The organism is Microbacterium sp. gxy059 (genome assembly GCF_050958665.1).
Lineage (GTDB): Bacteria > Actinomycetota > Actinomycetes > Actinomycetales > Microbacteriaceae > Microbacterium.
The window spans coordinates 1-56,634 of sequence record NZ_JAMXWT010000016.1 but is presented as its reverse complement, the minus strand read 5'-3'; the positions used below and the strand labels follow the sequence as shown (position 1 = coordinate 56,634).

Here is a 56,634-nt window from a genome sequence, read left to right as displayed (position 1 = left end):
CCTCCTCGTAGATCGTCTCCTCCTGGTTCATGAGGCCCTGCAGCACCGAGTTGGCCGAGTCGAGGAAGGGCTGGCCGGTCTTCTCGACGTACTGCTCGCCGGTCTCGAAGAAGGAGTCCCAGGTGGAGAAGAGCTCGGCGACCTCCTCGCGGTCGGACGGCAGGCCCGCCTCCTGGAACAGGTCGGCGCGGTAGCAGACGCCCTGCGGGCCGATGTCGGTGCCGTAGGCGACGAGGTTCCCGTCCGCGTCCGTCGCGGCGGCCTCCTTCCAGTCGAGCCAGCGGCCCTTCAGGTCGTCGGGTACGGGGGCGAGCATGTCGGAGTACTGCATCATCTCGGCGAACCAGTCGACCTCGACCGCCTCGATGTCGGCGAGCCCGGTGTTGCCGAGCTTCTGGAAGAAGTTGGTCCGCGCGTCGTTCGACGTGGCGGCCTGGTTGTGCACGATCGTCACGCCGTGCTCGTCCTCGTACTGCTGCAGCAGCTCGTCGGTGTAGCCGAAGTCGTTGAAGGTCGCGATCGTGATCTCGGTCGATCCGCCCTCGGCGGCGTCGGATCCGCCGGAGCAGCCCGCGACGACGAGGGCGCTCGAGGCGGTCGCGGCCGTGACGGCGACGGCCCTGCGGAGAAGTCGGGTGTTCACTGTGTCCACTCCTTTGTGTCGGACAGCTGAGGGGTCGGGAGGCGTGGGCGCGCCCCCACGTCTCGTGAGGAAGAGTATGGGAGCGCTCCCACCGTGTCAAGGCCGCCGTCGCGAGGACCGGGAGCCGGATCGCGCCGTACGGTGGGGGCATGGACGCCTCCGACTGGATCCCGCACCGCCGCGCGAGCGACGGCGAGCTCGTGGGATGGATCCGCCCCGCGGGCGACGGCTTCGTCGCCCTGTCGCTGTTCGCCGCGCCCCTCACGGGCGAGGTCGACTGGCTCGACGCTGAGGAGACGCTCGACGCCGAGGGGCTGTCGTGGCTCGCCGAGCCGTGGATCCTTGAGCGCGACGGACGCGGGATCCGCGTGCGGATCGTGGAGGTCTCCCCCGGGGATCCGCCCGGCACCGGGCGCGTGCAGGTGAAGACCGACGACTTCGGCGCGATCGACGTGCCCTACGAGCTGATCGACCTGCCGTGGCCGCCGCCCGCCGCGCTGCGCCCGATCCGCGACGACGAGCGCGGCATCATCCTCTGAGGGCGCCGCCTCGATCCGCACCCGTCCGCGCGGCGTACCGTGGAGGCGTGACATCCCACGAGATCGCCCGCCGGATCCGCGACGAGGCCCAGGCGGCGGGGTTCTCGCTCGATGCCGAGCAGGAGCGCCTCGTCGACGTGCTCGCCGGATCCGACGGCAGCGTCTACGTGCACGGCCCCGTGGGCCGCGGCAAGTCGTGGATCGTCGACGCGCTCTTCCGCGCCGCGGCCGGCGCGGCCGACCGCCGCCTGCACTTCCACGCCTTCCTCGACGAGCTGCACCGCGCCGTGTTCCGCCGCCAGACGGCGCTGCGCGCCGAGCGCCTCGCCGCCGACATGCGCCAGGCGCGGACCCCCTCCGACGCGAAGCCCGTCGTCCTGACGACCGGGCGGCCCGATCCGGAGACGGGCGAGGGCGTCGACGCCCTCGCGGCCGCTCCGCCGGATCGCCCGGACCCCGTCGCGCAGGCGCTCGACGACGTCACGGGCGACGCGCGGCTGCTCGTCTTCGACGAGTTCCACGTGCACGATCCGGGCGACGCGCGGCTGCTGACGCGGCTCGTCGAGCACGCGATCGACCGCGGCATCCGCATCGTCGCGACCTCGAACGACGCGGCGGAGGACCTGTTGCCCGACCCGGTCTGGCACCACCTCATGGAGCCGGGGATCCGCCTGATCCGCTCGCACTTCCGCGAGGTGCGGCTCGACGGCGGCGTCGACTACCGGCGCCCGACGGGAGGCGCGGGCTTCGCGGGAGGGCGATGGACCCCCGAAGCGCCAGGGCCCGCCCCCGACGGCGCCCGGTCGGTCGACGTGCGCGACCGCTCCTTCTCCGTGACGGCGGCGACGGACGACGAGCTGTGGGTCACGTTCGACGAGCTGTGCGTCGCCGCGACGTCGGCGATCGAGTTCCTCGACTGGGCGCGGCGCTTCCCGGCGTGGACGGTGCTCGACGTGCCGCTGTTCGACGACGTGCCGCTCTCCGCGCAGCAGCGGTTCCTCACGGTGGTCGACGTGCTCGTCGACGCCGACGTGCCCACGACCTTCGTCTCCGCGGCGCCCCTCGACGCCTTCTGCGCCGCGGCGACGGCCCGCCCCGACGCCGCCCGGCTCGTCAGCCGTCTGAACCTGCTGGCGCGGTAGGGCCGCCGAGCGCCCACGGCGTCGCCCGAGTCTGCGGATCGGGCGGGCGTGTCTCATCTTCTGCGGAAACCGGACCGCCGTACCCGCATCTCGTGAGACATCATGCGCCTGGGCCTCCCGCGCGTCAGGCCAGACCATGTCTCATCTTCTGCGGGTATGGCACGCGCATACCCGCGCATTGTGAGACACGGTATCCTCGGCCGACCACCCGTGTCCCAACTTCGGCGGGGATCGGATCCCCATTCCCGCACGTCGTGAGACACGCACCCGCCACCCCGCCGAGCGACCACGAATTCGCCGAGTGACCAAGATAATTCGTGGTCGCTCGCGGATTTCGTGGTCACTCGCGGCCCCACCCGGTTACTCGCGGGGTGCGCCTCCCCCGCGCTCCCGGCGCCGGCGGGCGATCTCGGCGCGCAGCTCGGCCTCCCGCTCCTCGCGCTCGAGGTCGGCCAGCTGCTGCTCGGTCGTGCGGGTGTCGACGGGGCGCACCGGGGCGCGCATGCGGTCGGGGAACATCGCCGACCGCACGGGCCGAGGCGCGTACTCGCGCCCGACCGCCCACCACAGCACGCCGCCGATGAACGGCAGCAGAACGACGACGAGGATCCACCCCATCTTCGGCAGGTGCTTCACCGAGGCGCTGTCGCGGAGGATCACGTCGACGAGCGTGACGACGAAGAACGCGAAGGTCACCAGACCGATGAGGTAGGGCATGAACGCATGGTATTCCGGGCGATCGGGCGGAGGAACCCTCTCCGGGAGCCGGACGCCGCATCGGCGTCGTCGCGCGACGCGGGCGCGGATAGAATCATAGGGATCCCCCGCCCGCGACATCCGGAGCTCACATATGCCCACCATCGTCGTCGACGTCATGCCCAAGGCCGAGCTGCTCGATCCGCAGGGCAAGGCCGTCACCGGCTCGCTCGCCCGCCTGGGTCACGGCGTGTTCCAGAACGTGCGCATCGGCAAGCGCGTCGAGCTCTCCGTCGAGGGCGAGGTCACCGACGCCGTGCTCGCCGAGGCGAAGACGGTCGCCGAGGAGATCCTCTCGAACTCCGTGATCGAGGACGTCGTGGGCATCGAGGTGGTCGAGTGACCGCCCGCATCGGCGTCGTCACCTTCCCCGGATCGCTCGACGACCGCGATGCGCAGCGCGCGGTCCGCCTCGCGGGCGCGGAGCCCGTGGCCCTCTGGCACGGCACCCCCGACCTGCAGGGCGTCGACGCCGTCGTGCTGCCCGGCGGATTCTCCTACGGCGACTACCTGCGCGCAGGAGCGATCGCCGCGCTCGCCCCCGTCATGGGCGAGATCCGCGACGCCGCCGAGCGGGGCATGCCCGTGCTCGGCATCTGCAACGGCTTCCAGATGCTCGTCGAGGCGCACCTGCTGCCCGGCGGCCTCATCCGCAACGCCCACCAGCAGTTCATCCGCCGCGACCAGCGCCTCGCGGTCGAGAACACGTCGACCGCCTGGACGGGCGCGTTCGATGAGGGCCAGGAGATCGTCATCCCGCTGAAGAACGCCGACGGCGGCTACATCGCCGACGCCGAGACGCTCGCCCGCATCGAGGGCGAGGGCCAGGTCGTCTTCCGCTACCAGGGTGTGAACCCCAACGGATCCGTGAACGACATCGCGGGCGTCACCAACGAGCGCGGCAACGTCGTGGGGCTCATGCCGCACCCCGAGCACGCGGTCGAGCCCGGCTTCGGCCCCGCGACCGCCGCCGCGATGCGCTCGGGCGTCGACGGCCGCGCCTTCTTCGACAGCGTGCTCCAGGCGCTCTCCCGCGCCGCCGCCTGACCGGCCTCCCGACGCCCCGCGAGCCCCCGCTCGCGGGGCGTCGCCGTGTGCGGGAGGCGGATGGCCGGATCCCAGGCCCGCTCCCGCGACCGGCGCCCGCGGTGTCGCTTCCTCGCGAGGCGGATCCCGCGGCCGCCCGGGCCCGGCCGGAACCCGCGACTGGAACCCTCGGCACCTCGCACCGCGGCGAGCAGATCGGAGGGCGCGCCCCGCGCGCGCCCGAGCAGGGCGCGGCCGGCGCGCTCGGAGCTCCCTCGCGATCATCGATCCGGCTCCGTTCGCGCGCCTTCCCGCTCATGATCCCGCGGCCCCTCGGCGCGCAGGGGCGGATCCCGCGCGCGGCCCGAGATCCCGGTGCGTGCCCGGGCCCGGCCGGCTCCGGCGCGCCTCCCCGCGCCCCGTAGGCTCGACCCGTGCGGAGAGCGATCGCGGGGATGGAGCGGCACCAGGTGGCGCTGTGCCTCGCGGCGATCGCCGTCGCGCTGGTCGGCGGATGGCTGGTGCCCGGATCCGAGCGCCTCGACGTCGCGATCGAGCCCGCGCTCGTGCTGCTGCTGTTCGCGACCTTCCTCGGCATCCCGTTCCGCCGCCTCGCGGACGGCCTCCGCGATCGGCGCTTCCTCGCGGCGCTCGCCCTCGTGAACCTCGTGGCGGCGCCCGTCGTCGCGTTCGCGCTCTCGCGGTTCGTCGCGGCGGACGACGCCCTGCTCGTCGGCGTGCTGCTCGTGCTGCTCGCCCCGTGCATCGACTACGTCATCGTGTTCGCGGGCGCCGCGGGCGGCAGCGCCGCGAAGCTGCTGTCGGCGACGCCGCTGCTCATGGCCGGGCAGATGCTGATCCTGCCCGTCTGCTTCACGCTGTTCCTCGGGCCGCGCTCGCTGGCGATGATCGACCCGGCGCCGTTCGCGCGCGCCTTCCTCCTCATGATCGCGCTGCCCCTCGCCGCGGCCGGGGTCGTGCAGCTGCTCGCTCCGCGGATCCGCGCCGTGCGCGCCGTCGAACGCGCGGGTCACGCGGTCATGGTCCCCGCGATGATGCTCGTGCTCATCGCGGTCATCGCCTCGCAGGTGCGGGCGATCGGCGGGGAGATCCGCTCGCTCTGGGTCGTCATCCCTCTGTTCGCGGCCTTCGCCGTCGCGATGTCCGCCGCGGGCGCCTGCGCGTCCCGTCTGCTCCGCCTGGACGCCGCCGACGGGCGAGCGGCGCTCTTCAGCGGCGTCACCCGCAACTCGCTCGTCGTGCTGCCGCTCGCGCTCGCGCTTCCGCTCCCCCTCGCGCCGCTCGTCGTCGTGACGCAGACGCTCGTGGAGCTCGTCGCGATGGTGCTGCTCGTGCGGCTCGCGCCCCGGATCCTCCCCGCGCGCGGAGCGGATCCGCGCCGGTAACGTGAGGGGCATGACGTCTCTCGTTGTGTCCGTCCCCACGCCGCAGCTCGCCGACGACGTGCGCGAGCGACTGGATCCGTCGCTCGACGTCGACGTCGTGCTGTGGGACGGATCCGCACCGCCCGCGCACGAGCGCATCGACCTGGTCGTGCCGCCGTACATGTGGCAGGGATCCGTCCTCCGACAGCTCGACGCGGTGCGCCCCGCCCTCGTGCAGGGGCAGGCGATCGGCTACGACGGGGTCGCGGACGTGCTGCCGGAGGGCCTCGCCTACGCGAACGCGGCGAGCGTGCACGAGACGGCCGCCGCCGAGCTCGCCGTGGGCCTCATGATCGCCGCGCTGCGAGACCTGCCGACGTACGTGCGGCAGCAGGATCGCGGCGAGTGGAGGGGACGCTGGGGCACGGGGCTCGCCGATCGGCGGATCGTCATGCTCGGCTACGGCGGGGTGGCGAAGGCCCTCGCGCGCCGGCTGGCGGGCTTCGAGGTCGACCTCGTGCCCGTCGCCTCCCGTGCCCGCGTGGAGGACGGCGTCGAGGTGCGCGGCATCGACGAGCTCGACGCGCTGCTGCCCACGGCGGAGGTGCTCGTGAACGTGCTCCCCGGCGGCCCCGAGACGCGGCAGCTCATCGACGACGCCGCGCTCGCGGCGCTGCCGGACGGCGCGCTGGTCGTCAACATCGGGCGGGGTCCGACGATCGACTCCGACGCGCTCGTCGACCATCTGCGGCGCGGGCGGATCCGCATGGCGAGCGACGTGTTCGATCCCGAGCCGCTGCCGGCGGATCACCCGCTGTGGTCGCTCGAGAACGCCCTCATCACGCCGCACGTCGGCGGCATGAGCGTAGCCATGCGCCCTCGCGTCGCCCAGCTCGTCGCCGACCAGGCGACGCGCCTCGCGCGCGGCGAGGAGCCCGCGAACGTCGTCATCCGCACCTGAGGAGACGGCGGGCGGGTCTCAGAAACGCACCGCGAATCACCCCGGCCGGGTGCGTTTCGCAGATCCGAAGCGTCCCCCTCCGGCCCGAGTCGCAGAAACTCACCCGCCCAGCGCATGGATCCGCGCGATTCACCCACCCGAAAGGATCCGCCCCAGCCCGAGTCGCAGAAACTCACCCGCCCCAGGCTGGATCCGTGCGATTCACGCACCCGAGAGGATCCACCCCGGCCCGAGTCTCAGAAGCGCACCGCGAATCACCCCGGCCGGGTGCGTTTCGCAGATCCGAAGCGTCCCCCTCCGGCCCGAGTCGCAGAAACTCACCCGCCCAGCGCATGGATCCGTGCGATTCACGCACCCGAGAGGATCCGTCCCGAGCCGAGTCGCCGAAACGCACCCGCCGGGGACGGGGTCCCGGGTCAGAGGGCCGCGGCGAGCGCCGCGCCGTGGGCGCCAGCCCAGACGCCGAGCTCCGCGGGGACCACCCGCGGCACCGTGTGGAAGGTCGCGTGCGTCCTGGCCCGTTCGACGGCGGGGTCCACCGTCCACTCCGGGGAGCGGGCGACGCCTCCCCCGATCACGACGAGGGCGGGGTCGATGAGAGCCGTCAGCTCGAGCAGAGCGCGGGCGAGCCCGTCGGCCGCGTCCTCCAGCACGGCGATCGCCGCCGCGTCCCCCGCGCGGGCCGCCTCGACGACCTCGCGGGCCGTCGCTCCGACCGGGCCCCCGCACTCCCTCCAACGGAGCCCCAGCTGGGTTCCGCCGATGAGCGTCTCGAGGCAGCCCTTCCGCCCGCACGAGCACGCGTGCTCGGCGTCGGTCACCCGCATGTGCCCGATCTCTCCCGCAGCGCCGTGCGCCCCACGGCGCACCGTGCCGTTCACGACGTGAGCCCCGGCGATTCCCGTGCCGAGAGCGATGACGAACACATCGTCGGCGTCGCGTCCGGCTCCCGCTCGCGCCTCGGCGAGCGCCGCCGCCTCGCCGTCCTGCACGGCGATGCCGGGGAAGCCCAGCAGATCGGCGAGCTCCGCCGCGGGGGCCGTTCCGTCGAGCCAGGGCAGGTTCGTGCTGCGGCCCACGACCCCCGTGACGGGGTCGAGGGTGCCGGCGATCGTCAGTCCGAATGCGTCGGCGCGAGCGGGCGCGTCGGCGACGAACTCCGCGGTCGCCGCCGAGAGCGCCGCGAGGTCGCCCGTCTCGACGGTCCCGCGCGCGAGCTCCTCCCCCGCGTCGCCGCGGAGGAGGAGCTTCGTGCGGGTCCCGCCGTAGTCGATCCCGAGGGCCGTCACGAAGACGCACCGGCGAGGGCCGCGCGGATCGCGCGGGCCTCCGCCTCGTCCGCCGTCGCGTAGCCCGACTCGCCGGCGGGTGCGCCGGATCCGAGCGACACGGTCAGCTGCTCGACGACGGTGCGCTTCGCCGAGGCGTGCACCGCGTCGACGCCCGTGGCCGCGAGCTCCGCGACGTTCTGCGAGGTGACGCCCGCGCCCGCCATGATCTGGATCCGTCCGTCGGCGTGCGCGACGAGGGCGCGCAGCTCGTCCGTCGCGTCGATCGCCCGACCGGCTCCGCCGGAGGTCAGCACGCGCGTGACGCCGAGGCCGACGAGCACGTCGAGCGCCGCCCGGCGGTCGGCCATCTGGTCGAAAGCGCGGTGGAACGTGATCTCGTGGTCGCCCACGACGTCGCGCACGCGCTCGACGAGCGCGGCGTCCACGGCGCCGTCGGCCGTGAGCCCGCCGATGACGACGCCCGCGGCGCCGAGGCGGATCGCGTGGCGCGCGTCGGCGACGACGAGGTCGCGCTCGGCGTCGTCGTAGCCGAATCCGCCCTCGCGGGGCCGGATGAGGGCGTGCACGGGGACGCCCGTGGCGGCGGCCGACTCGGTCAGCGCCGGGGACGGCGTGACGCCGCCTGTCGACAGGGCTCCCGCGAGCTCCACGCGGTCCGGACGCACGGCAACGGCGACCGCGATGCCCGTCGGGTCCTGGATGGCGATCTCGAAAGCGGTCATGCGCGTGCTCCTTCTGCCCCGACGTACTGGTCGCCCCGCAGCACCGCGGCCGACAGGTCGGGGCGCTCGCGGAACTCATCGTAGGGGAACATGGGGCGCTCGATCCGCCGGTGCCCGAGCCGCTCGAGATCCTGGTCCACGGGGCCGGGGGTGAGCGCGAGCGTCCACCCCTTCGCGGCGTCGTAGAGCGTGGGCTCGAGGTAGCCGATCTTCGTGACGACGATGTCGGCGTCGCGCACGTCGAGGCCGAGGTCGGAGAAGTCGGCGACGGCGTGGAACGCCTTGCGGAACTCCGTGACGATCGCGCGGATCCCGCCGACCCGGATCACGGCGATCCGACCGGCGGCCGGGTCGCCCTCGTGCAGGGAGACGAGCTCGCCGCGGATGCGCACGGGGTCGGACACCCGGTGGTCGACGCGGGCTCCCGCGACGACGTCGACGGCGTCGCCCGGTGCGTGCGCGAAGATCTCCTCGATCACGCCCTGGTCGAAGATCGAGGCGACGAAGACGACAGGGGCGCCCTCCCCCGTCAGCTCGGGCTTCTCGAGGAGGCGGGCGAGGGTCCAAGTGACGTCGCCGGAGCCTCCGGCGCCCGGGTTGTCGCCCGAGTCGCTGACGAAGTAGGGGCGCTCGCCCCCCGCGTCGCGGTGCGCGATGCCCGCCGCGATGCCCTCGTCGAGGGATCCCGGAGGGCCGACGAACGCGAAGTCCTCGCGCACGTCCCACAGCTCCCCGGCGATGCGCTCGGCCTCGCCGACGATCGCGTCGCGGTCGTCGCCCGTGACCATCACCGTCGCGTGGCAGCGGGGCTCGTCGGCCCAGGCGTAGCCGATCCAGATGGCCGCGTCGGCGATGCCGGCGCGCTTCTCGACCTGCTCGATCTGCGCGTAGAGGCTCTTCGCGGGCTCGACGCGCGTCGAGGTCTTCTCGCCGGGCAGCAGGATCGGCACGCGCACCCACGCGCGCAGCGGCCTCTCGTCGCGTCCGATCCACTCGACGAGAGCGCGCGCCGAGCGCTCCTTCGTCTCCCACGCGTCCTCGTGCGGGGCGAGTCGATAGCAGGTGGGCAGATCGAGCTGGAGCGCGAGCGTCTCGGACACGTTCCCGTGCAGATCCATGGGCGCGGCGATGAGCGGGTCGGGGCCGACGACCTCGCGGACGGCCGTGATGAGGTCGCCTTCGGCATCGTCCATGCCGACGACGCTCATCGCGCCGTGGATGTCGAGGTAGACGCCGTCGACGGGGCCCTCGGCGACGACGGCGCGCAGGCCGTCGACGATGCGCGCGCGGAAGTCGTCGTAGACCTCGCGCAGCACGGCGCCGCCCGGGATCGCGCGCGCCATGAACACGGGGATCCACTCGGCGGCCTCGCGCAGCGGAGCGCCCTCCGCGAGGAAGGCGTAGCGCTCGAGGAGCGCGTCGCCGGTGAGCACCGGGAAGTCGCGGTAGCCGGCGCGGTGCGCGGCGTAGGCGCTCGATTCGATGGCGATCCCGACGATCGCGATGCGGGGGTGGGACATGATCACTTCTCCAGGAGTCCGGCGCGCGCGGCTCGGCGCTCGCGCTGCGCGACGGGGTCGGGGGACGGGACCGAGGCGAGCAGCTCCTGCGTGTAGAGCTCGCGGGGAGCACGCAGCACGTCGGCGGTGCGTCCCTGCTCGACGATGCGCCCGCGGCGCATGACGACGACCCGGTCGGTGAGCTGGTTCACGACGCCGAGGTCGTGGCTCACGAAGAGGCAGCCGAAGCCGAGCTCGGCGTGCAGCGACCGCAGCACGTCGAGCACCTCGGCCTGCACCGACACGTCGAGCGCGCTCGTCGGCTCGTCCGCGACGAGCAGCCGCGGACGGAGCACGAGGGCGCGAGCCATGCCGATGCGCTGCCGCTGACCGCCCGAGAACTCGTGCGGATAGCGGGATGCGGAATCCGCGGGCAGCCGCACGGCGTCGAGCAGCTCCGCGACGCGGGCGCGGCGCTCGGCCCCGCCCATCCGGCGTCGGTGGATCGCGAGAGGCTCGGCGATCGAGTCGCCCACCGTCATCCGCGGGTCGAGAGAGCCGCCCGGGTCCTGGAAGATCACGCCGATCTCCGCGAGGAGGCGACGCGCCTGGCGCCCCCGCAGCGACGACAGCGGCTGGCCGAGCAGCGTGATCTCCCCTTCGCTCGCTCGCAGCAGCCCGAGCGCCAGTCGGCTCACCGTGGACTTGCCGGATCCCGACTCGCCGACGAGCCCGACGAACTCGCCCGCCCCCACAGCCAGATCGATGTCCTCGACGGCGGGCACATGCCGCCCGTTCACGCGGTATCCGGCGGAGACTCCGACGAGCGAGATCACGGCGTCGGCCGGCGCCTCGAACGCGTGCGGATCCTCGGCGGCGGCCTCCGCCCCGCGGAACGCGGCGGGCGGCAGCTCGGGGATCGCCGCGAGCAGGGTGCGCGTGTACGCGTGCGACGGAGCCGTGAGCACCTGCATCGCCTGCCCCGATTCGACGACCTGCCCGCGACGCATGACGAACACGCGGTCGGCGAGATCGGCGACGACGCCCATGTTGTGGGTGATGATCATGAGCCCCGTTCCGCGCTCGCGCACGAGCCGACGGAGGAGATCCAGGATCTCCGCCTGCACCGTCACGTCGAGCGCGGTCGTCGGCTCGTCGGCGATGATGACCTTCGGCTCGCACGCGAGGGCGATCGCGATGACGACGCGCTGGCGCTGTCCGCCGGACAGCTCGTGGGGGAACTGCTTCGCGCGGCGCTCCGGTTCGGGGATGCCGACCTGTCGCATGAGCTCGACCGCGCGCTCGGCGGCCTCGTCCTTCGAGGCGTCGGTGTGGTTCCGCACCGCCTCCGCGATCTGCGCGCCGAGCGTCATGGTGGGGTTGAGAGCCGTCATCGGCTCCTGGAACACCATCGACACGACGCGGCCGCGGAGGTCGTCGAGCTGAGCGGACGACGCTCCGACGACCTCCTTCTCCCCGTCGTCGTCGCGCACCCGGATCGATCCGGACGCGGCCGCGGTGCGCGGGAGGAGCCCCATCGCGGCGAACGACGTGACGCTCTTGCCGGATCCCGACTCGCCGACGAGCGCGACCACCTCGCCCGCGCGCACGTCGAGGTCGACTCCCCGCACCGCGTCCTCCTCGCGTCCGGCGAAGCGCACGCGCAGGTCGGAGATGCGCAGGACGATCTCGGCCCCGCTGACGTTCTCGTCGGTCATGCCGTCTTCCCCTTCACGTCGAACACGTCGCGCAGGCCGTCGCCGATGAAGTTGAGCGCGCAGACCACGAGGACGATCGCGATTCCCGGCGGCAGGATGAGCCACCAGGCGTTCTGGTAGATGAGCGACAGCCCGCTGTTGAGCATGGCGCCCCAGTCCGTCGCGGGAGGCTGCAGCCCCATGCCGAGGAAGCTCACGTACGCCACGAGGAGGATCGCGTCGGCCACCTGGAACGTGGCGTTGACCACGACCGTCCCCACCGTGTTGGGCACGATGTGGCGCAGCACGATGCGGGTGTGGGATCCGCCCATGGCGCGTGCGGCCACCACGTAGTCCCGCGTCTTCACCGAGAGCGACTCCGCGCGCACGAGACGCGCGGGCACGAGCCAGGACACGAGTCCGATGACGAGGATCATCATGCCCTCGCTGGGGCGGACGATGGTCGAGAGCACGAGCAGCAGGAAGATGGCGGGGATCGCGATGCCCGCGTCGACGATGCGCATCATGATCGAGTCGACGACGCCGCCGACGTAGCCGGCCACGGCTCCCCAGAGCGTGCCGATGACGGTGGCGAGGATGCCGGCGAGGATGCCGACGAGCAGCGAGGTGCGTCCCGCGATCATCAGGCGGCCGAGCACGTCGTATCCGAGCGCGTCCGTCCCGAGGGGATGGCCGTCGACGCCGGGGCGCAGGTTCGCCTCGTCGAGAGCGGTGCGCACCTGTTCGGTCGGATGGATCATCGGCCCGAGCACGACGAAGAGGACGGCGGCGACGAGGACGACGAGGCCGACCACGGCGAGGCGGTTCGCGGCGAAGCGCCTGAGGGCGGTCATGCGATGCCCCCTCGCGTACGGGGATCGAGCAGCGCCTGGATGATGTCCGCGAGCAGGGATCCCACCACGGTCGCGATCGAGATCACGAGAACGCAGCCGAGCAGCACGGGGAAGTCGCTCGACTGGGCGGCGTTCCAGAACAGCAGCCCCATCCCGGGGTAGTTGAAGAGCTGCTCGATGACGAGCGCTCCGCCGAACATGACGGGCAGCTGGTAGCCGAGCATCGCGACGACGGGCGTCAGCGAGTTGCGCAGGAGGTGCTTCGACAGCACGCGGCGGAAGGGCGTTCCCTTCGAGCGCGCGGTGCGGATGTAGTCCTCGCTGAGTCCGTCCAGCGCCGACGAGCGCATGTAGCGGCTGAAGTTGGCGACGAGCGGAATGGCTCCCGTCAGCACGGGGAGGATCAGGCGCTGCGGCTCGAGGAGGACAGCGGCGACGGTCTCCCCCTGCGGCGCGTTGGCCGGGAGGATCGCGAAGGTCTGGCTGAAGAGCATGATGAGCAGCATCCCGAGGAAGAAGCTCGGCGTGGAGTACGCGATGATCGCGAGCGTCGACAGCGTGTAGTCGGCGCCGCGATTGCGTCGCACAGCCTGGAAGATGCCGACGGGGATCGCGACCAGGAGGGCGATGACCAGAGACATGCCGGTCAGAAGCAGCGTCTTGGGGAGGCGCTGCACGATGGCGTCGGCGACGGACATGTTGAGGAGGTACGAGTCGCCGAGGTCGCCGGTGAGCAGCCGTCCGAGGAACATGCCGTACTGCTGCCACACGGGGCGGTCGAAGCCCTGCGCGTGGTTGAACGCCGCGATCTGCTCGGCCGTGGCCTGCACGCCGAGGACGCCGCGGGCGGGTCCGCCGGGGAGCATCTGCAGCAGGGCGAAGACCACGACCGTGACGACGAAGATCACGATCAGCGCCTGGCCGATGCGCCGCAGGAGGAAGAAGAGGAAGGGGTTGCGCTGGCGCGTCCCCGCGACCGGCGCCCGGAGGGCGACGGTCGCGGGGACGGCGTTCGAGGAGGAGCTCACGAGCGAGCGGTCACTCTCCCCACACCCAGCGCTGGGGGTGGAAGTTGCCGAGCGAGTCCTGCTCCGTGCCCGTCAGGCCGGTGTCGATGACGGAAACCTGGTAGACGGGGTTGGGAACCCACATGACGGGGAGGTTCTCGGCGCCGTACTCCGAGTAGGTCTGCATCGCCTCGTCGTCGCCGGCCTCGAGCGTGGCGGCCATGATCTCGTCGAACTCGGCGTCGCTGTACGATCCGAAGTTGCTCGCGGCGCCGGTGGCGAACAGGCGCTCGCCCGACGGATAGGCGTTGAAGTACCACGATCCCGCCGTGCCGAAGAACGGCAGCTCCCACGTGCAGTCGGCGGCGTCGGCCTCGCAGGGGGCGATCGATCCGAGCACCGTGTTGAGCGGAGCGGACTCGATCGTCACGCCCACGCCGGCCTCCTCGAAGGTCGACTTCATCTCGGCGAACATGTTGTCGGTCTCGGTGGACCCGCTCTGCGTGAAGATCGTGATCGACAGCTTCTGCCCGTCGGCGATCCCCTCGCCGCAGTCGGAGCCGGTCTCGCAGACGTACACGCCGTCGGATCCGAGGGTCCAGCCGTTGTCCTCGAGGAGTCCCTGCGCGGCGTCCGGGTCGAACGGATACGGGTTCTCCCGCTGCGCGTCCGAGAGGAACTTGTTGTCCGGGTTCTGCGGCACGGGTCCGTATCCGGGGTTCGCGGCGCCGTGCCAGACGACCTCGGAGATGGTGTCCTGGTCGATGAGGTGCTGCAGCGCCTGACGCACGTAGAGCTGCGAGTAGACGGGGCCCATCTCGGGGTGGTTGAAGTTGTAGGGCAGGTAGGTGATCGCCCAGCCGTCCCAGTTGACGACCTCGTAGCCGAGGTCCTCGTACTGCTTCGCGTTGCTGAGCTCGCTCGTCGGGATGTACCCGTAGTCGACCTCGCCCGCGCGCACCGCCGCCACCTCGGCATCCGCGCTCGTGTACGGGAGGAAGTTGATGGTGGGGATGCCCGCGGCGTCCTCGCCGTCGTACGCCTCGTTCTCGACGAGGGTCATGCGCCCGGAGTCGCTGAACGAGCCGAGTCCGTACGGTCCGCTGAGGGTGTCGAACAGCGGGTTGCCTTCGTAGCCGGAGAGGTCCTCGCCCTCGGCGATGAGGTAGTCCCAGATCGCCTTCGCGCCCTCCTCCGTCTGCGACAGCTCGGGATCGGGCTCTCCGCCGTCCTCCGTGATGCTCCACGCGTGCGAGGGGATCGGAACGATGAGCGTGAGCTGCGACGCGAGCATCCACTCCTCGTTGTACGGCTTGTCGAAGGTGAGGACGACGGTGCTCTCGTCGGGCGTCTCGACGCTCGCGATGTTGTCGGGGAGCGCGCCCTCGCGGTAGCTGGCCCAGTCGGCCTTGTTCGCCGAGACGAGATCGAACCAGAAGGCCACGTCGGCCGAGGTGATCGGCTCGCCGTCGGACCAGGTGCGCTCGTCGAGCGTGATCTCGACGGACATGTCGTCGTCGGCGAAGGTGATCTCGTTCGCGAGATCCGCCGTCGGCACGCGGTCGACGGTGCCCATCGAGCCGTCGTACGCGACGAGCGGCTCGAACAGCGAGCGGATCAGCGACGCGTTGTGCGTGGCGAGCTTGCCCGAGATGCCCAGGGGCACGAGCCAGTTGGGCGTCGCGTTCGCGGGAAGGGCGTAGTTGAGCTCGTCGGGGGTGTCCCCCGAAGCGCTCCCGTCGCCCCCGCCGGCGCAGCCGGCGACGAGTGCGACGGTGGCGACGAGCCCGGCGACGGCCGCACCGGCCCTCCGGCCCGTCGTGGCGAGATCGGTTCGCATGGATGCCTCCTGGGTGTCCGCGCGGCTGTGCGCGGAGATGTGTGGCGGATGAACATCGATTACGGTAACTGAAATAAGTTCATCCGGGAAACACATTAAGAGTGACGATCCTGTTACGCCAGATCCGAAAGAAGTTGTGGATCTCGTACACTCGATGAACATCGCCGCCCCGAGGACCCAGGAGCCGCACGACGCCATGCCCCGCATCAGCTCCAGCGCCGCAGAGAACAACGTCCTCGCCGCGATCGGCTCCGGCCGGGCGAGGTCCCGTCGCGAGATCGCCACCCTCCTCGGACTCTCCGCCTCCACCGTCTCGCAGCACGTGCAGTCCCTCATCGCGAAGGAGCTCGTCGAGGAGGGCGAGAGTCGGCAGTCGAACGGAGGGCGCCGCGCCCGGGAGCTGCGCCTCGCCGGAGACGTCGGCCAGCTCGGGGCGATCGACCTCGGCGGCACCCACGCGCGCATCGGCATCGCCCGTCGAGGCGGCGGGATCGTCGCGACGCGCGAGTTCCCCGTCGCCCTGGCCGACGGGCCCGAGGCGGTGCTCACCCGCATCGGCGAGGAGCTCGTCGACCTCGCCGGGGGCGCGTCCCTCGCCGGCGCAGGCATCTCGCTGCCCGGTCCCGTCGACGCGCGGACGCAGGGGGTGATCAACCCCTCTCGCATGCCCGGGTGGAGCGGCGTCGACGTCGCGGCTCTCCTGTCGGAGATCACCGGAGCCCCGGCCGTGGTCGAGAACGACGCGAACGCGATGGCGCTCGGCGAGCACTTCGCGCGCGCGGATCGTCCCGAGGGCACCATCACCGTCAAGGCGGGGACGGCCATCGGCACGGGGATCGTGATCGCCGGAGAGGTGTATCGCGGCTCGGCGGGCGCCGCGGGCGACATCACCCACACCCGCGTCGCGGCGGCGGGAGACATTCCCTGCTCCTGCGGGAACCTCGGCTGCCTCGAGACCGTCGCCTCGGGCGCCGCCCTCGTGCGGCTGCTCGGCGAACGCGGCGTGGATGTGTCGACGACGGCGGAGGTGGTCCGCCTCGTGCGCGACGGCGACCCGACCGCGACTCCGCTCGCCCGCGCGGCGGGCCGTCACCTCGGGGAGGTGCTCAGCGCCATCGCGAACTTCTTCAACCCCGGAGCGATCTATCTGGGCGGAGCCCTCTCCTCCCTCGAGCCCTTCGTCTCGGCCGTGCGCAGCCAGATCTACGAGGGCGCGCACCCCCTCATCACGCGCGACCTCGACATCAGCCCGGCGGTGCTCGGCCCCGACGCCACCCTCGTCGGCGTCTCCCGTCAGGTGAACGAGCAGCTCGCCCGCCGCCTGCAGGGGTGAGCCGCCCGCACCGGCTCACCGCCGCCGGGCTCCCGAGCATCTCCAGGGGTGCCCTCTGAGGCGCGAGCCTCGAACACACGGCCCGAGAGATCCGATGTCTATGTCAGGATGTCCGGATGAACACCGACAGGGGACGCGACTGGTTCGATGACGCGAGGTTCGGCCTCTTCGTGCACTTCGGGGCGTACAGCGTCGCGGCGCGGCACGAGTGGGTGCAGACCTACGAGCGCCTGTCCGACGAGGAGTACCTGCCCTACGTCGCGCACTTCGATCCGGATCTGTTCGACGCCGTCGACATCGCCCGCACCGCGAAGCGCGCCGGCGCCGGATACGTGGTGCTCACGACGAAGCATCACGAGGGCTTCGCGCTCTGGGACACGGCCGAGAGCGACTTCTCCTCCCCGCGGGCGTGCGGCCGCGACCTCGTCCGGGAGTTCGTCGACGCCGTCCGCGCGGAGGGCCTGCGCGTCGGCTTCTACTTCTCGCTGCTCGACTGGCACCACCCCGACTTCCTGGTGGACGGGAACCATCCGCGACGCGACGACCCCGACGCGCACGCCCTCAACGCGGGGCGCGATCCGGAGCGATACCGGCGGTTCCTGCACGCCCAGGTGCGCGAGCTGCTCACCGGGTACGGAGCGATTGACTACCTCTTCTTCGACTTCTCGTACCCGGAGGAGAAGGACGGCTGGGCGGGCAAGGGCCCGGAGGACTGGGGATCCGAGGAGCTGCTCGCGATGTGTCGGGAGCTGCAGCCCCGGATGCTGGTCAACGACCGCCTCGGGATCCCGGGCGACTTCGTCACCCCCGAGCAGTACCAGCCCACGGAGCCCGTCGTCCGCGACGGCCGCCGCGTGAGGTGGGAGGCGTGCCAGACGATGAACGGCTCCTGGGGCTACCACCGCGACAACCTCGACCAGAAGTCGGCGAGGCTCCTCACCGAGATGCTCGTCGCCTCCGTGTCGATGGACGGCGGCATGCTGCTGAACATCGGCCCCGACGGACGCGGCGCGATCGCTCCGCGCGACCGGGCAGTGCTCGACGAGATCTCGGAGTGGATGCGCCTGCACCGCGGGGCGATCACGGGGGCCGGCCACACGCCCCTCGCCCCTCCCCGGGAGGGCGTGTACACCCGTCGCGGAGACCGCCTCTTCCTGCACCTGACAACCTGGCCGCTCGGCGCCGTGCATCTGCCGGGCCTCGCGGGCCGCGTGGAGTTCGCGCGGCTGCTGAACGACGGATCCTGGCTGCGCACGTCGGTCTCGGAGCCCGACGCGGAGGCCACGCAGATGGCGCCCTCCGGCCAGCCGTCCGGCACCCTCACGGTGCACCTGCCGACGCAGCGGCCGGACGCGCTCATCCCGGTCGTGGAGCTGACGCTGTCCGGGGACGCCGCGATCGACTGATCTCCTCACCCGAGGGCCCCGCGACGCGCCGCGGGACCCTCGGCGTTCGCCCGGGCTGTTTCTTGACGATTAAACGTCAGACCAATCTCTTGGCGCGCGGTCGGAACTCTGATAGGAAACCTTCTACAGAAACCCGAATCCACTTCCTTCGCTTCCGCAAGAAGTTGACCAGTCGTCCGTGGGCGCCGTGCATGTGCTGGCGATGGATCCTGCCGCCGGATCCCTCGAGCTGCCGAGCGAGCTCGCGGGCCGCGCCGCGCGGTGGAGCGACGGCTCGGACGCCACGCTGGAGGGCGGCGCGGTGCGCATCCCGGATGCGCTGCGCGCGCAGCCGGTGGCCGCGCTGCGCGTCACCACGGACTGAGCCGCGCCGCGAGGGGCCGCCGGGATCACATCCCGGCGGCCCCTTCGCCGTCCCCGGCCGCGTCGCCCCGCCCTGGCTCGCGCGGCCCGGCCCGGCCGCCCCTTCCGCACTGCCCCGTCCGGCTCGCGAGTGGCGCAGTTTCTCGCGAGTGGCGCAGAAATAGGGCCGAACATCTGCGCCACTCGCGAATGTCTGCGCCACTCGCGAGCCTCCTACCCGCCCCGTGTCACCTCCCGTTCACCGCCGCGCCACCGGGCGCCGCTACCGTGCCGCGCGTCCCTTCCGACCCTCGTCGAGGAAAGAGCGCAATGCCCCACGCCTCCGTGGCGCGCCGCCGCTCGACCCGCCCCGTCGCCCTCGCGACGAGCGCGGTCGTGCTCGCGTCGTGCCTCAGCCTGTCCTCCGTCTCCGCCCTCGCGGCGGCCGACGACCCGCCCGCCGTGTTCGTCTCCGAGGTCGTCGCCGACAACGTCGGAGACGACCACTTCGAGTACTTCGAGGTGACGAACACCTCGGACGCGCCCGTCTCGCTCGCCGACGAGGGGATCGGGTTCTCGTACGCCTACTCCGACGACACCGCAGGCTCGTCGGTCGACCTCGCCGTCGAGGAGGACGTGACGATCGAGGCCGGCGAGTCCGTCGTCTTCTGGCTCAGCTACGCGTCGGAGAAGGTCGACTCGTTCGCGCACACGGTCGACGACTTCCGCGAGCACACGGGCGCCGACGCCGACGCTCGGGTCGTGCGCGTGACCGGGCAGAGCGGCATGGCCAACGGCGGCGAGCGCGCGATCCGCGTCGTCGACGAGTCCGGCGTGCTGACCTGGTCGTTCTTCCCCGGCGGGTCGATGGGCGCGGGGTCGGGCGTCGACTTCCAGGCGCCGGGCGGATCCGGAGCGCCGTCGGCCGTGCTGCGCGCCCAGACCCCGTACACGCCCGGCGTCGTCGCCGACGACCAGCTCGTGCCCGGCGACGTGCCGGTCCCGGAGGATCCGGACGACATCGGCGAGCTCGCCCCCGATCCCGATCTCGAGGCCGCTCCCCTGCAGATCACGGAGCTGCTGCCGGACTCGACGAACGTCGGCGGCAGCGACGGCTACGAGTTCATCGAGGTGTTCAACGCCTCGAGCGAGCCGGTCGACTTCGGCGACTACGCCCTCACCTACCTCTATCCGCAGGACGAGAACGTCAACACGAACGAGGCGCTCTGGCCGGCCGAGCCGTCCGACGTCGTCATCCCCTCCGGGGAGACGCTCGTGCTGTGGGTGAAGAACGGCCCCAACGACGAGCTCGGCGACGCCGACTTCAACGCGCACTTCGGCAGCGACCTGACGCTCGGCGAGGATCTCGTGGAGATCTCGAGCGCGGGCATGGCCAACGGGTCGGCGCGCGGCATCGCGATCCGCACGAACACCGGGTTCCCCGTCAACCGCGCCTACTACAACATGGCGGGCGCGTCGGATGTCCAGCCGGATCAGGGGATCCGCTACACGGGCACGGACGACGCCGGGCTGCAGCGGATCGCCGACGTCCGCCCCGCGTCGCCGGGCCGGGTGCAGGTCGACCAGGTCGCCGACGGCCTCGTCGTGCCGCCGGCCGACGAGGCTGCTCCCGTCGTCGACGACCGCACGGTCTCCGAGATCGATCCGTCCGCCGACTTCGAGCTCGACCTCGGCGTCACGGACGACGTGCAGGTGCGCACCGTCACGGTCGAGCTGCGCAACGACATCGACGAGGATCCGCAGATCCTGAACCTCGTGCACGCCGGCGACGACGCCTACCGCCACGCGGTGGCGGCCGCCGACCTCACGGGCAAGACCTGGTACGAGTACACCGTGACCGCCTCGGACGGGCGGAACGAGACGACGACCGAGGCGCGGCGCGTTCCCGTCGCGGGCGCCGACACCGCACCGGTGCGGCTGAACGTCGCCGACGGCGATCTCGTGGGCGGCACGCACACCGTGTCCGCGGCGAGCGACGCGTACCCCTCGCCCCTCGACCTCGCGATCGACGGCGAGAGCGTCGAGACCCGCGCCTCGCTCGAGAGGGAGCCGGTGTTCGCGTTCGAGGTGTCGCAGACCGACTTCTACTTCCGCAACGGCGTGCGCATCGGCGAGGACATCCTCCACATCTTCGACGAGGGCACCTACGAGCGCACCGAGACGATCTCGGTGCCCGTCTCCCTCTCGTACGTCGAGCAGGGCGAGCCGCTCACGGTGAGCGTCTGGGCGGGAACGAAGGCCGGCCCGTGGATCGACGAGGACGAGAACAACGACGACTTCGTGATGTCGGGCATGCGACTCGTGCTGCCGGACGGGCGCACGCTGCGTCCCGCCGGCTACGACGACCCGACCCGGATCATCCAGATGGGCGACAGCCCCGGGAAGCACGACTTCTGGGACGCGGAGTTCGCGCTGCCGGACGACGCCTACACCGCCGTCGCGAACGACTGGGACACGACCGCCGTCGGCGACGGATCCCATGCCGTGTCCGCGACGGACGGCGCCGAGTCGGCCGCGGCCGACGTCGTGGTCGACAACACCGCGCCCGAGATCGTCCCCTCGATCGAGGCGGGTCGCGTCTACCAGGGCGAGATCGTGCTCGACGCCGAGGTGGCCGACGCACACGAGACCGACGTCGTCGCGCTGTTCGACGGCGAGCGCGTCGAGCTGGGCCACACGACCTCGTCGGCCGAGCTCGAGGCGGGCGAGCACGTGTTCACCGTCTCGGCGACAGACCCTGTCGGCAACACCTCCGAGGTCTCGGTGCCGTTCGCGGTTCCCGAGGAGGATCCGGGATCCGACGGCTTCGCGCCGGACGACGGATCCGAGGTCGAGGCGGGCGACGTGATCCTCCAGGCCCGGGTCGACGACCCGACGGACGACGTGGTCGACGCCTCGTTCCGGGTCGGGCACCGCGCCGATCTCGGCGACGAGGCGATCCGCGCCGCCTCGGGCGCGACCCGCGACGCGCAGGCTCTCGAGCGGGCCGAGCCGGTCGCGACGAGCGACCTCGACGTGACGGACGGGCTCGAGCCGATCGCGAGCGACGACGCGCTGCCGTACCAGGTGTTCGACGTCGACGTCCCGGCCGATGCCGGCGACGAAGCGACCGCGCGCCTCAGCTGGAGCGGCACGGCCGACGCCGACGCGCAGGTGATCCTGTACGCGCTGACGGCCGACGGCTCTTCGTGGACCGAGGTGGCGCGCCACCTCACGGCCGACGACGACGAGGAGTTCTCGCTCGAGGGATCCGTGCCGCTCTCAGAGCATGCGTCGGGCGACCGGATCCGCGTGCTCGTGCAGCACTCGGAGGGCTTCGCGGGCGAGGATCTCTCGACGCGCGAGACCGCCGTGGAGCCGCGCCACCCTGACGACACCCCGCGCTCGGAGTACGACTTCACGATCGCGTGGGAGTCGGACACGCAGTACTACAACGAGGAGTTCTACGAGCACCAGGTCGCGATCCACGACTACGTGCTGGATCAGCGCGAGGCGCAGAACATCCAGTACCTCATCCACACGGGCGACATCGTGGACGACTGGGATCAGCAGTACCAGTGGGACAACGCGACGGCCGAGTATCAGCGCCTGGATGACGCGGCGCTGCCCTACGGCGTGCTCGCCGGCAACCACGACGTGGCGCACGGCAGCAGCGACTACGCCGAGTTCTCGCGGCACTTCGGCGCGTGGCGGTACGAGGACAACCCCTGGTACGGCGAGTCCTTCGAGGACAACCGCGGCCACTACGACCTGTTCTCGGCCGGCGGGGTCGACTTCATCGCCCTCTACATGGGATGGGATCCGCAGCAGCAGGCGATCGACTGGATGAACGAGGTGCTCGCCGCGCACCCGGAGCGCGTGGCGATCATCAACCTGCACGAGTTCATGCTGACCACCGGCGGCCTCGGCCCCGTTCCGCAGCAGATCATGGACGAGGTCGTCGCGACCAACCCCAACGTGCGGCTGGTGTTCTCCGGGCACTATCACGACGCGTTCACCCGCGTCGACGAGTTCGACGACGACGGCGACGGCGCTCCCGATCGCACGGTGCACTCGATGCTGTTCGACTATCAGGGCCTGCCAGAGGGCGGGCAGGGGTACCTGCGTCTGCTGCAGTTCGACAATCGGGATGCTCAGATGCGCGTGCGCACCTTCTCGCCCTCGCTCGAGCGCTACAACTCCGACGAGCCGAGCCTGCTCGGGCCGGAGGAGGATCCGTACATGTACCAGGACTTCGTCGTGTCGTACGACGCCCTGGGCATCGCGCCGAGCGACAAGCGCCTCGCGACGAGCGCCTTCCGCGCGGAGGTGCTGACGACCGACGAGATCGGCGTCGACGAGCGCCTCGCGAGCGGGTCGGTTGCGACGGCGACGTGGACGCTCGACGAGCCAGGCGAGTACGGCTGGTACGTGCGCACGACCGACGACCACGGCGGCGCCTCGTCGTCGGCGGTGCAGCGGTTCTCGCTCGTCGAGGTGACGGAGGAGCCGGAGCCCGTGACGCCGTCGCTGGTCGTGGGCGCGGACAGCGTGCGCGCCGGCGAGACGGTGCGGGTGAGCGTCGAGGACTTCCCGCCGTCGTCCGAGGTGATGTTCTCGCTCGACGCGGACGGCGCGGAGCGGCAGGCGCTGTTCGCGGCGACGTCGTACGACGGATCCCCCGTGGGCTCGCTCACGACCGACGCCGCGGGCCGCGCGACCGGCGGCCTGACGATCCCCGCGGACGCGGAGCCGGGCGAGTACACGCTCTGGGCCGTGTCGGGCGACGTCGAGGCGAGCGCTCCGCTCGCGGTGCTCGACAGCTCGTCGGGCGGCGGCGGAGGCTCCGAGGACGGCGACGACGCGGGCGAATCGGGCGCCGAGGACGGGTCGTCGGAGGACGGCGCGGAATCGGGTGCCGACGACACAGGACCCGATGGTGCCGAGTCGGGCGTCGAGGACGGCGGTTCCGGGTCCGACGGCGCGGAGTCGGGTGCCGACGCGGATGCCGCGGACGGCGGATCCGACGAGGCGGCACCGGCGGACGACGCGGGTTCCGACCACGCGGAGCCGGGTGCCGAGGACGACGCGGCATCGAACGGCTCGGAGGCGGGCGGCTCCGGATCCGGCGCGGACGACGGCGGCGGATCCGCGGACGCGGGTGCCGAGGCCGGCGAGTCCGACGGCTCGGGCCTCAGCCCGACGGGCGGCGCGGCGCCGCTCGCGCTGCTGGGCCTCGGCGGCATGCTGCTGCTCGCGGCGGGCGCGCTGCTCGCGCTGCATCGCCGCCGCGCGGCGAGCTGACGCACGACCACAGAGGGGCCGTCGGGATCACATCCCGGCGGCCCCTTCGCCGTGTCCACGCAGGCTGGCCCCGCCCGCGAAACCCCGTCCGGCCAGACCCGCCCGGCGGCCCCGTCCGGCTCGCGAGTGGCGCAGTTTCTCGCGAGTGGCGCAGAAATAAGGCCGAACATCTGCGCCGCTCGCGAATGTCTGCGCCACTCGCGAGCCCCATGCCCCGCCCCGCCAGACCCGTGCGACGCCCCTGGCGAGCGGAGCGGTGTCGGATCCGCGGACGCTGGCTCGGGTCTGGCGGGCGAGCGAGGAACGAGCGAGCGGGACGCGTCCGCGGATCCGACACCGCGCAGCGGACCTCACCACCGCCACCGCCACCGCCACCGCCACCGCCACCGCCACCGCCACCGCGCGGAGCATCCTCACGGGTCGGCGTTTCCCGCGAGTGTCATAATGAACTCCCCGGATTCCCGCAGGTGCGCGCGTCGCGCAGGCGGGTGCTCTGCCCGGGTCTCGCGGCCCCGCACCGCGTCATCCTCCCCTCGTTCGGCCCGTCGCTCGGCGTGCGGCGGTCCCTCTCATCATCGGAAACCGGAGCCCATGACGAGCACCACCGCCCCTCGCGGCGCCATCGACCGCTTCTTCCGCATCTCGGAGCGCGGATCCACGATCGGGACGGAGATCCGCGGCGGTCTCGTCACGTTCTTCGCGATGAGCTACATCGTCGTCCTGAACCCGCTGATCCTCGGCACGTCGCCCGACGGCACGGGCGCGTTCCTCGGGGGCGGCGACGGAGACGGATCCAACTTCGCGACGATCGCGTCGACGACCGCGCTCATCGCGGGCGTCATGTCGATCCTCATGGGCGTCGTCGCGAACTTCCCGCTCGCGATGGCGGCCGGCCTCGGCCTGAACGCCGTGGTCGCCTACTCGCTCGCGGGGCTCCCCGGCATGACGTGGGCCGACGCGATGGGCCTCGTGGTGATCGAGGGGATCCTGATCCTCATCCTCGTGCTGACGGGCTTCCGCGAGGCGGTCTTCCGGGCGGTGCCGATGCCGCTGAAGACGGCGATCGGCGCGGGCATCGGCCTGTTCATCACGCTCATCGGCCTGTCGAACGCGGGCTTTGTGACGGGCGAGGGCGCGACGATCCTCGCGCTCGGCAACCTGGGCACGCTGCCCGTGCTGGTGTTCGTCATCGGCCTCATCCTGGCGATCGTGCTGCACGCGCGGGGCGTCAAGGGCGGCATGCTCATCTCGATCCTCGTCGCGACAGCGATCGCGGTCGTCATCGAGAACACGATGCACCTCGGCGCGCGCAGCGCGGACAACCCGGGCGGCTTCAACTCGCCGCCGACCTTCTCGGGGGTCATCGAGCTGCCGAACTTCTCGATCCTCGGGCAGTTCAACCTGCTCGGATCCTTCGAGCACATCACGGCAGTCACGCTGATCCTGCTCGTGTTCACGCTGATGCTCGCCGACTTCTTCGACACGATGGGAACGATGGTCGCGATCGGCGGCGAGGCGAAGCTGCTCGACGCGCAGGGCAACCCGCCCCGCACGAAGCAGATCCTCATCGTCGACTCGCTGGGTGCGGTCGCGGGCGGCGTGGGGTCCGTCTCGTCGAACACGGCGTTCGTCGAGTCGACGGCGGGCGTCGGCGACGGCGCGCGCACGGGCCTCGCGTCGGTGACGACGGGCGTCGCGTTCCTGCTGTCGACGTTCCTCGCCCCGCTCGTCGCGCTCGTGCCGTACGAGGCGGCGGCCCCGGCGCTGGTGCTCGTCGGGTTCCTGATGCTGTCGCAGGTGGCCGACATCGACTGGCGCAACGTGGAGGTGGCGCTGCCCGCGTTCCTCACGATCGCGATCATGCCGTTCACGTACTCGATCGCGGACGGCATCGGCGCGGGCTTCATCGCCTACGTCATCGTCATGACGGCCCGCGGCAAGATCCGGCAGATCCACTGGCTCATGTGGCTCGTGAGCGTGCTGTTCGTCGTGTACTTCCTCGCCGACCCGGTGATGGCGCTCTTCGCCTGACCCTCGGCGCTGCACGACGCCCTCGGGCGGCCACGGATCCTCGCGGCCGCCCGAGGGCGTCTTGGTGCCGTCTCGCGCCGGGTGACGAGCGCAGGAGCGACGCGCGATCCCGCGGATCCGCGACGGCGTGCGATACTCCCGGCATGGATGCCGCCGACGCCCTTCAGCGCCTCGCCGACACGATCGACGCGCACGAGTGGGACGCCATCGCCGACCTGCTGCACCCGAGCTTCACCTGCCACCTGGTCGCGACGGACGAGCGGTTCGACGCTCCCGGGTGGATCTCGTTCAATGCCCGCTACCCGGGTTTCCAGGGGATGACGCTCGTCGATCTCGTCGGAGACGGCGAGCGCGCCGCGGCTCGCGGCCACGTCACGGGGCCGGTCGACGGCGTCGTCCTCGCCGCGCACGACGGCGAGCCGGATCATCCTGCGCGTCGCGGTCTTCCGTCGATCCGGCACGCGCTGACCCAGCGGCGGCGCGCCGCCAGGGGCGGGGTGGCGCTGGCGGGCAACCATGTCCTGCTCGAACATCGCGGCACCGTCGTCGCGCTGTGCCATCTCAGACAGGGCAGCGTCGCGGTGCGCCCCGGGCAGGAGGTCCAGCCCGGCGAGGTGCTGGGCGCCTGTGGGAACTCCGGCAACAGCACCGAGCCCCACGTGCATGTCCAAGCGCTCGACAGCCGCGACATCGAGCGCGCCGACGCCGTACCCCCTCACGTTCGCCGGCTCGCTCCCGGCGAACGGCACTGTCGTCCAGGCCTGACCCCTCGCCGCCGAGCGGCATCCCCGTCGGGGTGAGCGCCGCCCGGCGGGCGCGGCCAGGATGCTCCTCGGGTCAGCCGATGCTCTGGGCGAGCCCGACGAGAATGCCCTCCGGCCCGCGGATGTAGCAGAGGCGATACGCCTCTTCGTACTGCACGACCTCCGTGCTGACGAGCTGGACGCCGTGCGCGGCGAGCCGGGTCAGGGTGGCATCGATGTCATCGACCTCGAACATGACGCGGAGATACCCCAGGGCGTTCACGGGCGCGTTTCGATGATCTTCGATCACGTCGGGGCGAGGAAGCGAGAGAGCTCCACGCGGCCGTGGCCGTCGGGCGTGCGCATCATCGCGACCTCGACGCGCTGATCACCGAGGCCCGTGCAGCGCCCGGCCCACTCGCCCTCGGCCATCGCTCGCCCTTCGAGCTCGAGCCCGAGGTCGACGAAGAACGGGATCACCGCGCTCAGGTCTTCGACCACAATGCCGACGTTGTCCATTCTGATCGTCATGGCTCAGCCCAGCTGCTCGCCGGCGAGGTGCCGCCCGAAGTTGACCAGCGCCTCGTCCCAGCCGTCGTAGACGACGCCGTCACCGGGCGCGCCTTCGTACCCGAACAGATGGAAGACGAGTTCCGTGGAGTCACCGCGCGGGAGGAAGGTGAGCGTGATGACCGGCGTTCCCGCGACCGGGGCGTCGGGATCGCCCCAGGTGAAGACGAGCCGGTCGAACGGCTCCACTTCGAGGTATTCGCCGCCGGTCGGGAACTGCTCTCCGGTCTCCTCGTTGGTCATCGTGTAGCGGTACCGTCCGCCCACACGTACGTCGAACGCGATGTTCGAGGTCGAGACCTCGAAGAGGTGCAGCCACTGCGCGAGCTCTGATGCGTCTGTCCAGGCTCGCCACACGAGCTCGCGTGGCGCGTCGAAGACCCGGACGATGGAGAACTGCGGTCCTTCCGCCGCCGCGAGGTCGGTGAGGTTCATGATCCTGCTTCCTTCGAGTCGGGGGTGTCGGATCGGTCCTTCATGGTCTGGAGGTGGGCGTCGAGAGCGTCGAGGCGCAGGTTCCACTCGCGGCGATGCTTCTCGACCCAGGCCGAGGCCTCGTCGAACGGCTCGGCCTCCAGGGAGAGGGTTCGCCACTGGGCGCGCGCGGTGCGCGAGACGAGCCCTGCGCGTTCGAGCACCTTCAGGTGCTGGGAGATCGCGGGGGCGCTGACGGCGAACGGCTCGGCGACCTCGCCCACGGTCGCCGGCCCCCGCGACAGCTTCGAGAGGATCGCGCGCCGCGTCGGATCCGCGAGCGCGGCGAACACGAGGCTCAGCGAGTCGGTTGCGGCCATTTCATCCCTTCAATTATTAAAAACTTGCTTAATCAATAGCGCTCTCACGGGGCCTGTCAACCCCACGCCCTCCCGGGAGGCGGCCGCTCCCTGCCCCCGCGGCTTAGGGTGACGGCATGAGCGCCGACCTGCCCGACCTCGCGCGCGGCCTGCGGGGCGTCGCGCCCCTCGGGCCGGTCGAGGTCTCCGGCCCGCGGCTGTGGTGGGGCGGGCCGCTCGATGTCGAGGGCCTCGTGCTCGCGTCGACCCGAGCCGTCGCCTCCGCCTTCGCCGGGGCGACCGGCAGCCGCGTCGCGTTCGACGCCGCCGATGCGGCCGCGTGGTTCGGCCTCGCGACGCGGCTGCGCATCGCCGGGCGGTCGCCTCGCGGATTCGCGCCGATGTCGGGGTTCTTCCCGGGCGCAGACGGCTGGGTGCGCACCCACGCCAACTATCCCCACCACGACGAGGCGCTCCGACGCGCGCTCGGATCCGACGACGTCCCGACGGCGATCCGCGCCCTGCCGGCGCTCGAGACGGAGCGGCGCGTCCTCGCCGCGGGCGGCCTCGCGGTCGCCGTGCGCGAGCCCGGGGATCTCGCCGTGCCGAGCGGTCCCTGGATCCGTCTCTCGCACCTCGGATCCGCGTCGCCCTGGACTCCCGCACCCGGCGCACGGCCGCTCGCCGGCCTGCGCGTCCTCGACCTGACGCGCGTGCTCGCGGGCCCCAGCTCGTCCCGCCTGCTCGCCGCGCTCGGGGCCGACGTGCTGCGGGTGGATCCGCCGCACCGGCCCGATCTCATCGATCAGCACGTCGCGACGGGGTTCAGGAAGCGCTCGGCCGTCGCCGACCTCGCGACCGAGGGAGAGCGGATCCACGCGCTGCTCGACGAGGCGCACGTCGCGCTGATCGGCTACCGCTTCTCGGCGCTCGCGCGGTTCGGCGTCGACCCGGCGTCGCTCCGCGAACGTCATCCGCACCTCGCGGTCGTCTCGCTCGACGCCTGGGGCTCGCTCCCCGGATGGGAGGGGCGTCGCGGGTTCGACAGCCTCGTGCAGGCGGCGACGGGCATCGCGCGCCTCTGCGCCTCGGACGACGGCCGACCGGGCGCCCTGCCCGTGCAGGCCCTCGACATGGCGGCCGGGCTGGGGATGGCCGCCGCGGCGATCGCCCTCGCCGGATCCGGTCGCTCCGGCTGGGCGCACCTGTCGCTCGCGGCGACCGCCCGCGAGCTGCTCGCTCTCGGATCTCCCCCTCAGAGCGTCCGCGGAGACGTCGATCGTCCGCTGGTCGTCGCGGACAGCCCGTTCGGCCGGCTCGAGACCGTCGCGCCGCCCCTGGCGATCGACGGCGAGCGGGTGCGCGACGCGGGCCCGCCGACGGAGCCGGCTTCCTCGACGCTCCGCTGGGTCTGAGAGGCGGCGGGCGCCCGGCCGGATCACCCCTCATCGCCTCCACCTCCCGAGCGGCACCGAGATGCGGATGCGCGTCTCACCCGCGCCCGCATGGGTTCCTAGGATGGTGGGATGGCTGTGAGCTCCCGGGGATCCGTGGCGTCGCTGACGGCGGCGGTGTCGCTCGGGGTCGCGGTCTTCTTCACGCTGTACTCGCTCATTCCGATCACCCGGGCGGACGAGCCGGGGCTGAGCAGCGCGTTCGTCGGCACGATGATGGCGTTCGTGATGGGCGTGCAGGTCTTCACCCCCGCGCTGGTGCGTCGCTTCTCGCTGCGGTTCGTGCTCATGGGGGCTTTCGCACTGCTCGCGGCCGGGGCGCTGGTCACCGGCTGCGCGGCGAACACGCCGATGCTGCTCGCGGGCGCGGTGGCGAGCGGATCCGGGTTCGGCACCCTGATCGTCGCCGGCGCGCAAGGGGTCGCGCTGCTCGTCGCCCCGGATCGGCTCGGCCGGTCGCTGGGCGTCTACGGGCTGGTCACCATGGCGGCATCGTCGTTGGGCTCGCCCGCAGGTGTGCAGGTGGCTCTGACGTTCTCCTCGCCCGCGTTCGGGGTATCCGCGTTCATCGCGGGCCTGCTCGCGATCGGTCTCTCGCTCGGTATCCCCGGGGCGGTGGGGCGGGGATCCGCGGCGTCCGAGCCGTACGCAGGGCGATCGCGGGGCCCGCGCACCCTCGTCTCCGACGTCCCATGGCTCATCGTGGCGCTGCTGCTGCTCTCGGTCGTGCTGCTCTCGCACGGCCTGTCCAGCCTGCCGGTGCTGGCATCGGCGTTCGGCAGTGCGGCGACCGTCGTGTTCGCCGTGCAGGGCGGGAACGCGCTCGGCCGCGGGCTCGGCGGCGAGCTGGAGGCGAGGATCGGCGTCCGGGCGACCGCGTTCGGCGGTGCGCTGCTGCTCGCCGCTGGCGGAGCGCTGGGGGTGCTGGTCGACGGCATGGCAGGGGCCATCGCCTCCGGGGCGCTGATCGGGCTGGGGGTCGGGATCGTCCAGACGGTGACCCTGCACGCGACGATGCGGCGCATGGAGGCTGGGAGCGCTTCTGTGGTGTGGAATCTCGCCGTGGACGGCGGGCTCTGGGTCGGCGGGATCCTCTGGGGCCTGGCCCTGAGCGCCGCCCTGGTCGTCCCCGGGGTGCTGGTCTTCTCCGCGCTGGTCCTCCTCGCGGGCGTCGCGGCGGCGATCCAGCTGGGCGGCACGGGGCGCACCCGTTCCGCGTCGGCATAGCAACCCGCGCGAGATGTTCGCGCGCCGTCCTCGAAGGGAAACGGCGGGGAAACATCGCGGCGTCAGAGTGACCGTGTTCGGCTCTCGCCGAGCGCTCCTGTCCCCGCCCGCCTTCCGCGGGTGAGAAAGGTCACGCATGAGTCCCTCCCCCTTCCCTCTCCGCCGATGCGCGGCGGCGGGCACGACGACGCTCGCGCTCGCCGCCGCCGTCCTGGCGGCGCCCGCGGCCGCGCACGCCGAGCCGTCATCCGGCGAGCTCGTGATCGACGCCCCCGCGACCGTCACGGCGGGCGACGACATCGAGATCGCCGTGCGCGCCCCCGGCGCCGACGACCTGTTCGCCTACGACCTCGTCGTGTCCGCCTCGCCCGAGCTGGCCCTCGCCGCCGACGGCGTCCTGCCCGCGGGTGGGTTCGACGCGATCCGCGCGGACGCCGATGGCGTCTCGCTCGCGCACACGCGCCTCGGCACCTCCCCCGCTCTCGCAGGCGACGTCGTGCTCGCGACGCTGCCGGCCTCAGCCGTCGACGAGGGATCCGCCGAGATCCGCATCGACGCGGTCACCGCGGTCGGCGCCGACGGATCGACCGCCGATCTCGGATCCGCGAGCGTCGTCGTCGAGGTGCTCGCGGCCGACGCCGGGGAGGACGCGGCGGATACCGGAGCCGATGAGGGCGCCGCCGACGACGCGGGCGCGGAGGACGCCGAAGCGGGCGCCGAGGACAGCGGCGACGGCTCGGCCGCCGACGGATCCGAGACCGACGCGGACGGCGAGACCGGATCCGACGCCCCCGGCGGCGGAGAAGGCGGAACCGCCGACGACGCGGACGACGGCCTCGCTCCCACGGGCGGCTCGCTCGCGACCCTCGGCATCGCGGCCGCGCTCGTCGCCGCCGCCGGAATCGGCGCGGGCACCTGGATGCTGCGCCGCCGTCGGGAGGGATCCGCATGATCCGCTCGACCGAGACTCGCCCCGCTGATCGACGAAAGGCCGCCGTGACCCCCACCGCTCTCCGCCGTGCCGCGGCCCTCACCGCTGGCGCCGCGCTCGCCGCGACCCTCGCCGTCGCGGCGCCGGCCGCCGCGCAGGAGGAGGGCGGCTCGTTCCCCGTCTTCCTCGCCCCGCACTACACCGAGCTCGACCTCACGGGCGACGACGCGGTCGACGAGGCCGACCTCGAGCTCGTCGCCGCCGCGCTCGGCACCGCGCCCGACGACGACGGGTGGCTGCCCGAGGCCGACGCGGACGGCGACGGGACGATCACGGTCTCCGACCTCGCCGAGATCTCGTCACGCATGGTCTACGACGACGGCCCCTTCGAGCTCGTGGAGGCGAGCGTCGTCGACATGCAGGCCGCGATGAACGCGGGCGTCACGAGCTCGGTCGAGATCACCCGGGCGTATCTCGATCGCATCGCCGCGTACGACCGCGCGGTCGTGGATCCGGCGGACGACGCCCGCCCCCTCAACGCGATCATCGCGACGAACGACGAGGCCCTCTCCCTCGCCGAGGAGGCCGACGCCGTGCGAGCGGAGCGCGGCATGACGAGCGCCCTGCTCGGCGTTCCCGTCGCCCTCAAGGACAACTACGACACGTACGACATGCCGACGACCGCCGGCTGCGCCTGCTGGAGCGCCAACCAGACGGACACGGACGCGGCGATGGTCTCCGGCCTGCGCGAGGCCGGAGCGGTGATGCTCGCGAAGGCGAGCCTCGACGAGTTCGCCTACGGGTTCGTCTCGGAGTTCACCGCCGGCGCCGAGCCCGGCGAGACGCTGCTCGTCGCGAGCCCGTACGTCACCTCGCAGTCGGCCGGAGGGTCGAGCGGAGGGACGGGCGCAGCGATCGCCGCGAACCTCGCCGGCATCGGGTTCGGCACGGACACGGGCGGATCCATCCGCATCCCGTCGTCGTACAACCAGCTCGTCGGCGTGCGGCCGACGGTGGGTCTCGCAAGCCGCGACGGCATCGTGCCCCTGGCGCTGAGTCAGGACACGGGCGGCCCGATGACCCGCACGGTGATGGACGCGGCGCTCGCCCTCGACGCCGTCACGGGCGTCGACGAGGCGGATCCGGTCACCGCCGCGCAGGCCGGCCTCGTTCCGGAGTCGTACACGGCGTCTCTCGATGCGGACGCGCTCGACGGCGCCCGCATCGGGTACTTCTCGCAGATGCTGAGCGACGACGCGACCACCCTGCGCCTGTGGGAGGAGACGGTCGCGACCCTCGAGTCGCGGGGCGCCGAGGTGATCGAGCTGGAGGCACCGGACGGCCTCGAGGCCGTGCTGGCGGAGCCGAGCGGGTCGACGCCGGAGTTCCGTCACGATCTCGACGAGTACGCGGCGACGCACCTCGCGCCGGAGGTCGAGGCCCGCTCGCTCGCCGACGTCATCGCGTCGGAGGACTACGTGACGAGCCGGAAGGAGATCTACGAGGGTCGCGCCGCGATCACCGACGAGGCCTACGAGGCGTGGGCCGGGGAGAACGGGTCGCACACCCTGCAGCTCGCCGCGGGCAAGGAGCTGCTGCACGGCGTGCTCCAGGCGAACGAGCTGGACGCGATCGCCTACCCGTCGGGGGTCCCGTACAACTCGTTCGCGACGAACATGCGGCTCAGCCCGAACACGGGGATGCCCGCCGTGACGGTACCGATGGGCGTCGCGACGGAGGAGGACGGCACGATCCCCGGCGCGGGCGTGAATCTCGAGCTGCTGGGACGCGACTTCGACGAGGGCACGCTGCTCGGCCTCGCCTACGCGCTCGAGCAGGCGCAGCCGGCGCGCACGTCGCCGTCGGCGTACGGGCCGCTCGGCTGATCTCCCCGGGACGGCAGACGGGGCCGCGTCCGTCAGCGGGAGAAGACCCCGACTACGCGGTTCTGCTCGATGATGTCGTCGGCGTAGTCGGCGAGGAACCGCTCGCGGGTCGGCTCGCCCTCCACCCGGCGGCGCAGCGCGTAGACCCAGAAGAAGTAGTGGTGATCGCCGTGTCCCGCGGGCGGCTGCGGGCCGTAGTAGCCGGTCTCGCCCGTCGAGGTGACGCCCTCGCGGCCGTCGCCCGCCTGGATCCGCGCGGCGTCCGGCGCGATGCCGTAGACCGTCCAGTGGGTGTAGCCGAACGGCAGCGGCGCGTCGGGGTCGTGGCAGATGAGCGCGAGCTCCACCGCCTCGTCGGGAACGCCGGACACCTCGATCGCGGGCGCGCGATTGCCGCCGTCGGCGACGAGCTCCTCTGGCACGCGCGCGAGGTTCGCGAAGTCGGGGGTCGACACCTGGATCGTTCCGGGAAATGCCATGGGCTCTCCTCCTCGTCGTCGGTTGCGGACGCTCCCGATCCTGCCGCGCGGCGCTCCCCCGCGCCACCCCGCGCGCCGCGGCCTCACTCCGCGTCTGCCGCCATGGCGCCCTCCTCCAGCTCATACAGGTCGGGCTTCTGGGGCGGGGTGGCGAGGGTCTCGATGTGGGTGGTGTCGTCGAGCACATCGTCGAGACCCTGCAGGGCGCTGAAGCGGCGCGCCTGCGTCACGACGTTGCGGTCGAGCGACCCCGCGAAGGCGTTGTAGGCCTCCACCGCGGAGTTGAGCCGCTTCCCCAGCGTCGCGAGGTGCTTGCCGAGCACGCCGAGCCGCTTGTGCAGCTCCTTGCCCACCTCGAAGATCTGCTGCGCCTCCTGCGCCAGCTGATCCTGGCGCCAGGCGTGCCCGACGGTGCGCAGCAGCGCGACGAGGGTCGACGGCGTCGCGATGACGACGTTGCGGGCGAAGGCGTGTTCGTACAGCGTGGGATCCTGATCCAGCGCGGCGGCGAGGAACGGCTCGGCCGGCACGAACATGACGACGAACTCGGGCGAGCCCGACACCGCGTCCCAGTACTCTTTCTCGCCGAGGTCGTCGATGTGCTTGCGCATGTGCCGCGCGTGCGCCTGCAGACGCTGGCCGCGCACGAGGTCGTCTGCGGCCTCCATCGCCTCGAGGTACCCCGAGAACGCGACCTTGGCGTCGACGACGACGTGCTTGCCGCCCGCGAGGTGCACGACGAGGTCGGGACGCAGCGCGCCGTCGTCGGTGACGTGGTGCTCCTGCTCGCCGAAGTCGACGTGGTTGACCATGCCCGCGGCCTCGACGACGCGGCGCAGCTGCAGCTCGCCCCAGCGCCCGCGCACCTGCGGCGCGCGGAGGGCGTTGACGAGGCGGCGGGTCTCCTCGCCGAGCTCCTTCGACGAGCGCTGCATCGTCTCGAGCTCCTGCCGGAGCGCCGCGCTCGCCTCCGCGCGCGCCTTCTCGGCCGTCGACACCTCGGTCTTCACGGAGTCGAGCGTCTCGCGCAGCGGCTGCACGAGACGCTGCACGGCCTCCTCGCGCTTGCGCAGCTCGGCCGCCCCCTCACTCTGCGAGCGGGCGAGGCGCTCCTCCGCCTGCCGCAGGAACTGCTGCGAGTTCGCCTCCAGCGCCTTGCGGCTGAGCGCCTCGAACTCGTCGGCGAGGCGCTTCTGGTCGGCTCTCAGCTCGTCGACCCGCTGCGCGGCGCGCTGCCTCTCGTCGACGAGCGCCCTCTCGGCCCGGGCGCGCTCGTCGGCGAGGCGCGCGTCGGCCGCCGCCGCCTGCTCTTCCCGGCGCCGCTGCGCGTCGTCGCGCGCCTCGTCGAGGGCGCGTTCCCCCGCCTCGCGCGCCTCCTGGACGCGGCGATCGCCGATCGCCCGCTCCTCCTCCACGCGCCGCGCGACCTCGGCGCGCTGGCTCTCGACGTCCTGCTGGAGGGCCGAGATCTGCAGGCGCGCGGCGGCCAGCTCGGCCTCGCCGCCCACGTGATCGGCGGAGGCCCGCTGACGCCCCAGGAGGAAGCCGGCGACGGAGGCGCCGGCGACCGCCGCGAGGGCGACGAGGAGGATGACGATGAGGGCGGTGGTGTTCACGCTCTCGATCATGCCGGTGGCCTCCGACAGACGAAGGATCGCCCGCGGGTCCGCCCCCTATGCGGTCGTGAAGACCGCGTGCACGTCGCCCGCGTGATCCCGGCCGCCGAGACCCGCGAGCTCCAGGATCACGGCGGACCCCACGACCTCCGCGCCCAGCTCGCGGATGATCTCCTGCGCGGCGCCGAGCGTGCCGCCGGTCGCGAGCACGTCATCGACGAGCAGGACCCTCGCCCCGGAATCGAGCACGCCGGGCGCTTCGATCGTCGCCGTGCCGTATTCGAGGTCGTACGAGACGGCCGCCGCCGGCGTCGGCAGCTTGCCCGCCTTGCGGATGGGCAGCACGCCCGTGCCCGTCTGCGCCGCGATGTATCCGGCGAGAAGGAAGCCGCGCGCCTCGATGCCGCCCACCATGTCGAAGCGGCCGCGGAAGGGCCGGACGATCGCGTCGCACACCGCGCGCAGCGCGGGGCCGTCGGCGAGCAGCGGCGAGATGTCGCGGAACAGCACGCCGGGTTCGGGGTAGTCGGGCGTCTCGGCGATGAGCGATTCTGCGCGCTCGAGCTCTGCGGAGGTCACGGGGAAAGAGTAGTGCGCGACGGTGACGGGAACCTGGCCGCGACGCCTCCCGCCGCGCCCGTCATGAGGCACAATGACCGCATGAGCATCACGACCTCCCTCGCGACCGCCTCCGCCGCCCTGGTCGACGCCGGCGGCGAGATGCCCGGCTGGATCATCCCCACCGCGATCGGCGTGCTCGTCGTCGCGGGCGGCCTGCTGATCTTCGCCGCGGTGCGCCGCCGCGGCCGCGGCGACTGACGCCTCGCGGAACCGTACGCTGGATCCATGAGCTCTCACCTGCAGGCCGACGCCGATCCCGCACGCTGGGTGCCGCTGAAGGGCAGCGGCTTCGGCGGAGGACGCCACCGCAGGGCCGCGATCCGCATGCTGCTCTCGACGGCCGGCCTCGTCCAGGGCCAGCCGGGGTCCGGCGTGCTCGCCTTCATCGCCAACCGCGCCGTGCGCGCGGGCCTGCGGCGCGCGAACGGGCGCTTCCTCGCCTGGTCGTGGAAGGAGGATCCCGAGGCCCTCGCGGTGCTCGCGCAGGCGCAGCGGATCACCCCGCAGGTGCGCGCCGCCCGCGCGTCGATGCCCATCGAGTACGACGACACCGAGACCTTCTCGAACCCCCATCTGGGGGCGGGCGAGAAGCTCGTCATGGACGCGCCGGGATCCGAGCCGAACCAGCCCGAGCGCCTCTCGTTCGTCACCTACACCTGGGACACGGGCGAGGAGCTCATCACCCTGCACGCCGTGAGCCCCGACCGCGAGAGATTCCTCACCTTCGTCCCCGCCCTCGACGAGCTCGCCCGCACCCTGCGCTGGAACACCGACTTCGAAGTCGGCGAGTCGAACGTCCTGCGACTCCCTCCCGCCTAGCTCAGCGCTCCTCGCGCACCTCGTACGCGCGCGGGATCCCCGCCGTCGCGCGCCCCCACTCGCTCTCCCGGACGCGCGCCTGGTGGGCGGCGAACGCCTCCGCGTCGGCGAACCGCTCGCGCACCTCCCACACGAGCGGATCGTCGGTCGGATCCACCGCGAAGGCAAGGCAGCCCGGCTCCGCGCGGGTGAGGCGGACGTGCTTCGCCAGGTGCGCGCGGACCGCTGCCGCGTCCGCCTCGTCGCGGCAGCGGAGGGCGCCGTCGAGGACGATCCGGGGCGCGCTCACGCCGCCCGCCGCGCGGCCTGCACCCGCGGGTCGGGGACGGGCGCGGCGGCGAGCAGGCGCCGCGTGTACTCCTCCCCCGGGTGGGCGAGCACGCGCACCCGGTCTCCGCGCTCGACGATGCGTCCGCGCTGCATGACGGCCACGTCGTCGGCCAGCGCGTCGACCACCGCGAGGTCGTGGCTGATGAACAGGCAGGCGAAGGCCAGGTCGCGCTGGAGATCCCGCAGCAGCTCGAGCACGGTCGCCTGCACCGACACGTCGAGCGCGCTCGTCGGCTCGTCGGCGATCAGCAGCAGCGGGTCGAGCGCCACCGCCCTGGCGATGGAAACGCGCTGGCGCTGACCTCCCGACAGCTCGTGCGGATAGCGGGCCGCCCACGCGCCGGGTAGCTCGACCGCGTCCAGCAGCTCGGACACCCGCCTCTGCAGCTGCTCGCCGCGCAGTCCGCCGTGCACCCGCAGCGGCTCGGCGATCGCGTGCCCGATGGTCCAGCGCGGATCGAGGGCGCCGGTCGGGTTCTGGAAGACGACGCCGATCCGGCGGCGCACGTCGCGCAGCGCCCGACGCGAGGCGGAGGAGATGTCGACGCCGTCCACGACGACCCGCCCCGCCGCCGCGGGCGCGAGCCCGATCACCGCGCGCCCGATCGTCGACTTCCCCGACCCCGACTCCCCGACGAGCGCCAGCGTGCGCCCCGCCGAGACCTCGAGGTCGACGCCCTGCACCGCCGGGATGGTCTGCCCGCGGCGACGGTAGACGACCTCGAGCCCGCTCGCCTCGAGCACCGTCCGGTCCCCGCCGCGGGCGTCCCTCGCCGCGGCGCCCATGCGCGGGACGGCGGCGAGGAGCTGCCTCGTGTACTCGGCGGTCGGCCGGTCGAACAGATCCTGGACGGGCTGCGTCTCCTCCAGGCGCCCGCGGCGCATCACGACCACCCGGTCGGCGATGTCCGCGACCACGCCCATGTCGTGGGTGATGAAGAGGATCCCCATGCCGGTGCGGTCGCGCAGGCCTCTCAGCACGTCGAGGATGTCCCTCTGCACCGTGACATCGAGCGCCGTGGTCGGCTCGTCCGCGATGAGCAGACGCGGGTCGCAGGCGAGAGCCATCGCGATCACCACGCGCTGCGCCTGGCCGCCCGAGAGCTGGTGGGGGTAGGAGTGCACGCGGGACTCGGGCTCGGGGAGGTCGACCAGCCGCAGCAGCTCGACGGCACGCTCGCGCCGCTCGCCCGCCGACAGGGAGGGGCGGTGCCTCCGCAGCACCTCGCGGATCTGGAATCCGATCGTGAAGACGGGATCGAGCGCCCCGAAGGGATCCTGGAACACCATCGCCGCGACCTCGCCGCGCACGGCGCCGAGGGTCCGCTCGTCGGCGCCCAGGACGTCGCGCCCGTCCACGCGGACGGCGCCGCTCGCCACGGCGTTCGGCGCGAGGAGGCCCAGCACGCTCATCGCCGTGACCGATTTCCCCGAGCCCGACTCGCCCACGACGGCGACGATCTCGCCCTCGCCCACCGAGAGCGAGACTCCCTCGACGGCCGGCACCACGCCGCCGTCCGAGGTGTGGAACGAGACGTGCAGGTCGTCGATCTCGAGAACCGCGGTCATCCTTCTTCCTCCTTCTGGAGCTGGTCGCGGTACTCGCGCCAGTCCTCGGCCATCTTGCGGTGGTACTCCTGGAGCCAGCGCATGTAGCGGTCAGCGTTCCTCAGGCGGGTGCGCGGCCCCGGCGCGGCCCCCGCGTCGAGGGCGAGGCCGTTGCCGAACACGCCGATCAGACGCCGGAGGTACTCGCGCTCGCCGAGCAGGAAGGTGCCCCACACGTCGTCCTCGGCGCGGAAGTAGTGCCGCCTGTCCCCCGGCACGGTGTGGCGGGTGATGAACCCGACGGAGACGAGCGCCCTGGTGGCCATCGACACCGCGCCCGCGCTGGCGTTGAGGATCCGGGCGATGTCGGTCGCGGCGAGATAGGGCTCGGACGAGATGAGGAGCAGGCCGAGGACCCGCCCGTCCATGCGCTTCCCCTGCTGCGACTCCCACACGGTCGCGAAGCTCTCGATCCAGGCGAGGACGTCCTCCTCGACGTCGGCCGGGGGGTTCTCGCGCTCATTCGCCATGCTCGTCATTCTCTCCTGCCCTCGCCCACCGGGATGAGGCCGTGGGGGCGGGTCGTGTCGAGGCTCTCGAACGGGACGGCGGTCATCGCGCCGAGGCGGATCCGCCGGATCGACCCGTCCGCGTCGCGGACGACCTCGACCGGCTCGCCGCTCTCGGCGAAGCTCGGCTCGGATTCGATCACGAGGCGCCCCTCGTCGGGGACGATGCGCATCGCGGCGGGCCCCGGCTCGGGCGAGCGCAGGCCGATCACATGCAGCGTGCCGCCGAGGTCGAGCACGTCGTAGGCGCCCCACGTGCTCGCGAAGCGCCCCTCGAAGCGGAGCTCGTCCGGGGTCCTCTCCCCGGTGTCCGCCGCCCGCTCGGCGAGCTGGATCAGCTGCAGCACGCCGGCCGCCAGGGGCCCGGCTGCGCCGTCGAGATCGTTCGTGAGGACCGAGACGACGAGGCCGTCGACGGGGTCGATCCAGGTGCGGGTGATGTGCCCCGGGTATCCGCCGGAGTGGCCCACGACCTCGCGCCCGCCGACGGAGGCGAGGTCGAGGCCCAGCCCGTAGCGCGCCTCCGGCTGGTCGCGCGGGGCGAACCGCGACTCCTCCCTCTGCATGAGGCGCTTCGAGGCGTCGGACAGCAGCGTCTCGTCTCCGCGCACGTGCGCGGACCCGTACCGCACGAGGTCGCGCGCGTTGGCGTACCATCCGGTCGCCGCGGCGAGCGCCCGCGTGTCGACGTGCGGGATGACCGCGCGCGGCTGCCCCGCGACGATGCGGCTCGTGTGCCCGGCGGCGTACTCGGAGGCGCGGGCCTCGTCGTACTCGGGGCCGGCGTCGCGCAGGGCGAGAGGCTCGACGACGAGGCTCCGCATCGCGTCGGCGTAGCTCGTCCCCGTCGCCGATTCGATGACGAGGCCGAGCAGCCCGTAGCCGATGTTCGTGTACTTGAAGTGCTCGTTCGGAGCGAAGACCCTGCCCTCCTCGCGGAGGATCCGGACGAGCTCCTCGCGGTCGGGGAACGGGGAGGCGTGCTGCCAGAAGTCGCCGTCGGACGAGTCGCGGATCACGCCCGCCTGGTGTCCGAGCAGCTCCCGGACGGTGACGGATCCGACGTCGGAGCCCTCCAGCTCCGGGACGAAGCGCGCGGCGGGGTCGTCCAGGCGCAGGAGCCCCTGCTCGACGAGGCGCAGGATCCCCACCGCCGTGAACGTCTTGGAGTGCGAGGCGATGCGGAACAGGTGGTCGGTCGTCAGCGCCTCTCCCGTCTCGGCGTTCGCGAGCCCCCACGCGTGCTCGGCGACGAGCTCGCCCCGGTAGGCGATGGCGAGCTGGACGCCCGTCGCCCCGCGGGCGATGCCCTGCCCGTCGATCCAGCGCAGGACGGCGGGGACGGTCTCGCGCAGCAGCTCCAGGCGGGATTCGGGGGCGGCGTTCATGAGCGTCCTTTCGGGTCGAGCGCGTCGCGCAGGATGTCTCCCAGCGTGATGAGGGAGACGACGGTGATGGTGAGGAAGAGCGCGGGAAAGAAGAGCATGTGCGGCGCGATCTGGAAGTACCCCTGCGCGGTCGCGAGCTGCAGGCCCCACGAGATCGACGGCGAGACGAGCCCGACGCCGAGGAAGGTGAGGGTGGACTCGGCGACGATCACCGATCCGACCATGGTGGTCGCGATGGCGAGGACGGGGCCGAGCGCGTTGGGCAGGACGTGCGCGAACACGATGCGGGTGTGCGTGAGCCCCATCGCGGTCGCCGCCTGCACGTGCTCGCTGTCGCGGACCGCGCGCACGGATCCGCGGATGATGCGGGCCAGCGTCGGCCAGGAGAAGAAGGCGAGCACGAGCGACAGCACGAGCGGCGTGCGGTCCGGCACGCTGTTGAGCACGACGATCGCGGCGAGGAGGAACGGGAAGCCGAGGAACACGTCGGTCAGGCGGGCGATGAGCGCATCGGCCCATCCCCCGGCGTATCCCGCGAGCGTGCCGAGGACGAGGGCGATCGCGAAGCAGACGAGGGTGGTCGTCAGCCCGATGAACAGCGACGTCCCGGTGCCGAACAGCACGTTCGCGAGCACGTCGCAGCCCTGCAGGTCGGTGCCGAAGGGATGCCCGGATCCGGGCGGGGTGCGCCCCGCGCCGAGGTCGCAGGCGCGGGGATCGGGGTTGCCGAAGAGCGCGGCGATCGGGCCGGGGGCGAGCGCGATGAGCGCGAGCACGGCGAGGACGCCGGAGGAGATCCAGAAGACGGGGCGTCGCCGGAGGGTGGCCCAGACGCCGCGGGCGCGGGCGGCGGGCGCGTCGCCGGCGTCGGCCTTCTGGGCGGCGAGGAGTTCGGTCATGTGCGTCGCCTCTCACTCTCTGCGGATTCGCGGGTCGAGCAGCGAGGCGATCACGTCGACAACCACGCTGGTAAGGAGGAACACGAGGATGAGCACCGTCGAGATGCCGACGATCATCGCTCCCTCGTGGGTGCGGATCGCGTCGAAGAGCAGCTGTCCGATGCCCGGCAGGTTGAAGATGCCCTCGATCACGACGGTTCCCCCGAGCAGGTAGCCCAGGTCGATGGCGAGGAAGGTCATGACGGGGCCGACCGCGTTGCGCATGACGTGCACGCCGACGATGCTCCTCTTCGTCATCCCCTTCGCCACGAGGGTGCGCACGAAGTCGCTGCGCATGGTGTCGGCGACGTTCCCTCGCATGAGGCGGGACACGCTCGCGAGCCCGAAGAGGGCGATGATGAGGCCGGGGAGCAGATAGGCCATCGGCCAGCCGGCGCCCGCGCCCGCGATGGGGACCCATCCGAGCCAGAGGCCGAAGATGAGCTGGAGCGAGACGCCGAGCACGAACACCGGCACGCTCGTCGCGAGGATCGTGCCCGCGAGGACGGCCCGGTCGAGCAGGCCTCCCTGCCGCAGGCCCGCGATGAGCCCGAGGCCGACGCCGATGACCACCTCGAAGAGCCAGGCGGTGAGCGCGAGGGCCACGGTGACCGGCCACCGCGAGGCCATCCGCTCGGCCACGTCCCTGCCGTCGAAGGTCGTGCCGAGGTCTCCCGTGAGCACCCCGCCGATGTAATGGAGGTACTGCACGATGAGCGGCTCGTCGAGCATGAACTGCTCGCGGATGCGGATGACGACGTTCTCCGGCAGGGGCCGGTTGGATCCGCCGAGGGCGGCGACGGGGTCGCCGGGCAGCGCGAACACGAGCGCGTAGATGATGAAGGTGACGCCGAAGAAGACGAGCAACAGCTCGGCGCCCCGGCGGAGGAGGTATCGGGTCATCCGGGCGCCCCCGGGGCTCGGAGGGCGAGGGCGGCGTCGGCGGCCGCGAGGACGGTGCCGAGCTGCACGCCCACGAGCTTCTCGATCGGGAGCACCTCGAGCGTCTCCTGGTGAGCGTCCGCCTCGCGGTACCAGGCCTCGAGGTGCGTCTCGAGGTCGGCGAGCGCCAGGCGCACCGCCGGCGCGGCGGTCCCCGCGACGACCTCGGCGCGCAGCGTGCGGGCGAGCATCGTGCCGAACCGCAGGCGGAACATGCGCGGGTGGTCCTCGTTGGAGAACGCCTCGGCGACGGTCGCCTCCCTGTCGCTCTCCGGAGCTGCGGCGCGCTGGCGCGCCTCGTCGCCGCTGCCGGCCATCATGTGCGCGAAGGCCGTCGCCCCGCGCCGCAGCGGGGAGTCGATCGCGAGGTGCGGCTCGGCGCGCTCGAGCGCTCGGAGGAGCACGGCGCCGAGCTCGTCGAGCTCCTCCGCGCGCCGCAGCAGCACCTCCCGGTAGCTGCGCCCGGATCCGGACGTGTCGTCGGAGGCCGGGTGGGACCAGTAGGGCAGCTCCGCGACGAAGGCGCTCGCGCCGAACAGGCGCCCGTAGTCCCCCGTGCCTCCGGAGACGACATGCGGGGTCGGATCGATCCCCATCTCCTCGAGCGCGTCGATCATGTCGATCGAGGTGAGCTCGGGGAAGACCGCCTCGGCGAGGGGCTCGGATCCCGCGAACTCGGGCTCTCCGCGGTCGAGGGGCAGCCCGAGGTGCGCCGGGATCGCGTGGAGCGCGTCGATCGCTCCGACGAGGTCGGGGGTGGCGTAGTAGTACACGCCGCCGAGCTCGCCGTTGTGCAAGCCGACGATGAGCGCGGGCTCGGTCTCGTCCATGAGCCCCATCAGGGCCCGCGTCTCGGGCATCGGGTCGTCGAAGACGATCCCGCGGTGGTCCAGGGGGAACGACCACTCGACCTGCTCGACGGGGGCGGGGCGGTAGAAGCCCCGCGCGTATCCGATGCGGTCGCCGGGATCCGCGAACCACGACTCGTTGAGGCGCGCTCCGTCGGGGTCGATGCACGGGACGATGTGCCAGCGGCCGCCGAGCTCGGCGGCCGGGCCGCGCTCTTCCGCGAGGTCGCGGAGGAGCGCGAGCGCCGTGTGGAACCCGATCGGCTCGTTGGGGTGGACTCCGCCGACGATCACGATCGACGGCCCCTCGCCGACCGCGTAGTCGACGATCTCCTCGCCGAGCCGGCTGGCGCCGATCGTCGTGCGCGTCACGCGGTCGGGGTGCGCGGCGGCGATGCGATCGGCCTCGGCCCGGATCTCGTCGACGACGGGGAACCCGGAGACGGGGCGGAGCGCGTCGACGCGCGCGAGGATCCGCTCGAGCAGGTCGGGGGCGGTCATTCGGCGACGACGATCTCGCGCAGGACCGGGCTGCCGGAGGCCGCGGGCATCTCGGCGATGCGCTCGGTCGTGACGTACGGGTACGACTCGCTGAACAGCGGGGGCACGGGGAAGGCGTCCTGCAGGATCTCCTGCACCGCGACGTACGCGCTTCCGTCGGTCGACGGCTGCTGGTCGGCCTCGGCGAGCGCCTCGCTCACGTCGTCCGAGTACCAGGGGACGCAGTTGTCGCATCCGCCAGACGAGAGATAGACCTCGCGCATCGTGGCCTGCTGGCTGGGGTAGAGGGCGCCCCAGCGCGAGAAGAACGCGCCGGAGATGTCGCCGGCCATGCGCCGCTCCGCGAACTCCGCCCAGTCGGCGGTCGGCGTCGCGGTCGCGTCGATGCCGAGGTTCTGCCTCAGGTTGTTCGCGATGGCGTTGTAGAGCTCGTCGAGCCCTCCGCCTCCGGGGAAGACGATGTCGAGGGATCCCTCGAATCCGCCGGCCTCCTCGAGCAGCTCCGCGGCGGCGTCGGGGTCGTACTCGCAGAACTCGCCGCAGATCCCCTCGGGGGTGCCGACCTCGACGATCGGGGTCCAGGCGCTCGCGGGCGTGTAGGTGCCGGCGTAGAGCTGCTCGTTGATGGTCTCGCGGTCGATCGCCATCGAGATCGCCTGCCGGACGCGCACGTCCTCGAAGCGGTCCTCCCACAGCGACAGGCCCAGGAACGAGATGCCGGGGGCGTCGAAGGCCACGAAGCGGTCGCCGAAGTCGGCCTCGGCCTGCGCGAGCCGGCTGGGCGGCACGAAGACGATGTCGAGGTTGCCGGCCTGCACGTCGGTGTAGGCGGTGTTCATGTCGACGTACGGCACGAAGTCGATCTGCTCGACGGTGGGCTCGTCGCCCGCGTAGTCGTCGTAGGCGGCGACCGTGATGGTCTCGGCCTCGACGTAGTCGTCCGACATCGCGAACGGCCCGTTGCCGACGGGGTGGCGGTTGTAGGCATCGACGTCGTCGAAGGCCGAGGCGGGCATGGGGAACGTCGCGGTCTGCCCCTGGCTGAGCTGGAGCGGGAACTGCCCGTCCGGCTGCTTCAGCGTCACGCGGAAGGTGAGGTCGTCGACGACCTCGAGGCCCGACATCTCCTCGGTCTCCGGCTCTCCTCCGTCCGCCGGGTTCACCTCGTCGAATCCCTCGATTCCCACGAGCTGCCCGGAGTTCTCGGCGGTGTTCGGGCCGTAGGCGACCCAGTTCCAGGTGTCGACGTAGTCCTGGGCGGTGACGGGCGTGCCGTCGTGGAAGGTCCATCCGTCGCGCAGGGTGATGGTCCAGGTCTGCTGGTCGTCGCTCTCGACCGATTCCGCCTGCACGTACTCGAGCGTCCCGTCGTCGCGGATGAACGTGAGAGGAGCCCAGACGACGCTCGCGTAGTCGAAGGCGACGGTCTGGCGCCCGGGGATGAGGATGCCGGGGTCGGTGACCGCCATGCTGATGCTGGCGTCGGCGTCGCCGTCGGCGCCGGGCGAGGACGACGGCGAGCAGCCAGCGAGCGCGAGCGGCACGAGCGCGGCCGCGGCGGCGAGGCCGATGAGGCCTCGGCGGTGGGGGGAACGACGGATGGCCATGGGCACGACTCCCTTGCTGTGCGGGTGGGTGGAGCCGAGACAACCGCACCTGAGACTTTCCCGCAAGACCCAGTTGTTAAAACTTTCAAAATGTGATGAAAGTTTGTTGTCGCCGAAACACGGCCGACATCGTCGTCGCCGTCGACGCGCCTACGCTCGTCGCACGCCCATCCGACCGGCGCCCGCCGCCCGTCCTCGAGAGGATCCCATGCGCGACAACCCCGACTACGCGCTGACCGACGTCCACGAGATCGCCGAGCTCGTGCGACGCCATCCCTGGTGCGCGATCGTGAGCAGCTCGCCGGACGGCGGGTTCGTCGCATCGCACTACCCGGTGCTCGTCGACGAGGACGACGACGGGCTCACGCTCCTCAGCCACGTCGGCCGTCCCGACGAGCGCCTCCACGGGCTCGGGTCGGGCGAGCTGCTCGTCATCGTCCAGGGACCGCACGGCTACATCTCCCCCGGCTGGTACGAGTCCGAGCCCGCGGTGCCGACCTGGAACTTCGTCGTGGCCCACCTCGCTGGCACCCCCGAGATCCTCTCCGACCGGGAGAACCTCGACGTGCTGCGGCGCCTGGTCGCGCACTTCGAGGATCCCCTGCCCGAGCCGCACCTCCTCGACGTCGACGCGGAGAACACCGCCTACGCCGAGCGGATCGTCCACGGCACCGTCGGCTTCCGGATGCGCGTGGACCGCATCGTGGCGAAGCGCAAGCTCAGCCAGGACAAGCCGCCCGAGGTGCGCGAGCGCGTGATGCGGGCACTGCGCGCCCCCGGCCCCTATCGCGATCCCCGGCTCGCCGACGAGATGCGCCGGGAGGAGAGCCGATGAGCCGCCTGCTGCTCCGAGCCGCTCGCCCCGTCGGAGGATCGGATCCGCGGGATCTGCTGATCGAGGACGGGGCGATCCGCCGCGTCTCGCCCGCGGGCTCGCCCGCCGACGGTGCCGAGGAGATCGACCTCGACGGACGGTTCGTCGGCCCGGGGCTCTGGGACGCGCACATCCACGCCGAGCAGTGGGTCACCGCGAGGCGGCGCCTCGACCTCGCGGACGCCGACAGCGCGGCCGCGACACTCGCTCGCGTCGCCGCCGCGCTGTCGACGCGCGGGGCCGCCGACGCCGGCCGCCCGCTCGTCGGCTACGGCTTCCGCGACGCGCTGTGGGCCGACCAGCCGACCCTCGCCGCCCTCGACCGGATCGCCGGAGACACGGCGGTGGTGCTCGTGAGCGCCGACCTGCACTGCGGGTGGGTCAGCTCCGCGGCCGCTCGCGTGCTCGGCCTGACGCCCGACGCGACGGGGGTCGTGAGCGAGGCGCCCTGGTTCGCGGTGCACGGACGGCTGAACGACCTCGATCCGCTGACGGCGGACGACTTCCGCGAGGCGGAGCGGGCGGCGGCGCGGCGCGGCGTCGTGGGCGTCGTCGACTTCGAGAACGCCGACAGCGCGAGCGACTGGGCGACGCGGATCGACGAGGGCGCCGACGCGCTCCGCGTGGTCGCCGCCGTGTGGCCCGATCGCCTCGACGCCGCGATCGCCGCGGGCCGGCGCACGGGGGATCCCCTCCATCCGTCCGGTCTCCTGACGATGGGCCCGCTCAAGATCGTCGCGGACGGGTCGCTCAACACCCGCACCGCCTGGTGCTGGGATCCGTACCCCGGCGCGGACCCCTCGCGGCCGGATGCGTGCGGCGTCTCGTCTGTCCCTCCCGACGAGCTGGTCCGCCTGCTCCGCCGCGCGCGGGCGCACGGCATCGAGGCGGCCGTGCACGCGATCGGCGACCGCGCCAACACGGTCGTGCTCGACGCGTTCGAGGAGGTCGGGATGACCGGCGTCGTGGAGCACGCGCAGCTCGTGCGCGAGGAGGACTTCGCCCGGTTCGCGGCCTTGGGCCTCGCCGCGAGCGTGCAGCCCGAGCACGCGATGGACGACCGCGACGCCGCCGATCGGCACTGGGCGGGCCGATCCGAGCGCGCCTTCGCCTACGGCTCGCTGCTGCGGGCGGGAGCGGAGCTGCGTCTCGGATCCGACGCCCCCGTCTCGCCGCTCGATCCGTGGTTCGCGATCTCCGCGGCGGTCGGCAGGTCCCGCGAGGGACGCGAGCCCTGGCACCCGGACCAGCGGATCCCCGTGGACGTCGCGCTGCGCGCGAGCTCCCGGTCGACGATCGCCGAGGGCGAGCCGGCCGACCTCGTCGTCACCGACGCCGACCCGCTCGCGGCCGACGCCGCGACGCTGCGCGCGATGCCGGTCGCGGCGACCCTCCTCGCCGGCCGCCTCACGTGGAGCGCCCTCTGAGCCCTCGCTCTCCCGCGAACGACCACGACATCGCCGAGCGACCACGGAATACGGTGGCCGCTCGGCGATGTCGTGAGCGCTCAACGAGGCGGCCGCGCTCGGCGCGGCGGCCGCGCGCACAACAGGCCGGGCTCACAGCCGGCCGCGCACGACGAAGGGGCGGGCCCGGCCGGGCCCGCCCCTCCTCATCGCGCTACGCGGCGCGCAGCCAGGCGGTCGTCGCAGCCGGCAGGCGGCCGTCCTCGAGCGGGGCGCTCGTCAGCAGCACCTCGCCTGCGGGGAGATCCACCGGCTCGTCGCCGAAGTTCGTGACGGTCACCCAGCCGCTCGGGCGGGAGAACGCGAGCACGTTGCCCGTGCTGATCTCCTCGAGCCACTCGAGGGTCTCGTCCGACTGCAGCTCGTGGCGCAGCGCGAGCGCGCGACGGTAGAGCGACAGCGTCGACGACGGGTCGTCGTCCTGCGCCTCGACGGACGAGGCGCCGAACCACTCCGGCTGGGGCAGGTGCGCGTCGCCGGATCCGAACCCGAACGACGACCCCTCCCGGGTCCAGGGCAGCGGCACGCGGCAGCCGTCGCGGCCGACGTCCTCGCCCGGGCTGCGGAAGAACGTCGGATCCTGGCGCGCCTCGGGCGCGATCTCGGCGACCTCGTGGAGGCCGAGCTCCTCGCCCTGGTAGAGGTAGGCGCTGCCCGGCAGGGCGAGCTCGAACAGCGTCGCGGCGCGCGCACGGCGCAGGCCGATCTCGGCATCGAGCGCCGGCTCGGATCCGCCCGAGAGCAGCCACTCCTTGCCCTGCTTGACCTCCTTGTCCGCGCCGCGCGGAGGCAGGCCGTAGCGGGTGGCGTGGCGCACGACGTCGTGGTTGGAGAACACCCACGTCGTCGAGGATCCCGACTGCGCGGCGAGGTCGAGGTTGAAGCTCACGATCTCGCGGAACTGGTCGGCGTCGAAGTCGGCCTCGAGGAGGTCGAAGTTGAACGCCTGGCCGAGTCCGTCCGCGCTCGCGTAGCGGGCGCGCCGGTCGGCCTCGACCCACGCCTCGGCGACAGCGATGCGGGGCGGGTCGTACTCGTCGAACACCTCGCGCCACTCGGCGTAGATCTCGTGCACGTCGTCGCGGTCCCACATGGGGTGGAAGCCGTCCTTGGGCAGCTCGTCGAGCTCCGCCTGCGAGGGGAGCTCGTCGGCGAGATCCTTCGCGAGGCCGTGGGCGACGTCGATGCGGAAGCCGTCGACGCCGCGGTCCGACCAGAAGCGCAGGGTCTCGCGGAAGTCCTGGCGGACCTCCTCGTTGCGCCAGTTGAAGTCGGGCTGCTCGGGGGCGAAGTTGTGCAGGTACCACTGGCCGTCGGCGACGCGCGTCCAGGCCGGGCCGCCGAAGATCGAGGTCCAGTCGGCGGGAGGCAGTTCGCCGTTCTCGCCCTTCCCGTCGCGGAAGATGTACCGGTCGCGCTCCGGCGAGCCGGCGGGCGCGGCGAGCGCCGCCTGGAACCACTCGTGGCGGTCGGAGCTGTGGTTGGGGACGATGTCGACGATGAGGCGGATGCCGGCCGTGTGGAGCGCGGCGACCATCTCGTCGAACTCGGCGAGGGTGCCGATCTTCGGGTCGACGTCGCGGTAGTCGTCGACGTCGTACCCGCCGTCGGCGAGCGCCGAGGGGTAGAACGGGCTCAGCCAGACGGCGTCGACGCCGAGCTCGGAGAGGTAGGGGATGCGCGAGATGATCCCCTTCAGGTCGCCGATGCCGTCGCCGTTCGCGTCGGCGAAGGAGCGGGGGTAGATCTGGTAGACGGAGGCCTGGCGCCACCAGTCGGCGTCGCCGGCGAGGATCGTCGCGGCGGGTGCGGGAGCGATCGTCATGGATGAGTCCTTACGAGGTCTGGGGTCGTGCGATGGTCTGGTCCGTCGCGCGGGGCGGGCGGAGGATCCGCGGGAACGCGTTCGATCGAGCGCGTCCCCGCGGGAGGAGGCGTTCTCTCACGGAGGCGAGTGTGCTCTCGCGAGGTGGACGGGCGGCGATCCGTCAGGAGCGGATCCAGGCGGTGGCGGCGCCGGGAAGGCGTCCGCCCTCCAGCGGCGAGCTCGAGAGCAGGACCTCCCCGTCTGGCAGGTCGACGGGCGCGGAGCCGAAGTTCGTGACGCTCACCCAGCCGTTCGGCCGCGAGAAGGCGAGCACGTCGCCCGCGCTGATCTCCTCGAGCCACTCGAGGGTCTCGTCCGACTGAAGCTCCCGGCGCAGCGCGAGCGCCTCGCGGTAGAGCGACAGCGTCGACGACGGGTCGCCCGCCTGCGCCTCGACGGACGAGGCGCCGAACCACTCCGGCTGGGGCAGGTGCGGCCGCGCGGGGCCGAACCCGAACGAGGGTCCGTCGCTCGCCCACGGCAGCGGCACGCGGCAGCCGTCGCGGCCGAGCCCGTCCTTGGTCGCGTTGAGGCCGCGGAAGAAGGCCGGATCCTGGCGCTCGTCCGGGGCGATGTCCGCCACCTCGTGCAGGCCGAGCTCCTCGCCCTGGTAGAGGTAGGCGCTGCCAGGCAGCGCGAGCTGCAGCATCGTCGCGGCGCGGGCGCGGCGCTCGCCGAGCTCGCGGTCCAGCTGCTCCTCGGGGCCGCCCTGGGCGACCCACTCCGTGCCCTGCTTGGTCGTGCTGCCGGCGCGCGGCGGCAGGCCGTAGCGCGTCGCGTGGCGGGTGACGTCGTGGTTCGAGAACACCCACGTGGACGAGGCGCCGGACGCCCGCGACTCCGCGAGGTTGTCGTCGATGATGTCGCGGAACTGCGCCGCGTCGAAGTCGGCCTCGAGCAGGTCGAAGCTGAACGCCTGGCCGAGGCTCGAGGGCGAGGCGAACCGCGCCCGCTGGCGGGCGGTGGGCACCCAGGCCTCGGCGACCGCCGTGCGGGGAGGGTCGTACCGGTCGAACAGCTCCCGCCACTCGGCGTAGATCTCGTGCACCTCGTCGCGCGAGGCGAGCGGGTGCTCCCCCGCCGCCTCGTCGAACGCCCGCAGCTCGGCGGCGCTCGGCAGCGGCTCCGAGAGGTCCTTCACGAGGAGGTTCGCGACGTCGACGCGGAACCCGTCGACGCCCCGGTCCGACCAGAAGCGCAGGGTCTCGAGGAAGTCGTCGCGCACCTCGCGGCTGTCCCAGTTGAAGTCGGGCTGCTCGGGGGCGAACGTGTGCAGGTACCACTGGCCGTCGCCGACCGGCTCCCATGCTAGCCCGCCGAACGCCGCCTCCCAGTCGGCGGGCGGCAGCTCGCCGTTCTCGCCCTTCCCGTCGCGGAAGATGTAGCGCTCGCGCTCGGGGGATCCCTTCGGCGCCGCGAGCGCCGCCCGGAACCACTCGTGGCGGTCGGAGCTGTGGTTGGGGACGATGTCGACGACGAGGCGGATGCCGGCGCCGTGCAGCGCGGCGACCATCTCGTCGAACTCCTCGAGCGTGCCGATCCGCGGATCCACGTCGCGGTAGTCGTCGACGTCGTACCCGCCGTCGGCGAGCGCCGACGGGTAGAACGGGCTCAGCCACACGGCATCGACGCCGAGCTCCCGCAGGTACGGGATGCGCGAGACGATGCCGGCCAGGTCGCCGATGCCGTCACCCGACGCGTCCGCGAACGAGCGCGGGTAGATCTGGTAGACGGTCGCCTGACGCCACCAGTCGGCGTCGCGGGCGGTGATCGGCTCGGAGAGCACGGTGAGAGAGGTCAATCCTCATCCTTTCGGGGTGTCGGTTCGAGAGGTCGGTCGGCTGTCGGGGCGGGCCCGCGAGAGCGCGGCGGTCGCCTGCGCTCTCGCGGGCCGGAGAGGGCTACCCCTTCACGGCGCCCTGCGTGACGCCCTCCATCACCCAGCGCTGCGTGAACAGGTAGGCGACGATGGCGGGGGCCATCGCCATCAGGTACGAGGCGAAGGACACATGGTAGTTGTTGCTGAACTGCTCCTGGAACAGCTTCTGCCGCACGGGGAGCGTCTGCAGCGCGGGATCCGAGATGATCAGCGACGGCATCATGAAGTCGTTCCACGCGTACAGGAAGGCGAAGATGCCGACCGTGGCGCTCATCGGGGCGAGCAGCGGGAAGATGAGCTTCCAGAAGGTCTGCCAGGTCGAGGCGCCGTCGATGCGCGCGCTCTCCTCGAGCTCGAGCGGGATCGACCGCAGGAACGCCGTGAACAGCAGCACGCTGAAGCTCAGCTGGAACATCGTCGCGAGCAGCACGACGCCGAGCGGGTTGTCGAGGCTCAGCCGGCCCGTCATCTGGATCTGCGGGAGCGCCACGACGGGGAACGGGATGAACATCGCCGCGAGCAGGTAGAAGAACGACCAGCGGAAGAGCCGGCGATCCCAGTTGCGCACGATCGCGTACGACGCGAAGGCGGCGAGGATGATCGTCGCGACGACCGTGCCGCCGGTGACGAGGAACGACATCAGCAGTCCGACGGGGAACTTCGTCAGCTGCCAGGCCTCGATGAAGCCCTGGATGCTGAGCGGCATCGGCAGTGCGAACGCCTCGCCGTCGACGGCCTGCCCCGCCGTCTTGAACGCCATCGAGATCGTGACGTAGAGCGGCAGGAGCACCGTGACGGCGCAGAGGATGAGGATGATCGTGGTGGGCCAGTTGACCCGCTCCATCTTCACCCGGGGAGGCTTCCCGCCCGGGGCGGTGAGGGCGCGCGTGGCGTTGAGGGCAGACATCAGAGGGCGTTCCTTCCGCGCGTGACCGACAGCTGGAGCAGGGCGATGAGGATCGCGACGACGAAGAAGATCGTCGCGTTCGCCATCTGGTAGGCGTAGTCGCCTCCGTTGAAGCCCGTGATGATCGTCATCGCGATGCTCCGCGTCGCCGTGCCGGGACCGCCGTTGGTCAGACCGACGATGATGTCGTACGCGTTCAGGAAGTTCTTGAAGCCCAGGATGATGTTGATCACCACGTAGCCCGCGACGAGCGGCAGCGTGATCTTCATCAGCTGCTGGCGCTTCGATGCGCCGTCGATGTCGGCGGCCTCGTACACGTCGCCGGGGACCGACAGCAGGCCGGCGATGTAGATGAGCAGCGCACTGGGGATCGCCTGCCACGCCGTCACGATGACGATCGCGACCCAGGCGAGGTCGGGGTTCGCGAGGATGCTCGTCTCGAGCCATCCGATCCCGAGAGCGGATCCGGCGTCCGGAACCGAGTTCGAGAAGAGGAAGTTGAAGACGTACGAGATGATGATGCCGGAGACCACCATCGGGATCACGAACACGGCGCGCAGCGCCGTCTTGAATCGGATCCGCGCGGTGAGTCCGACGGCGAGCAGCAGCGCGATGATGTTGACGAGCACCACGGTCACGAGCGAGAAGCCGAACGTGAACAGGTAGCTCTGGAGGATCGCGGGGTCGCTGAACGCGGCCAGGTAGTTCGTCAGCCCGATGAAGCTCCATTCGCCGATGCCGATGGAGTTCGTGAAGCTGAAGAAGATGCCGATGACGGCGGGCACCGTGATCGCGAGGGTGAACAGCGCGAGCACCGGCAGCAGGAACAGGTAGTAGATCGGTTCGACGCGCTTGGTGGACAGCCGCGTGCGGCGGTCCCCTCGCGTCACGATCGTCGTCGTGGTGGACATGATGTGAGCGGGACTCCTTCGTTCTGCTCTACTGACGCAGCGCCAGGCGCGCCCAGTCGGCGTCGAGGGTGGAGAGGATCCGCTCGGGGCGCGAACCGAGCACGATCGCCTGCGCGTAGCTGAAGACCGGGATCGTCTTCGGGATGAGCACCGAGGCGCCCTGGTAGACCTGGCCGTCGTCGTAGAAGCTCTGCATGCCCTCGATGCGCGGGTCGTCGACGGGAGCCGCGTCGCTCGTGGGCGTGAAGCCGAGCTGCTCGGCGTTGTACTCCTCGATCACCTCCGGCTGGAAGAGGTACTCGAGGAAGTCGCGGGCGGCCTCCTGGTGGCTCGACCCCTCGGGGATCATCGCCGCGAGGTCGACGTTGACGCGGATCTTCCTGTCATCCGGATCCTCCGTCATCGGCAGCGGGAAGGTGCCGAGATCGAGGTCGGGGTCGGTCTTCGCGATCTCGGTGAACGCCCACGGCCCCTGGAGGTACATGGCGGCCTCGCCGTTCGCGAACGCGAGGTTGCCGTCGCCGTAGGCCCGGCTCGGCGCGTCGGCGTTCGTGTAGGTCGTCGCGAGCTCGACCATCTTCTCCATCGGCGACGCGAGGTCCTTCTCGAACGACGTCGCGGAGTCGGGCCCGAGATCGGTGCCGGTCGCGGTGATCTCGTCGAAGAGGGCGAGCGTGTCCAGCTCGCCGCCGATCGTGTAGTCGAACCAGCCCTGGCCCACGGTCCAGTCGTCCTTGAAGGTGCCGTAGAACGGATCCACTCCCGCGTCCTGCAGCGTCTCGGAGACCTCGATGAGCTCGCTCCAGGTGGTGGGCACCTCGAGGTCGTGCTCCGCGAAGATCTCCTTGTTGTAGATCACCGAGGCGGCCATGACCGAGAACGGCAGGGCGCTCGTGCGGCCGTCGCAGACGCCGTACTGGTCCATGAGCGGCTGCATGTCGGGTCGGATCGTCGACGCGGCGGTCGTGTCCGACAGGTCGGTGAGGGTGCAGCGCTCGACGAAGCGCGAGACCTCCATGTTGTAGTTCGCGAGCAGGATGTCGGGCGGGTTGCCCCGCACGAAGCTCGCGGAGACCACGTCGACGCCCGAGGTGTCGATGACGACGTTCACGCGATCCTGCGACGCGTTGTATTCGTTGACCAGCTCCGTCATGAAGCCGATCGCCTCGCGCTTGCTGAATGTGAAGCGGATCGTCTCCGCTCCATCGCCCGCCGTGCATGCGGCGAGGCCGCTGCCGACGAGCGCGACTCCCGCGCCGGCTGCCAGCAGCCGCGCGATGCGCTTCTTCCTTGGGGACACCTTCGTCCTTCCGTCTGACGACAACAACGATCCGCGTATTAATTTAGAGCACGAATCAACTCTGCTCTCGCCACGATTCCACTCCCGCGGGCCCCTGTCAAGGCCGCGCCGAGAAGCGGGATATCGTCGTGACATGGCCCGGCCGTCGGCGAAGTCCCCGCAGCTCATGCGGCAGATGAACGCGCGTCTCGTCGCGCGCTTCGCCCTCGACGCCGACGAGTTCACCGCGGCCGACGCGATGGCCGCCACCGACCTCACCCGCGCGACCGTGCTCGGCGTCTGCGCCGACCTCGTCGCGGCGGGCTGGCTGGAGGAGCGCGCCGACTCCCGGGCCGCGGGCCTCACGAGCAAGGGCCGCCCCGCGCGGCGCTACCGGCTGCGCACCGCGGCGGGCGCGATCGTCGGGCTCGACGCCGACGAGCACCGGTACGTCGCCCACGTGACCGACCTGCGCGGATCGCTCCTCGGATCCGTGCACGCCCCCATCGGCGGCCGCGACATCGGGCCCGCCGGGCGCGTCGAGGCGGCGCGCTCCGCGATCCGCGACGCCGTCATCGCGGCGGGCCGCTCCCCCGACGACGTGCTGCTCACGGTCGTGGGGATCCCCGCCCCCGCCGACGCCTCCGGCCGGTCGCCCGAGGGCGACGGCGGCTTCTGGTCGCTCATGAACGCGCACCTCGCCGATGCGCTCGACGGAACGGTCATCGTCGAGAACGACGCCAACCTCGCCGCGCTCGCGGAGAGCGCCGCCTCGGACGACGGGCTCGGCGAGAACGTCGCGACGCTGCTCACGGGCGAACGGCTCGGCGCCGGCCTCATCGTCGACGGCCGGCTGCTGCGCGGCCCCCGGGGAGGCGCCGGCGAGATGCGCTTCCTGCGCCTCATCTTCCCCGAGGAGCACGCGACGGACGGCGCCGGCGCCCTCGCGCGCCGCTGGGCGCGGGAGGCCGTGCTCGCGACCGACGAGCCGAGCGCCCTGCGCGCCATCGACGCCGATCGGATCGAGGCCGAGGACGTGCTCGAGGCCGCGCGCGCCGGCGATCCGCTCGCGCAGCGGATCATCGACCGGCTCGGCGAGCGCCTCGCCCGCGTCGCCTTCGCCCTCGGGAGCCTCCTCGACGTCGAGAAGGTCGTCGTCTGCGGCGCGATCGCCGCGTCGCTCGCGCCCGTGCTCGACGTCGCGCGCCGCATCCTCGACACGGCGTACGAGCCGCCCGTGCCCGAGCTCGTCCCGAGCGCCCTCGGCGGCGACGTCGTCGTGCGCGGCGCGATCGAGCGCGGCCGCACGAGCATCCAGCAGGATCCGCTCGCGTTCCTCCCCGGAGGCTGACCCTCGTCAGCGCCCCGCGGGGCGCTCGGGGCGCCAGAGCACGAGATCCGTCTGCCGGCGCACGCGCGTCGTGCCCGTGAGGGTGACGACGCCGCCCGAGGCGTTCGTCGCGAAGATGCGCGCGCCGGGGCGGGAGGAGCGCTCCTCCTGCAGCTGCCGGGTGAGATCGCGCATCTCGTCGCGCAGGCCCTGCACCTCGTTCTCGAGGTCGAGCATGCGCCGGATCACCGCGAGCGGCACGCCCTCGTTCGACAGGCGCGCCACCTCGGCCAGCTGCGCGACGTCGTGGGCCGAGTAGCGGCGGGATCCGCCCCGGGTGCGCCCCGGCACGACGAGACCCGCGCGGTCGTACTGCCGGAGGGTCTGCGGGTGCAGGCCGGACAGCTCGCTCGCCGCGGCGATCGGGAAGATCGGGTCGGTCGGGCCGACCCCCTCAGGGAGCTGCATGTCTCACCTCCGTCTGGATCGTCCTGCCTGCGTGTCTCGATTCGTGCGGGAAAGCGATCGGCTTTCCCTGAGTGGAGGTGAGGT

Annotated in this window: 51 protein-coding genes (1 of these 51 only partly in view); 21 read left to right on the top strand and 30 right to left on the bottom strand. The window is 72.1% G+C overall.

Going from position 1 to position 56,634, the window contains the following annotated elements:
• Positions 1–643: the 5' portion of an extracellular solute-binding protein gene (locus NHL53_RS10315; RefSeq protein WP_433776781.1), read on the bottom strand. The gene continues 614 nt to the left of window position 1, outside the view; the window shows 643 of its 1,257 coding nt (coding positions 1–643); its start codon is at positions 641–643; the stop codon falls past the left edge of the window.
• A 149-nt stretch (positions 644–792) separates the two neighbouring features.
• Here NHL53_RS10315 and NHL53_RS10310 point away from each other — a divergent pair, with 149 nt between their 5' ends.
• Entirely contained in the window at positions 793–1,182 is a 390-nt protein-coding gene (locus tag NHL53_RS10310) for a hypothetical protein (protein ID WP_433776780.1), read from the top strand.
• A gap of 47 nt (positions 1,183–1,229) precedes the next feature.
• A complete protein-coding gene (gene zapE, locus NHL53_RS10305; protein WP_433776779.1) occupies positions 1,230–2,324 on the top strand; it encodes a cell division protein ZapE in 1,095 nt (364 codons plus the stop codon).
• Positions 2,325–2,684: 360 nt separating this feature from the next.
• On the opposite strand, the gene NHL53_RS10300 is transcribed toward zapE, so the two are convergent.
• The gene (locus NHL53_RS10300; protein WP_433776778.1) at positions 2,685–3,041 is read right to left on the bottom strand and encodes a PLD nuclease N-terminal domain-containing protein; all 357 of its coding nucleotides are present in this window, start codon (positions 3,039–3,041) and stop codon (positions 2,685–2,687) included.
• 133 nt (positions 3,042–3,174) lie between these two features.
• Between NHL53_RS10300 and purS the strand changes: the two genes are divergently transcribed.
• The 4 genes from purS to NHL53_RS10280 all read left to right on the top strand — a co-directional run bounded on the left by purS (position 3,175) and on the right by NHL53_RS10280 (position 6,452).
• Positions 3,175–3,423, top strand: a complete 249-nt coding sequence (gene purS, locus NHL53_RS10295; RefSeq protein ID WP_433776777.1) for a phosphoribosylformylglycinamidine synthase subunit PurS — start codon at positions 3,175–3,177, stop codon at positions 3,421–3,423.
• The gene (gene purQ / locus NHL53_RS10290; protein WP_433776776.1) at positions 3,420–4,127 is read left to right on the top strand and encodes a phosphoribosylformylglycinamidine synthase subunit PurQ; all 708 of its coding nucleotides are present in this window, start codon (positions 3,420–3,422) and stop codon (positions 4,125–4,127) included. The genes purS and purQ overlap by 4 nt, the downstream gene beginning before the upstream one ends.
• Before the next feature lie 413 nt (positions 4,128–4,540).
• Positions 4,541–5,512 (top strand): arsenic resistance protein, encoded by a 972-nt coding sequence (locus tag NHL53_RS10285; RefSeq protein ID WP_433776775.1) that lies wholly within the window; start codon positions 4,541–4,543, stop codon positions 5,510–5,512.
• A gap of 10 nt (positions 5,513–5,522) precedes the next feature.
• Positions 5,523–6,452, top strand: a complete 930-nt coding sequence (locus tag NHL53_RS10280; RefSeq protein ID WP_433776774.1) for a 2-hydroxyacid dehydrogenase — start codon at positions 5,523–5,525, stop codon at positions 6,450–6,452.
• Between the two features lie 416 nt (positions 6,453–6,868).
• On the opposite strand, the gene NHL53_RS10275 is transcribed toward NHL53_RS10280, so the two are convergent.
• From NHL53_RS10275 to NHL53_RS10245, 7 genes are read right to left on the bottom strand one after another with little or no spacing between them, the layout of a single operon-like run.
• Positions 6,869–7,741, bottom strand: coding sequence for an ROK family protein (locus tag NHL53_RS10275; protein WP_433776773.1), 873 nt, complete (start codon positions 7,739–7,741; stop codon positions 6,869–6,871).
• The gene (locus NHL53_RS10270; RefSeq protein ID WP_433776772.1) at positions 7,738–8,466 is read right to left on the bottom strand and encodes a copper homeostasis protein CutC; all 729 of its coding nucleotides are present in this window, start codon (positions 8,464–8,466) and stop codon (positions 7,738–7,740) included. Before NHL53_RS10270 ends, NHL53_RS10275 begins: the two co-directional genes overlap by 4 nt.
• Positions 8,463–9,986: a M81 family metallopeptidase gene (locus NHL53_RS10265; protein ID WP_433776771.1), complete on the bottom strand. Its 1,524-nt coding sequence runs from the start codon at positions 9,984–9,986 to the stop codon at positions 8,463–8,465. Before NHL53_RS10265 ends, NHL53_RS10270 begins: the two co-directional genes overlap by 4 nt.
• A 2-nt stretch (positions 9,987–9,988) precedes the next feature.
• Positions 9,989–11,683, bottom strand: a complete 1,695-nt coding sequence (locus NHL53_RS10260) for an ABC transporter ATP-binding protein (RefSeq protein WP_433776770.1) — start codon at positions 11,681–11,683, stop codon at positions 9,989–9,991.
• Positions 11,680–12,516 (bottom strand): ABC transporter permease, encoded by an 837-nt coding sequence (locus NHL53_RS10255; RefSeq protein WP_433776769.1) that lies wholly within the window; start codon positions 12,514–12,516, stop codon positions 11,680–11,682. Before NHL53_RS10255 ends, NHL53_RS10260 begins: the two co-directional genes overlap by 4 nt.
• Entirely contained in the window at positions 12,513–13,544 is a 1,032-nt protein-coding gene (locus NHL53_RS10250; protein WP_433776768.1) for an ABC transporter permease, read from the bottom strand. Before NHL53_RS10250 ends, NHL53_RS10255 begins: the two co-directional genes overlap by 4 nt.
• A 10-nt stretch (positions 13,545–13,554) precedes the next feature.
• Entirely contained in the window at positions 13,555–15,363 is a 1,809-nt protein-coding gene (locus NHL53_RS10245; protein ID WP_433776767.1) for a peptide ABC transporter substrate-binding protein, read from the bottom strand.
• A 154-nt stretch (positions 15,364–15,517) separates the two neighbouring features.
• Between NHL53_RS10245 and NHL53_RS10240 the strand changes: the two genes are divergently transcribed.
• The 6 genes from NHL53_RS10240 to NHL53_RS10215 all read left to right on the top strand — a co-directional run bounded on the left by NHL53_RS10240 (position 15,518) and on the right by NHL53_RS10215 (position 26,579).
• Complete coding sequence (locus NHL53_RS10240) at positions 15,518–16,696, top strand: ROK family transcriptional regulator (protein WP_433776766.1); 1,179 nt, start codon at positions 15,518–15,520, stop codon at positions 16,694–16,696.
• A gap of 116 nt (positions 16,697–16,812) precedes the next feature.
• Entirely contained in the window at positions 16,813–18,102 is a 1,290-nt protein-coding gene (locus tag NHL53_RS10235) for an alpha-L-fucosidase (RefSeq protein ID WP_433776765.1), read from the top strand.
• 178 nt (positions 18,103–18,280) lie between these two features.
• The gene (locus NHL53_RS10230) at positions 18,281–18,466 is read left to right on the top strand and encodes a hypothetical protein (protein ID WP_433776764.1); all 186 of its coding nucleotides are present in this window, start codon (positions 18,281–18,283) and stop codon (positions 18,464–18,466) included.
• A 308-nt stretch (positions 18,467–18,774) separates the two neighbouring features.
• Positions 18,775–23,748, top strand: a complete 4,974-nt coding sequence (locus NHL53_RS10225; protein ID WP_433776763.1) for a metallophosphoesterase — start codon at positions 18,775–18,777, stop codon at positions 23,746–23,748.
• A gap of 591 nt (positions 23,749–24,339) precedes the next feature.
• Positions 24,340–25,779 (top strand): NCS2 family permease, encoded by a 1,440-nt coding sequence (locus NHL53_RS10220; RefSeq protein WP_433776762.1) that lies wholly within the window; start codon positions 24,340–24,342, stop codon positions 25,777–25,779.
• 143 nt (positions 25,780–25,922) lie between these two features.
• Positions 25,923–26,579: a peptidoglycan DD-metalloendopeptidase family protein gene (locus NHL53_RS10215; RefSeq protein ID WP_433776761.1), complete on the top strand. Its 657-nt coding sequence runs from the start codon at positions 25,923–25,925 to the stop codon at positions 26,577–26,579.
• Between the two features lie 37 nt (positions 26,580–26,616).
• Here the strand turns inward: NHL53_RS10215 and NHL53_RS10210 are convergent, their stop codons facing one another.
• The 4 genes from NHL53_RS10210 to NHL53_RS10195 are packed head-to-tail and all read right to left on the bottom strand — an operon-like array spanning position 26,617 to position 27,886.
• A complete protein-coding gene (locus NHL53_RS10210; RefSeq protein WP_433776760.1) occupies positions 26,617–26,805 on the bottom strand; it encodes a VOC family protein in 189 nt (62 codons plus the stop codon).
• A 23-nt stretch (positions 26,806–26,828) separates the two neighbouring features.
• Positions 26,829–27,053: a glyoxalase gene (locus NHL53_RS10205; protein WP_433776759.1), complete on the bottom strand. Its 225-nt coding sequence runs from the start codon at positions 27,051–27,053 to the stop codon at positions 26,829–26,831.
• A 3-nt stretch (positions 27,054–27,056) separates the two neighbouring features.
• On the bottom strand, positions 27,057–27,527 hold the full coding sequence (locus NHL53_RS10200; RefSeq protein ID WP_433776758.1) for an SRPBCC family protein: 471 nt from the start codon (positions 27,525–27,527) through the stop codon (positions 27,057–27,059).
• On the bottom strand, positions 27,524–27,886 hold the full coding sequence (locus NHL53_RS10195; protein WP_433776757.1) for an ArsR/SmtB family transcription factor: 363 nt from the start codon (positions 27,884–27,886) through the stop codon (positions 27,524–27,526). Before NHL53_RS10195 ends, NHL53_RS10200 begins: the two co-directional genes overlap by 4 nt.
• A 116-nt stretch (positions 27,887–28,002) precedes the next feature.
• On the opposite strand from NHL53_RS10195, the gene NHL53_RS10190 reads away from it, so the two are divergent.
• The 4 genes from NHL53_RS10190 (at position 28,003) to NHL53_RS10175 (ending at position 33,363) form a co-directional block, all read left to right on the top strand.
• Positions 28,003–29,280 carry a CoA transferase gene (locus NHL53_RS10190; protein ID WP_433776756.1) on the top strand — a complete coding sequence of 426 codons (1,278 nt, stop codon included), beginning with the start codon at positions 28,003–28,005 and terminating at the stop codon, positions 29,278–29,280.
• Positions 29,281–29,391: 111 nt separating this feature from the next.
• The gene (locus NHL53_RS10185) at positions 29,392–30,546 is read left to right on the top strand and encodes an MFS transporter (protein WP_433776755.1); all 1,155 of its coding nucleotides are present in this window, start codon (positions 29,392–29,394) and stop codon (positions 30,544–30,546) included.
• A 136-nt stretch (positions 30,547–30,682) separates the two neighbouring features.
• Positions 30,683–31,498 (top strand): hypothetical protein, encoded by an 816-nt coding sequence (locus tag NHL53_RS10180; protein WP_433776754.1) that lies wholly within the window; start codon positions 30,683–30,685, stop codon positions 31,496–31,498.
• Positions 31,499–31,542: 44 nt separating this feature from the next.
• The gene (locus NHL53_RS10175) at positions 31,543–33,363 is read left to right on the top strand and encodes an amidase family protein (protein WP_433776753.1); all 1,821 of its coding nucleotides are present in this window, start codon (positions 31,543–31,545) and stop codon (positions 33,361–33,363) included.
• Positions 33,364–33,395: 32 nt separating this feature from the next.
• Here the strand turns inward: NHL53_RS10175 and NHL53_RS10170 are convergent, their stop codons facing one another.
• From NHL53_RS10170 to NHL53_RS10160, 3 genes are all read right to left on the bottom strand, one after another.
• The gene (locus tag NHL53_RS10170; RefSeq protein ID WP_433776752.1) at positions 33,396–33,842 is read right to left on the bottom strand and encodes a YbhB/YbcL family Raf kinase inhibitor-like protein; all 447 of its coding nucleotides are present in this window, start codon (positions 33,840–33,842) and stop codon (positions 33,396–33,398) included.
• An 83-nt stretch (positions 33,843–33,925) separates the two neighbouring features.
• A complete protein-coding gene (rmuC, locus tag NHL53_RS10165) occupies positions 33,926–35,458 on the bottom strand; it encodes a DNA recombination protein RmuC (protein ID WP_433776751.1) in 1,533 nt (510 codons plus the stop codon).
• Positions 35,459–35,515: 57 nt separating this feature from the next.
• Positions 35,516–36,037 carry an adenine phosphoribosyltransferase gene (locus NHL53_RS10160; protein ID WP_433776750.1) on the bottom strand — a complete coding sequence of 174 codons (522 nt, stop codon included), beginning with the start codon at positions 36,035–36,037 and terminating at the stop codon, positions 35,516–35,518.
• Between the two features lie 81 nt (positions 36,038–36,118).
• Between NHL53_RS10160 and NHL53_RS10155 the strand changes: the two genes are divergently transcribed.
• Together NHL53_RS10155 and NHL53_RS10150 are read left to right on the top strand one after the other, a co-directional pair.
• Positions 36,119–36,277, top strand: a complete 159-nt coding sequence (locus NHL53_RS10155) for a hypothetical protein (RefSeq protein WP_433776749.1) — start codon at positions 36,119–36,121, stop codon at positions 36,275–36,277.
• 27 nt (positions 36,278–36,304) lie between these two features.
• Positions 36,305–36,898 carry a hypothetical protein gene (locus NHL53_RS10150; protein WP_433776748.1) on the top strand — a complete coding sequence of 198 codons (594 nt, stop codon included), beginning with the start codon at positions 36,305–36,307 and terminating at the stop codon, positions 36,896–36,898.
• Position 36,899: 1 nt separating this feature from the next.
• Here the strand turns inward: NHL53_RS10150 and NHL53_RS10145 are convergent, their stop codons facing one another.
• From NHL53_RS10145 to NHL53_RS10110, 8 genes are read right to left on the bottom strand one after another with little or no spacing between them, the layout of a single operon-like run.
• The gene (locus NHL53_RS10145; protein ID WP_433776747.1) at positions 36,900–37,187 is read right to left on the bottom strand and encodes a putative quinol monooxygenase; all 288 of its coding nucleotides are present in this window, start codon (positions 37,185–37,187) and stop codon (positions 36,900–36,902) included.
• Positions 37,184–38,797: a dipeptide ABC transporter ATP-binding protein gene (locus tag NHL53_RS10140; RefSeq protein ID WP_433776746.1), complete on the bottom strand. Its 1,614-nt coding sequence runs from the start codon at positions 38,795–38,797 to the stop codon at positions 37,184–37,186. The genes NHL53_RS10145 and NHL53_RS10140 overlap by 4 nt, the downstream gene beginning before the upstream one ends.
• Positions 38,794–39,306, bottom strand: coding sequence for a GbsR/MarR family transcriptional regulator (locus NHL53_RS10135; RefSeq protein WP_433776745.1), 513 nt, complete (start codon positions 39,304–39,306; stop codon positions 38,794–38,796). Before NHL53_RS10135 ends, NHL53_RS10140 begins: the two co-directional genes overlap by 4 nt.
• Positions 39,307–39,311: 5 nt before the next feature.
• On the bottom strand, positions 39,312–40,733 hold the full coding sequence (locus NHL53_RS10130) for a serine hydrolase domain-containing protein (RefSeq protein ID WP_433776744.1): 1,422 nt from the start codon (positions 40,731–40,733) through the stop codon (positions 39,312–39,314).
• A complete protein-coding gene (locus NHL53_RS10125) occupies positions 40,730–41,632 on the bottom strand; it encodes an ABC transporter permease (protein ID WP_433776743.1) in 903 nt (300 codons plus the stop codon). The genes NHL53_RS10130 and NHL53_RS10125 overlap by 4 nt, the downstream gene beginning before the upstream one ends.
• Positions 41,633–41,644: 12 nt before the next feature.
• Positions 41,645–42,574: an ABC transporter permease gene (locus NHL53_RS10120; RefSeq protein WP_433776742.1), complete on the bottom strand. Its 930-nt coding sequence runs from the start codon at positions 42,572–42,574 to the stop codon at positions 41,645–41,647.
• Positions 42,571–43,962: a M14 family zinc carboxypeptidase gene (locus NHL53_RS10115; protein ID WP_433776741.1), complete on the bottom strand. Its 1,392-nt coding sequence runs from the start codon at positions 43,960–43,962 to the stop codon at positions 42,571–42,573. Before NHL53_RS10115 ends, NHL53_RS10120 begins: the two co-directional genes overlap by 4 nt.
• The gene (locus tag NHL53_RS10110; RefSeq protein ID WP_433776740.1) at positions 43,959–45,569 is read right to left on the bottom strand and encodes a peptide ABC transporter substrate-binding protein; all 1,611 of its coding nucleotides are present in this window, start codon (positions 45,567–45,569) and stop codon (positions 43,959–43,961) included. The genes NHL53_RS10115 and NHL53_RS10110 overlap by 4 nt, the downstream gene beginning before the upstream one ends.
• 208 nt (positions 45,570–45,777) lie before the next feature.
• Here NHL53_RS10110 and NHL53_RS10105 point away from each other — a divergent pair, with 208 nt between their 5' ends.
• Together NHL53_RS10105 and NHL53_RS10100 are read left to right on the top strand one after the other, a co-directional pair.
• Positions 45,778–46,404 (top strand): FMN-binding negative transcriptional regulator, encoded by a 627-nt coding sequence (locus tag NHL53_RS10105; protein WP_433776739.1) that lies wholly within the window; start codon positions 45,778–45,780, stop codon positions 46,402–46,404.
• Entirely contained in the window at positions 46,401–47,870 is a 1,470-nt protein-coding gene (locus NHL53_RS10100) for an amidohydrolase (RefSeq protein WP_433776738.1), read from the top strand. The genes NHL53_RS10105 and NHL53_RS10100 overlap by 4 nt, the downstream gene beginning before the upstream one ends.
• A 193-nt stretch (positions 47,871–48,063) precedes the next feature.
• Here NHL53_RS10100 and NHL53_RS10095 read toward each other — a convergent pair whose 3' ends face one another.
• The 5 genes from NHL53_RS10095 to NHL53_RS10075 all read right to left on the bottom strand — a co-directional run bounded on the left by NHL53_RS10095 (position 48,064) and on the right by NHL53_RS10075 (position 54,773).
• Positions 48,064–49,734, bottom strand: a complete 1,671-nt coding sequence (locus tag NHL53_RS10095) for a glycoside hydrolase family 13 protein (RefSeq protein ID WP_433776737.1) — start codon at positions 49,732–49,734, stop codon at positions 48,064–48,066.
• 163 nt (positions 49,735–49,897) lie between these two features.
• A complete protein-coding gene (locus NHL53_RS10090) occupies positions 49,898–51,577 on the bottom strand; it encodes a glycoside hydrolase family 13 protein (protein ID WP_433776736.1) in 1,680 nt (559 codons plus the stop codon).
• 100 nt (positions 51,578–51,677) lie between these two features.
• Positions 51,678–52,562, bottom strand: coding sequence for a carbohydrate ABC transporter permease (locus NHL53_RS10085; protein WP_433776735.1), 885 nt, complete (start codon positions 52,560–52,562; stop codon positions 51,678–51,680).
• Complete coding sequence (locus tag NHL53_RS10080; RefSeq protein WP_433776734.1) at positions 52,562–53,473, bottom strand: carbohydrate ABC transporter permease; 912 nt, start codon at positions 53,471–53,473, stop codon at positions 52,562–52,564. The genes NHL53_RS10085 and NHL53_RS10080 overlap by 1 nt, the downstream gene beginning before the upstream one ends.
• Before the next feature lie 28 nt (positions 53,474–53,501).
• Entirely contained in the window at positions 53,502–54,773 is a 1,272-nt protein-coding gene (locus tag NHL53_RS10075; protein WP_433776733.1) for an ABC transporter substrate-binding protein, read from the bottom strand.
• Between the two features lie 133 nt (positions 54,774–54,906).
• On the opposite strand from NHL53_RS10075, the gene NHL53_RS10070 reads away from it, so the two are divergent.
• Positions 54,907–56,103: an ROK family protein gene (locus NHL53_RS10070; protein ID WP_433776732.1), complete on the top strand. Its 1,197-nt coding sequence runs from the start codon at positions 54,907–54,909 to the stop codon at positions 56,101–56,103.
• A gap of 6 nt (positions 56,104–56,109) precedes the next feature.
• Here the strand turns inward: NHL53_RS10070 and NHL53_RS10065 are convergent, their stop codons facing one another.
• Positions 56,110–56,550 carry a heat shock protein transcriptional repressor HspR gene (locus NHL53_RS10065; protein WP_433776731.1) on the bottom strand — a complete coding sequence of 147 codons (441 nt, stop codon included), beginning with the start codon at positions 56,548–56,550 and terminating at the stop codon, positions 56,110–56,112.
• Positions 56,551–56,634 lie beyond the last annotated feature (84 nt).

Excerpts from the sequence above, each read along its gene's own strand:
- NHL53_RS10310 (WP_433776780.1), top strand. The coding sequence starts at position 793 with ATGGACGCCTCCGACTGGATCCCGCACCGCCGCGCGAGCGACGGCGAG.
- NHL53_RS10300 (WP_433776778.1), bottom strand. The coding sequence starts at position 3,041 with ATGCCCTACCTCATCGGTCTGGTGACCTTCGCGTTCTTCGTCGTCACG.
- purS (WP_433776777.1), top strand. The coding sequence starts at position 3,175 with ATGCCCACCATCGTCGTCGACGTCATGCCCAAGGCCGAGCTGCTCGAT.
- NHL53_RS10280 (WP_433776774.1), top strand. The coding sequence starts at position 5,523 with ATGACGTCTCTCGTTGTGTCCGTCCCCACGCCGCAGCTCGCCGACGAC.
- NHL53_RS10270 (WP_433776772.1), bottom strand. The coding sequence starts at position 8,466 with ATGACCGCTTTCGAGATCGCCATCCAGGACCCGACGGGCATCGCGGTC.
- NHL53_RS10265 (WP_433776771.1), bottom strand. The coding sequence starts at position 9,986 with ATGTCCCACCCCCGCATCGCGATCGTCGGGATCGCCATCGAATCGAGC.
- NHL53_RS10260 (WP_433776770.1), bottom strand. The coding sequence starts at position 11,683 with ATGACCGACGAGAACGTCAGCGGGGCCGAGATCGTCCTGCGCATCTCC.
- NHL53_RS10255 (WP_433776769.1), bottom strand. The coding sequence starts at position 12,516 with ATGACCGCCCTCAGGCGCTTCGCCGCGAACCGCCTCGCCGTGGTCGGC.
- NHL53_RS10245 (WP_433776767.1), bottom strand. The coding sequence starts at position 15,363 with ATGCGAACCGATCTCGCCACGACGGGCCGGAGGGCCGGTGCGGCCGTC.
- NHL53_RS10240 (WP_433776766.1), top strand. The coding sequence starts at position 15,518 with ATGAACATCGCCGCCCCGAGGACCCAGGAGCCGCACGACGCCATGCCC.
- NHL53_RS10235 (WP_433776765.1), top strand. The coding sequence starts at position 16,813 with ATGAACACCGACAGGGGACGCGACTGGTTCGATGACGCGAGGTTCGGC.
- NHL53_RS10225 (WP_433776763.1), top strand. The coding sequence starts at position 18,775 with ATGCCCCACGCCTCCGTGGCGCGCCGCCGCTCGACCCGCCCCGTCGCC.
- NHL53_RS10220 (WP_433776762.1), top strand. The coding sequence starts at position 24,340 with ATGACGAGCACCACCGCCCCTCGCGGCGCCATCGACCGCTTCTTCCGC.
- NHL53_RS10215 (WP_433776761.1), top strand. The coding sequence starts at position 25,923 with ATGGATGCCGCCGACGCCCTTCAGCGCCTCGCCGACACGATCGACGCG.
- NHL53_RS10205 (WP_433776759.1), bottom strand. The coding sequence starts at position 27,053 with ATGACGATCAGAATGGACAACGTCGGCATTGTGGTCGAAGACCTGAGC.
- NHL53_RS10200 (WP_433776758.1), bottom strand. The coding sequence starts at position 27,527 with ATGAACCTCACCGACCTCGCGGCGGCGGAAGGACCGCAGTTCTCCATC.
- NHL53_RS10195 (WP_433776757.1), bottom strand. The coding sequence starts at position 27,886 with ATGGCCGCAACCGACTCGCTGAGCCTCGTGTTCGCCGCGCTCGCGGAT.
- NHL53_RS10190 (WP_433776756.1), top strand. The coding sequence starts at position 28,003 with ATGAGCGCCGACCTGCCCGACCTCGCGCGCGGCCTGCGGGGCGTCGCG.
- NHL53_RS10185 (WP_433776755.1), top strand. The coding sequence starts at position 29,392 with ATGGCTGTGAGCTCCCGGGGATCCGTGGCGTCGCTGACGGCGGCGGTG.
- NHL53_RS10180 (WP_433776754.1), top strand. The coding sequence starts at position 30,683 with ATGAGTCCCTCCCCCTTCCCTCTCCGCCGATGCGCGGCGGCGGGCACG.
- NHL53_RS10170 (WP_433776752.1), bottom strand. The coding sequence starts at position 33,842 with ATGGCATTTCCCGGAACGATCCAGGTGTCGACCCCCGACTTCGCGAAC.
- NHL53_RS10155 (WP_433776749.1), top strand. The coding sequence starts at position 36,119 with ATGAGCATCACGACCTCCCTCGCGACCGCCTCCGCCGCCCTGGTCGAC.
- NHL53_RS10150 (WP_433776748.1), top strand. The coding sequence starts at position 36,305 with ATGAGCTCTCACCTGCAGGCCGACGCCGATCCCGCACGCTGGGTGCCG.
- NHL53_RS10140 (WP_433776746.1), bottom strand. The coding sequence starts at position 38,797 with ATGACCGCGGTTCTCGAGATCGACGACCTGCACGTCTCGTTCCACACC.
- NHL53_RS10135 (WP_433776745.1), bottom strand. The coding sequence starts at position 39,306 with ATGGCGAATGAGCGCGAGAACCCCCCGGCCGACGTCGAGGAGGACGTC.
- NHL53_RS10130 (WP_433776744.1), bottom strand. The coding sequence starts at position 40,733 with ATGAACGCCGCCCCCGAATCCCGCCTGGAGCTGCTGCGCGAGACCGTC.
- NHL53_RS10125 (WP_433776743.1), bottom strand. The coding sequence starts at position 41,632 with ATGACCGAACTCCTCGCCGCCCAGAAGGCCGACGCCGGCGACGCGCCC.
- NHL53_RS10120 (WP_433776742.1), bottom strand. The coding sequence starts at position 42,574 with ATGACCCGATACCTCCTCCGCCGGGGCGCCGAGCTGTTGCTCGTCTTC.
- NHL53_RS10115 (WP_433776741.1), bottom strand. The coding sequence starts at position 43,962 with ATGACCGCCCCCGACCTGCTCGAGCGGATCCTCGCGCGCGTCGACGCG.
- NHL53_RS10110 (WP_433776740.1), bottom strand. The coding sequence starts at position 45,569 with ATGGCCATCCGTCGTTCCCCCCACCGCCGAGGCCTCATCGGCCTCGCC.
- NHL53_RS10105 (WP_433776739.1), top strand. The coding sequence starts at position 45,778 with ATGCGCGACAACCCCGACTACGCGCTGACCGACGTCCACGAGATCGCC.
- NHL53_RS10100 (WP_433776738.1), top strand. The coding sequence starts at position 46,401 with ATGAGCCGCCTGCTGCTCCGAGCCGCTCGCCCCGTCGGAGGATCGGAT.
- NHL53_RS10095 (WP_433776737.1), bottom strand. The coding sequence starts at position 49,734 with ATGACGATCGCTCCCGCACCCGCCGCGACGATCCTCGCCGGCGACGCC.
- NHL53_RS10085 (WP_433776735.1), bottom strand. The coding sequence starts at position 52,562 with ATGTCTGCCCTCAACGCCACGCGCGCCCTCACCGCCCCGGGCGGGAAG.
- NHL53_RS10080 (WP_433776734.1), bottom strand. The coding sequence starts at position 53,473 with ATGTCCACCACGACGACGATCGTGACGCGAGGGGACCGCCGCACGCGG.
- NHL53_RS10070 (WP_433776732.1), top strand. The coding sequence starts at position 54,907 with ATGGCCCGGCCGTCGGCGAAGTCCCCGCAGCTCATGCGGCAGATGAAC.
- NHL53_RS10065 (WP_433776731.1), bottom strand. The coding sequence starts at position 56,550 with ATGCAGCTCCCTGAGGGGGTCGGCCCGACCGACCCGATCTTCCCGATC.